Source organism: Bacteroides sp. BFG-637 (assembly GCF_024793605.1).
GTDB lineage: Bacteria > Bacteroidota > Bacteroidia > Bacteroidales > Bacteroidaceae > Bacteroides > Bacteroides vicugnae.
In genome coordinates this window covers 3979329-4036999 of the sequence record NZ_JANUPD010000002.1, presented here as the reverse complement: position 1 = coordinate 4036999, position 57671 = coordinate 3979329, and the positions used below count along the sequence as shown (strand labels likewise).

General features: G+C 42.5%; 38 protein-coding genes and 5 pseudogenes (2 of these 43 cut by a window edge). 21 read left to right on the top strand and 22 right to left on the bottom strand.

What is annotated here, in order from left to right:
* The 3 genes and pseudogenes from NXX38_RS15535 to NXX38_RS15525 all read right to left on the bottom strand — a co-directional run.
* Positions 1–170: the start of a hypothetical protein gene (locus NXX38_RS15535; protein WP_148366100.1), read on the bottom strand. Its footprint begins 589 nt before the window's first position; only the first 170 of its 759 coding nucleotides appear in the window; it begins with the start codon at positions 168–170; its stop codon lies beyond the left edge, outside the window.
* An 82-nt stretch (positions 171–252) separates the two neighbouring features.
* A pseudogene (locus NXX38_RS15530) lies at positions 253–754 on the bottom strand (DMP19 family protein).
* Positions 755–1139: 385 nt separating this feature from the next.
* Positions 1140–1544 (bottom strand): HsmA family protein, encoded by a 405-nt coding sequence (locus tag NXX38_RS15525; RefSeq protein WP_148366097.1) that lies wholly within the window; start codon positions 1542–1544, stop codon positions 1140–1142.
* Positions 1545–1783: 239 nt separating this feature from the next.
* On the opposite strand from NXX38_RS15525, the gene NXX38_RS15520 reads away from it, so the two are divergent.
* From NXX38_RS15520 to NXX38_RS15495, 6 genes and pseudogenes are all read left to right on the top strand, one after another.
* Positions 1784–2485 carry an iron-sulfur cluster assembly scaffold protein gene (locus NXX38_RS15520; protein ID WP_004296942.1) on the top strand — a complete coding sequence of 234 codons (702 nt, stop codon included), beginning with the start codon at positions 1784–1786 and terminating at the stop codon, positions 2483–2485.
* Positions 2486–2504: 19 nt separating this feature from the next.
* Positions 2505–3515, top strand: a complete 1011-nt coding sequence (locus NXX38_RS15515; protein ID WP_005677721.1) for a GGGtGRT protein — start codon at positions 2505–2507, stop codon at positions 3513–3515.
* 111 nt (positions 3516–3626) lie between these two features.
* Positions 3627–3830: pseudogene (locus tag NXX38_RS15510) on the top strand (hypothetical protein); the annotation flags it as partial.
* Positions 3831–4015: 185 nt separating this feature from the next.
* Positions 4016–4369 (top strand): DUF1622 domain-containing protein, encoded by a 354-nt coding sequence (locus tag NXX38_RS15505; protein WP_099146399.1) that lies wholly within the window; start codon positions 4016–4018, stop codon positions 4367–4369.
* A gap of 130 nt (positions 4370–4499) precedes the next feature.
* Positions 4500–5612 (top strand): helix-turn-helix domain-containing protein, encoded by a 1113-nt coding sequence (locus NXX38_RS15500; protein WP_148366095.1) that lies wholly within the window; start codon positions 4500–4502, stop codon positions 5610–5612.
* Between the two features lie 169 nt (positions 5613–5781).
* Positions 5782–6168, top strand: coding sequence for a LytTR family transcriptional regulator DNA-binding domain-containing protein (locus tag NXX38_RS15495; protein ID WP_148366370.1), 387 nt, complete (start codon positions 5782–5784; stop codon positions 6166–6168).
* Positions 6169–6192: 24 nt separating this feature from the next.
* Here NXX38_RS15495 and NXX38_RS15490 read toward each other — a convergent pair whose 3' ends face one another.
* A complete protein-coding gene (locus NXX38_RS15490; RefSeq protein ID WP_074556384.1) occupies positions 6193–6594 on the bottom strand; it encodes an FKBP-type peptidyl-prolyl cis-trans isomerase in 402 nt (133 codons plus the stop codon).
* Positions 6595–6694: 100 nt separating this feature from the next.
* Here NXX38_RS15490 and NXX38_RS15485 point away from each other — a divergent pair, with 100 nt between their 5' ends.
* From NXX38_RS15485 to NXX38_RS15455, 7 genes are all read left to right on the top strand, one after another.
* On the top strand, positions 6695–12325 hold the full coding sequence (locus NXX38_RS15485) for an alpha-2-macroglobulin (protein WP_258980089.1): 5631 nt from the start codon (positions 6695–6697) through the stop codon (positions 12323–12325).
* Between the two features lie 135 nt (positions 12326–12460).
* The gene (pbpC, locus tag NXX38_RS15480) at positions 12461–14899 is read left to right on the top strand and encodes a penicillin-binding protein 1C (protein WP_258980087.1); all 2439 of its coding nucleotides are present in this window, start codon (positions 12461–12463) and stop codon (positions 14897–14899) included.
* 26 nt (positions 14900–14925) lie between these two features.
* Positions 14926–16101 carry an MFS transporter gene (locus tag NXX38_RS15475; RefSeq protein WP_258980085.1) on the top strand — a complete coding sequence of 392 codons (1176 nt, stop codon included), beginning with the start codon at positions 14926–14928 and terminating at the stop codon, positions 16099–16101.
* Between the two features lie 47 nt (positions 16102–16148).
* Positions 16149–16583: a hypothetical protein gene (locus NXX38_RS15470; protein ID WP_148366087.1), complete on the top strand. Its 435-nt coding sequence runs from the start codon at positions 16149–16151 to the stop codon at positions 16581–16583.
* A gap of 156 nt (positions 16584–16739) precedes the next feature.
* Complete coding sequence (gene nhaC / locus NXX38_RS15465; RefSeq protein ID WP_148366085.1) at positions 16740–18167, top strand: Na+/H+ antiporter NhaC; 1428 nt, start codon at positions 16740–16742, stop codon at positions 18165–18167.
* Between the two features lie 67 nt (positions 18168–18234).
* On the top strand, positions 18235–18825 hold the full coding sequence (locus tag NXX38_RS15460) for a DUF4251 domain-containing protein (RefSeq protein ID WP_148366083.1): 591 nt from the start codon (positions 18235–18237) through the stop codon (positions 18823–18825).
* Between the two features lie 89 nt (positions 18826–18914).
* Entirely contained in the window at positions 18915–19574 is a 660-nt protein-coding gene (locus NXX38_RS15455; protein ID WP_148366081.1) for a response regulator transcription factor, read from the top strand.
* Positions 19575–19583: 9 nt separating this feature from the next.
* Here the strand turns inward: NXX38_RS15455 and NXX38_RS15450 are convergent, their stop codons facing one another.
* From NXX38_RS15450 to mnmA, 3 genes are all read right to left on the bottom strand, one after another.
* A complete protein-coding gene (locus NXX38_RS15450; protein ID WP_099146391.1) occupies positions 19584–19925 on the bottom strand; it encodes a type II toxin-antitoxin system RelE/ParE family toxin in 342 nt (113 codons plus the stop codon).
* Entirely contained in the window at positions 19915–20169 is a 255-nt protein-coding gene (locus tag NXX38_RS15445) for a hypothetical protein (protein WP_148366079.1), read from the bottom strand. The genes NXX38_RS15450 and NXX38_RS15445 overlap by 11 nt, the downstream gene beginning before the upstream one ends.
* 89 nt (positions 20170–20258) lie before the next feature.
* Complete coding sequence (gene mnmA / locus NXX38_RS15440) at positions 20259–21326, bottom strand: tRNA 2-thiouridine(34) synthase MnmA (protein WP_258980082.1); 1068 nt, start codon at positions 21324–21326, stop codon at positions 20259–20261.
* A 180-nt stretch (positions 21327–21506) separates the two neighbouring features.
* On the opposite strand from mnmA, the gene NXX38_RS15435 reads away from it, so the two are divergent.
* On the top strand, positions 21507–22955 hold the full coding sequence (locus NXX38_RS15435; protein ID WP_148366075.1) for a S41 family peptidase: 1449 nt from the start codon (positions 21507–21509) through the stop codon (positions 22953–22955).
* A 403-nt stretch (positions 22956–23358) separates the two neighbouring features.
* On the opposite strand, the pseudogene NXX38_RS15430 reads toward NXX38_RS15435, so the two are convergent.
* Both NXX38_RS15430 and NXX38_RS15425 read right to left on the bottom strand, forming a co-directional pair.
* Positions 23359–24178: pseudogene (locus NXX38_RS15430) on the bottom strand (alpha/beta hydrolase).
* Positions 24179–24203: 25 nt separating this feature from the next.
* On the bottom strand, positions 24204–24638 hold the full coding sequence (locus tag NXX38_RS15425; RefSeq protein ID WP_258980079.1) for a DUF2007 domain-containing protein: 435 nt from the start codon (positions 24636–24638) through the stop codon (positions 24204–24206).
* 179 nt (positions 24639–24817) lie between these two features.
* Here NXX38_RS15425 and NXX38_RS15420 point away from each other — a divergent pair, with 179 nt between their 5' ends.
* The 4 genes from NXX38_RS15420 (at position 24818) to NXX38_RS15405 (ending at position 30029) form a co-directional block, all read left to right on the top strand.
* Positions 24818–27196: a TonB-dependent receptor gene (locus NXX38_RS15420; protein ID WP_258980077.1), complete on the top strand. Its 2379-nt coding sequence runs from the start codon at positions 24818–24820 to the stop codon at positions 27194–27196.
* 31 nt (positions 27197–27227) lie between these two features.
* Positions 27228–28010, top strand: coding sequence for a M48 family metallopeptidase (locus NXX38_RS15415; protein ID WP_148366067.1), 783 nt, complete (start codon positions 27228–27230; stop codon positions 28008–28010).
* Between the two features lie 193 nt (positions 28011–28203).
* Positions 28204–29496 (top strand): hemolysin family protein, encoded by a 1293-nt coding sequence (locus NXX38_RS15410; RefSeq protein ID WP_148366065.1) that lies wholly within the window; start codon positions 28204–28206, stop codon positions 29494–29496.
* Positions 29497–29552: 56 nt separating this feature from the next.
* The gene (locus tag NXX38_RS15405) at positions 29553–30029 is read left to right on the top strand and encodes a copper resistance protein NlpE N-terminal domain-containing protein (protein WP_167511813.1); all 477 of its coding nucleotides are present in this window, start codon (positions 29553–29555) and stop codon (positions 30027–30029) included.
* A gap of 88 nt (positions 30030–30117) precedes the next feature.
* Here NXX38_RS15405 and NXX38_RS15400 read toward each other — a convergent pair whose 3' ends face one another.
* From NXX38_RS15400 to NXX38_RS15345, 12 genes and pseudogenes are all read right to left on the bottom strand, one after another.
* Positions 30118–30675, bottom strand: a complete 558-nt coding sequence (locus NXX38_RS15400; RefSeq protein ID WP_148366064.1) for a thioredoxin-like domain-containing protein — start codon at positions 30673–30675, stop codon at positions 30118–30120.
* Between the two features lie 64 nt (positions 30676–30739).
* Complete coding sequence (locus NXX38_RS15395; RefSeq protein WP_195649015.1) at positions 30740–31960, bottom strand: glycoside hydrolase family 88 protein; 1221 nt, start codon at positions 31958–31960, stop codon at positions 30740–30742.
* An 89-nt stretch (positions 31961–32049) separates the two neighbouring features.
* Positions 32050–33700: pseudogene (locus NXX38_RS15390) on the bottom strand (glycoside hydrolase 43 family protein).
* A 218-nt stretch (positions 33701–33918) separates the two neighbouring features.
* Positions 33919–35313: an alginate lyase family protein gene (locus NXX38_RS15385; protein WP_258980072.1), complete on the bottom strand. Its 1395-nt coding sequence runs from the start codon at positions 35311–35313 to the stop codon at positions 33919–33921.
* Positions 35314–35322: 9 nt separating this feature from the next.
* Positions 35323–36804 (bottom strand): Ig-like domain-containing protein, encoded by a 1482-nt coding sequence (locus NXX38_RS15380; RefSeq protein ID WP_195358745.1) that lies wholly within the window; start codon positions 36802–36804, stop codon positions 35323–35325.
* 37 nt (positions 36805–36841) lie between these two features.
* On the bottom strand, positions 36842–38551 hold the full coding sequence (locus tag NXX38_RS15375) for a RagB/SusD family nutrient uptake outer membrane protein (RefSeq protein WP_258980068.1): 1710 nt from the start codon (positions 38549–38551) through the stop codon (positions 36842–36844).
* Positions 38552–38564: 13 nt separating this feature from the next.
* The gene (locus NXX38_RS15370) at positions 38565–41867 is read right to left on the bottom strand and encodes a TonB-dependent receptor (RefSeq protein ID WP_258980066.1); all 3303 of its coding nucleotides are present in this window, start codon (positions 41865–41867) and stop codon (positions 38565–38567) included.
* A 69-nt stretch (positions 41868–41936) separates the two neighbouring features.
* The gene (locus NXX38_RS15365) at positions 41937–42452 is read right to left on the bottom strand and encodes a sigma-70 family RNA polymerase sigma factor (protein WP_258980064.1); all 516 of its coding nucleotides are present in this window, start codon (positions 42450–42452) and stop codon (positions 41937–41939) included.
* Between the two features lie 569 nt (positions 42453–43021).
* Positions 43022–45845 (bottom strand): annotated as a pseudogene (locus tag NXX38_RS15360) (two-component regulator propeller domain-containing protein).
* A 165-nt stretch (positions 45846–46010) separates the two neighbouring features.
* A complete protein-coding gene (locus NXX38_RS15355; protein WP_258980062.1) occupies positions 46011–49901 on the bottom strand; it encodes a glycosyl hydrolase in 3891 nt (1296 codons plus the stop codon).
* Positions 49902–50004: 103 nt separating this feature from the next.
* The gene (locus NXX38_RS15350; RefSeq protein ID WP_258980061.1) at positions 50005–51912 is read right to left on the bottom strand and encodes a class A beta-lactamase-related serine hydrolase; all 1908 of its coding nucleotides are present in this window, start codon (positions 51910–51912) and stop codon (positions 50005–50007) included.
* Positions 51913–51987: 75 nt separating this feature from the next.
* Positions 51988–53919 (bottom strand): glycoside hydrolase family 127 protein, encoded by a 1932-nt coding sequence (locus NXX38_RS15345; RefSeq protein WP_258980060.1) that lies wholly within the window; start codon positions 53917–53919, stop codon positions 51988–51990.
* Positions 53920–54083: 164 nt separating this feature from the next.
* On the opposite strand from NXX38_RS15345, the gene NXX38_RS15340 reads away from it, so the two are divergent.
* Positions 54084–54866, top strand: coding sequence for a HipA family kinase (locus NXX38_RS15340; RefSeq protein WP_195358738.1), 783 nt, complete (start codon positions 54084–54086; stop codon positions 54864–54866).
* A complete protein-coding gene (locus NXX38_RS15335; protein ID WP_004297000.1) occupies positions 54844–55227 on the top strand; it encodes a DUF3037 domain-containing protein in 384 nt (127 codons plus the stop codon). Before NXX38_RS15340 ends, NXX38_RS15335 begins: the two co-directional genes overlap by 23 nt.
* Before the next feature lie 25 nt (positions 55228–55252).
* On the opposite strand, the gene NXX38_RS15330 is transcribed toward NXX38_RS15335, so the two are convergent.
* A complete protein-coding gene (locus NXX38_RS15330; RefSeq protein WP_258980059.1) occupies positions 55253–56869 on the bottom strand; it encodes an alpha/beta fold hydrolase in 1617 nt (538 codons plus the stop codon).
* A gap of 232 nt (positions 56870–57101) precedes the next feature.
* On the opposite strand from NXX38_RS15330, the gene NXX38_RS15325 reads away from it, so the two are divergent.
* Positions 57102–57671: the 5' portion of an aldo/keto reductase gene (locus tag NXX38_RS15325; RefSeq protein ID WP_258980058.1), read on the top strand. Its footprint extends 273 nt past the window's final position; only the first 570 of its 843 coding nucleotides appear in the window; it begins with the start codon at positions 57102–57104; the stop codon falls past the right edge of the window.

Here is a 57671-nt window from a genome sequence, read left to right as displayed (position 1 = left end):
GTTGGAACCAACTTCGTAGTTGCATCTCCCATTAAAAACGATCCATAATTATACTTAACAGGAACAGTCATCGTAACATTGTGGTTATCGTCTCCATTCATACATGAAGTAACCGACATCCCCATAACCACAGCCATCAAAGCCACCAAGAAAAATTTCATCTGTTTCATAAACATATTTTTTAGATTTTGCAAAGATATAAATTCTAATTCATAATTAATAAATGCAAGGACTTAAAAAATACTGCATCCATTACTTTATTATTTTTGCAAAAAGCTCTAAGTGATCATCCACATAACTCGCAATCAATGCTGTAACTTGTTCTTCCATTTCCAAATAAGTCTCTTCAAGTTCATCGAAAGCTTCATATTGCTCATACATAGCCATAAATTCATCATCTGTCCGTTCCTTCTCCAAGTCTTTCCGGTTGGCATCAAAGATTTTCTTAGCCTTATAGACTAATTTAGAGAATTCTTCTGCCCCCCCATAAACGCATCACTTTCGCAAACGGATTATCAAAGATATATCCACCATAGCCGTTCTGAATTAATTGGCAAAAACCGCCAACCATTATTTCATCACGAAAAATCTGATATGCCAGCAAAGAATGTTGCTCACCAGTGAGCAAAGGCATCGTATCAGCAGTCAATTCACCACCAATCACCTCCTTATATTTATCAGTAAACACTTGGATGAATTCATCCATTCCTTCACCCGCTGCCTTTTGCAATGCAGATTCTACAACTTCGATCATAATCTTTCTTATAAATTATGTGGCAAAGCTACGAATTTTATTCTACATCTGATGATAATCCTTGCACAATCTTACCTATCTTAACTTCATTATCCACTCTTCACGTCTTTCACAAGACGCATATCAACTCATTTACAGGTGCTTCCGGTGAACTAATCAAATAAAATACGGTATTCACACCATTCACACCTTCACAATATATGCATTTCACAGTCTCATTATATAGCGAAAATGGCTATATAACATCGGCCGACTATAGTCGACCATATAGTCAATTCCAGTCATCCGATCAGACAACAGGAGTTGTCCAGCTAGCCAACAATAGACGGCCGACAGGGATATTGCTAGTTTATTTATGAATATATGCCCCTATTCAGGCAGCTTATCATGCATGTAAATGCATCCCCAGATACACACCTATTAAATAAGGTATGAGCCAAATGCACCAAACCACAATACTGAAACGATTAAAATGCTTTTTAGCTTTAGGTGATCCCTTTACATAAGTCCATATTGCCCACGAAGCATGCACAAACATTAGAAGAATAGCAATAGTTCCCGTCACCGTATGAATTTCGTCATGTAGATGAGTCAGTTCGGCGATGTGCTCCATCAGGCTTGTGCCAACCGTATCGGCAAGCAAACCGAGAAGGAAGAAAATGATATGCCAAAACTTCAATTTCTTTTGAATACGTTCGCCCCAAACACCTATCGTATAAAAAATAAGCGCAGATGAAATAACGCAAATTGCCCCTATTAAATAATGTATATCTACTTGATTCAGTTCCATAAATTTTCGTTTTCTAATAACAACAAAGCAAAGAATAGATAGTTCTCCCAGCTTCAATCTTTCACAAATGCAATCCCGACTTTACAAACGAAGAAAAAAACGGAAACAGATTTGTCTCTTTTCACAAAAAAGTAATAAAAGGCGATTTGCAGAAACAAATAAATCGACTACCTTTGTGGGCGATTTAGAGAATCGTGACTACGTATTTTTAATTATATCACTTAAAAAAAGAGCTAATTATGACTTATTCACACGAAGTGGAACACATGTGTGTTGTAAAGAAGGGTCCTAACCATGGACCGGCTCCCATACCCGAAGAAGGCAAATGGGTAAAATCTAAAGAAATCGTTGATATTTCTGGTTTGACACACGGTATCGGTTGGTGCGCTCCTCAACAAGGTGCTTGTAAACTGACACTGAACGTTAAAGAAGGTATCATCCAGGAAGCCTTGATCGAGACAATCGGTTGCTCTGGTATGACTCACTCAGCTGCTATGGCTTCTGAAATCCTTCCGGGTAAAACAGTTCTTGAAGCATTAAACACTGACCTTGTTTGCGACGCTATCAATACTGCAATGCGCGAACTTTTCTTGCAAATCGTATACGGACGTACTCAATCAGCTTTCTCTGAAGGTGGTTTGATTATCGGTGCAGGTTTGGAAGACTTGGGTAAAGGTCTGCGTAGCCAGGTAGGTACTCTTTATGGTACTTTGGCTAAAGGTCCTCGTTACCTTGAAATGGCAGAAGGTTATATCAAACAAATCTTCTTGGACAAGAACGACGAAATCTGCGGATACGAATTCGTACACATGGGTAAGTTCATGGACGAAATCAAGAAAGGTACTGATGCTAACGAAGCTTTGAAGAAAGTTACAGGTACTTATGGACGCGTAACAGCAGAACAGGGAGCAGTTAAATCTATTGATCCACGTCACGAATAATATAAGGAGGAAAGAAACTATGATTAGAGAAGTAAAATTCGAAAGCCAAGACCGTCGTATCAAAGGTATCATTGAAGCCTTGAACGCTAACGGCATCAAAGACATCGAAGAAGCTAACGCTATCTGCGAAGCTGCCGGACTTGATCCTTATAAAACGTGTGAAGAAACTCAGCCTATCTGCTTTGAAAATGCAAAATGGGCTTATGTAGTAGGTACTGCTATCGCTCTTAAGAAGAACTGCACAAACGCTGCTGAAGCTGCTGAAGCTATCGGTATCGGTTTGCAAGCATTCTGTATCCCGGGTTCTGTAGCTGACGACCGTAAGGTTGGTATCGGTCATGGTAACCTGGCTGCTATGTTGCTGCGCGAAGAAACTAAATGTTTCGCTTTCCTGGCAGGTCACGAATCTTTCGCTGCTGCTGAAGGTGCTATCAAAATCGCTGCAAAAGCAGACAAAGTACGTAAAGAACCGTTGCGTTGCATCCTGAACGGTCTTGGAAAAGACGCTGCTCAGATCATCTCTCGTATCAACGGCTTTACTTATGTTCAGACTCAATTCGATTACTTCACAGGTGAACTGAAAGTTGTTCGCGAAATCGCTTACTCTGACGGTCCTCGTGCAAAAGTAAAATGTTATGGTGCTGACGACGTTCGTGAAGGTGTAGCTATCATGTGGAAAGAAGGTGTAGACGTATCTATCACAGGTAACTCTACTAACCCGACCCGTTTCCAACACCCAGTTGCAGGAACTTACAAGAAAGAACGTGTTCTTGCTGGCAAACCTTATTTCTCTGTTGCTTCTGGTGGTGGTACAGGTCGTACTCTTCACCCGGATAACATGGCTGCCGGTCCTGCTTCTTATGGTATGACTGACACGATGGGCCGTATGCACTCAGACGCTCAGTTCGCTGGTTCTTCATCAGTTCCTGCTCACGTAGAAATGATGGGATTCCTGGGAATTGGTAACAACCCGATGGTAGGTTGTACAGTAGCTTGTGCGGTTGATGTAGCTCAGGCTTTAAGCAAGTAATTCAGATTACTTTATATAGATAAACTCCTGTAGTCCTTGCGATTGCAGGAGTTTTTTTGTAGTAACTTGTAATAGATGGCAGTTACAAACACTTCATTCCAGACATTATTTAAGGCTACAGAAGATGAAATAGCTGAATATATGGAAGCACTTGGTTTTGAAATGGACTATATAGATGAATTCCATAATGAACAATACAAAATCTTTGACGCTGTCCCTAACAATGTATTATATGGTATTGATGGTGACTTATATTTCATTGATACGCAAATAAGATTAAGAACATTTAAGAAATCAGCACTATACTCATTATAAGAATTAAGATCAAAGGTAGCCTTTCCGTTATTTACAACCACATTCCCTTTTGAATAGGTATACATCTCCATTCATCAACAGATATAACTTAATATAAACCTGCAAGAGCAAATAATGTAGCTAATTCGAGAACTTTTGTACGACTTCGCCTGTTTACATAACAGATACTAAAACATTATACAACAATGCTACTCACATTCTTAAATACACTTGCCACTATTATCAGTGTTATTAGTCTGCTAATTGTCACTTACGGAGTATTAGTCTGCTTCATTGCCTTTTTACGCAATGAGATAAAACGATTCAACGGAACATATACGGTTAACAATATACGACAGTTGAGGGCGGATTTTGGTACTTACCTTTTGCTTGGATTGGAGTTTCTAATTGCTTCCGACATACTAAAAACAGTGGTTGATCCGACGTTGGACGAATTGGCAATCCTAGGTGGAGTAGTCATAGTGAGAACTGTGCTTTCTGTATTTTTGAATAAAGAGATCAAAGAATTGGCCGAAAATGATTCAGCGAAAGAAATATAGCATATTACCGCACAACTAAGTTTCTTCAAAGCCACGTCCTTTTTTATTGCCTGATATTTCTATTTTACCTACCTTTGTACGGGAAACATTTACACACTGACTGGCAAGGAATAGAAACACGTCAAAAAAAATGGGAATTACACATCTATCTATTGAGCTTACACTTGATCTGATTGCGTTAATTATAGGAATCATCCTTATCATACGCGCCAAAGATAATTATCCGAAATTATATTGGGGAATTATAGCTACCGGCATCGGTATTATGTTTTCATGGGAAAATATCGGATGGCTGACAATTGTCACAGACACTCCGGAATACAACTTCACAGAATTGCTCAACATTGAGAAAATGCTCAAATGGTATGCTTTAGCAAATATTGTAGCCCTGTTCCCTATCGCTTCTTTATCGCCGGGCTATCTGAACCATTTCAGAATATTTACTTTTCTATTATTACCCATTATTACGATAACCGTAGGAATCAGCTATTTAAGCTTCAATGGGAATATCACTCCCATCCACTCCATGGATGAAATTATTCCGAATATCCATCTAATAGATGTCAAGCTTAGGGTTTGCATATTCCTGTTATCCGTTTTTACCCCGCTCGTTCTTCTTATTTATCCTATGATGAATAACAAGACCTACCGCAGGATAAATAATAACATGTATCTATTCATCGGTTTTCTATTCGTATTTTTAGGGATATACATCTTGTTCACTCTAAATATCAATGAATTTGTTTTCAACCTGTTCGGCATTATGGCAATCGTTTTTACGGTCTTATTCTCCATACAATATTTACGTTACGAGAACCCGTTTTCGAACCATATAAACATGATTCATAACGCAAAGAATACGGAAAGCCCCATAATGCCACAAGCCGGAAAATCATCTCCTCCTCTCCCGCTCTTCTTAACGATTGAAACCTATCTTCAGGAACAGCATCCCTATACCGATCAACGGTATAATATAGAACTTTTAGCCAAAGCTCTGAATAAACAAGAACACGATATTTCAGCAGCAATCAAAAGTCGGGGTTTTACAGGTTTCCGGGAATACATTAATTATCTTCGACTGGAATATTTCAGACAGCTAGCCGCCGAAAATCCAAAGAGTAATGTAAAAGAACTGATGTTTGCATGCGGTTTCACCTCCCGGGCAACTTTCTATCGAAACTTTTCAGAAAAGTATGGTGTATCACCCAGCAAATTCATTGATAGTCAAAGAGTAAAGCAATAAATTCCTTTTTTTAAAAGCATAATTCTTACTAGTAAAAGTGTCTCATTTCAGGAATGAGACACTTTTTATTTTTGTAGCTAAAAGCAATCCATTACTTTTGATGCAAAATAAAACTACGACGTTCACATCATCAACAGATTAATCAGATACCAAGATAAATAGAATGAATATGAATACTGATAATTGCAATCACACCAACACAGAGAAAAATCAAGAAGAAAAGATCTTTTTATATACTACTATAACTGGAAACTTGCAACTAATCCATTTAGAACAGATTGGCTATTTCCGGTATAACTCCAAGAGTAAACTATGGGAAGCTGTATTAAATAACAATCATATCCTGGCACTCAGAAGAAATACAAACTCACAAAAGATATTGAGTCTGCATCCCTATCTTATCCAGATTAGCCAGTCACACATTATCAATATAAGCTATCTGGTTTCGATTGAAGACAACAATTGCATATTGCTTCCTCCATTTAATGAAATGGAACTTTTACAAGTAAGCAAGTCTTTCATGAAGAAGCTAAAAGAAAAATATCCATGTATCTGATTCCCTATAGCTCATCTTTATGCTCTATGCAACACCCAGCAGTTCCACTTCGAAGATCAATGTCGAGTAGGCAGGAATAGAATCAAAAGATTTGATACCGTATCCCATTGCATAAGGAATATAAATAATCCATTTATCGCCAACATGCATTTTCTGAAGTGCCACCTGCCATCCTTCTATTACATCACTAAGACGTAGGGCATCGGGACAAGTACGCTCATAAGAATTATCAAACACCCGGCCATCAATCAGACTTCCTTTGTAATGCACGGTAACAATACTCCGTGCACCCGGAGAAATCGTACTTTCGCCAGTTTCCAAAACTTTGTAATAGATTCCACCCGGCAATGCGAAAACACCCTCCTGAAAAGACAGCTTTTTCAGAAATCGCCGATTGGCCTCTTTGTATTCTTTCTTTTTCCCCATAAATAAATTGATTAAGAACTTGCAAAAATAATCAGAATAACAAAGGATTTAGCATAAAAACTGTATATTTGTTCGTTGAACTATAAAAAAACTCCTCGCTATGGGACAAACAAAGACTACACGTAGCATCAGTGCTACCGGACTATTTTTGCTCATCATGATAACTGTGGGCCTATATTCATGCACACGCACTCAAAAAGACATCATTCCTTCTGCCGATTATGCACCGTATGTAAACGCGTATACGGGAGGAGTCATCTCGCAAAACTCGACCATACGTATAGAACTGACCCACGACCAACCCATGGTGGATCTGAACAATGAGTTAAAAAGCAACCCATTCAGTTTCTCACCTTCATTAAAGGGAAAAGCATATTGGGTAAGCAACAATACCATTGAATTTGTGCCTGAAGAAGGAGCGCTGAAACCGGGAACACTTTACGAAGGAACTTTCCGGCTCGGAGACTTCATCGAAGTGGACAAAAAGCTGAAAGAGTTCAACTTCTCATTCCGCGTACAAGAACGTAACTTCACCCTGCAACTGGAATCATTACCGATTACAGCTACCCAACCGAATGAGATAAATATGAAAGGAGAGATACGTTTCAGCGATGTAGTGAAAAAGGAAGAGGTAGAAAAGATGCTGACTGCCAGTGACGGGAAAAAGAGTTATCCGGTGGAAGTCACCGCAACCGACAATCATACCCGGTATTTGTTTAGTATCAGACAAATCCCCAGAGAAGCTGATGATTACCCCTTGACTATCACAGCCAACGGCACCCCGGCCGGCATCGACCGTAAACAAAGCGAAGAAGTACTGATACCGGCGAAAGATTGTTTTCGTTTTATGTCTGCCGAACGCATCGACCAACCGGAAAACGGAATCGAGATTGTTTTCTCCGCTCCCCTATCCACTACTCTAGATTTAAAAGGACTGATTGAGATCCCGGAAATCTCCTCATCGATCTTCCAAATCAGCGAGAACAGAGTTTTTATCTATTTCGAAGCAAACACACAAAGTAAACTGACGTTGAATATCCATGAAGGAGTCAAAGACAGTCAAGGTAAAGCGTTGGGAACTTCTCATACGATCTCATTCAGTGAAGTAAGTCTGAAACCACAAGTGGAAATGTCTACTACCGCCGCTATCCTGCCCGATTCGAAAAGTCTGATTATTCCTTTCAGGGCTGTCAACCTGTATGCTGTGGATTTGAGCGTGATCCGCATTTTCGAGAACAATGTATTGATGTTTATGCAAACCAATTCACTGGCCTCGGCCAATGAGCTGCGCCGTTCGGGCAGACTGGTTTACAAGAAAACGTTATGGCTTGCCAAAGATGCTTCCAAAGACATTCATCATTGGGGAGATTACTCGATAGACCTTGCCGGATTAATCCATCAGGAACCGGGTGCCATCTATCGTGTAATACTTTCATTCCGTCAGGAATACTCCGCTTATCCTTGTGGAGGAGTCGAGAATCAGGATATGAAATTCGCCGACAGCAGCACCTCCGACGGACTGACTAAAGTAAGTGGAAGTGTCTTGTCCGAAGAAGATGAAGCAATCTGGAATACCCCCGAAGCCTACTATTATTACAATGGCGGAACAATGGACTGGAGTGTATACCGATGGACGGAACGCGACAATCCCTGTCATCCGTCTTATTACATGAATTCAGACCGGATAGCTGCCTGCAACGTTTTTGCTTCCAACCTGGGAATGATTGTAAAACGGAACTCACTGAATAAACTGTGGATTGCTGTCAGTAATATTTTGGATACAAAGCCGATAGGGAAAGCACAGGTAACAGCGTATAACTTCCAGTTACAACCCATAGGGAAAGGAGAAACCAATGGGGAAGGATTCGTTGAAATCACTCCGAACGGTGTGCCTTTCATAATTGTGGCTGAATCGGAAAAGCAAAAGGCATACGTCCGCGTTGTGGACGGTGAAGAACAATCCGTCAGCAGATTCGACGTGGGAGGAAAAGATATCCAAAAGGGACTGAAAGGATTCATATATGGCGAAAGAGGGGTATGGCGCCCGGGAGACACGCTGCATATTTCCTTTATATTGGAAGACCGCGAAAAGAGAATCCCCGACAAGCATCCCGTAGCATTGGAGATTTACAATCCGAGGGGACAGTTCTACACGAAAATGATTTCAACACAAGGAATGAACGGATTCTATACATTCGACGTTCCGACACAGGCAACAGACCCGACCGGGCTTTGGAATGCGTATATCAAGGTGGGAGGAACCACCTTCCACAAAGGTCTGCGTATCGAAACCATAAAACCCAACCGCCTGAAAATAAATCTGGCATTGCCGAAGGTTCTTCAAGCCACGGACAAGGATTTCTATGCCCCACTCACTTCAACTTGGCTGACAGGAGCAACTGCCTCCAAACTGAAAGCCAAAGTAGAAATGTCTTTATCGAAAGTGAATACACAGTTCAAGAATTACGGACAATATATCTTTAACAATCCGGCTACGGATTTCACGACTATCAAAACAGATATATTTGACGGCACACTGGATGCAGAAGGGAAAGCAAACGTCATGCTGAAAGTTCCGACCGCAACGGAAGCGCCGGGTATGCTGAACGCTACTTTCACCACCCGCGTGTTCGAACCGGGAGGAGATGCCAGCATCTACACTCAAACGATTCCATTCTCACCATTCACCTCTTATGTCGGTATCAATCTGAACCAGCCGAAAGGCAAATATATTGAAACTGACAAAGATCATGTATTCGATATTGTAACTGTAAACACGCAGGGACAGCTAGTGAACAGTTCTAATCTGGAATACAAAATATACCGCATCGGCTGGAGTTGGTGGTGGGAAAACAGTGGTGAATCTTTCGGAACGTATATCAACAATAGTTCCATCACTCCTGTTGCCAGCGGCAATTTACAGACAAAAGGCGGAAAAGCATCTTTCAAATTCCGTATCGATTATCCGTCATGGGGACGCTATCTGGTTTACGTGAAAGATAAAGAGAGTGGACATGCCACCGGAGGTACAGTTTATGTTGACTGGCCGGAATGGCGGGGACGTTCGAGCAAGACTGATCCCAGCGGTATCAAGATGCTTGCTTTCTCGCTGAACAAAGACTCTTATGAAATAGGAGAAACAGCCACAGCAATCATTCCTGCAGCAGCGGGAGGACGTGCACTGGTATCCATAGAAAACGGTTCTACCGTATTACGGCAAGAATGGATAGAGGTTTCCAACGGAGGAGATACGAAATATACATTCAAGATTACACCGGAGATGACTCCGAATGTATATCTGCATATCAGTTTGTTACAGCCTCATGCGCAAACAGTCAATGACCTGCCCATCCGTATGTATGGCGTCGTTCCGGTATTCGTGACTAACAGTCAGACGGTGTTACAACCGCAGATACAGATGCCGGAAGTGTTACGCCCGGAAACCAGCTTCAATGTGACCGTCAGCGAAAAGACCGGAAAACCGATGACTTATACATTAGCTATTGTAGACGACGGTTTGCTGGATCTTACCAATTTCAAGACCCCGGACCCATGGAATGATTTCTATTCACGCGAAGCACTCGGCATCCGGACATGGGATATGTATGATAATGTATTGGGAGCTTCCGCCGGAAGTTACAGTTCGCTTTTCAGTACGGGTGGCGACGCGACATTGAAGCCTGCCGATGCAAAAGCAAACCGCTTCAAACCGGTAGTCAAGTTTGTAGGTCCTTTCTATCTGGGAAAAGGTAAGAGCCAGACGCATACGCTGAAACTTCCGATGTATGTGGGTTCGGTACGTGCCATGGTGGTTGCCGGACAAGAGGGAGCGTACGGCAATGCGGAAAAAACGGCTTTTGTACGGACTCCGTTAATGATGTTGTCCACCTTGCCCCGTGTGCTTAGCATTCAGGAAGAAATCACCGTTCCGGTCAATATCTTTGCGATGGAAAATCAAGTGAAGAATGTAACCGTATCACTTCAGGCGTCCGGTGGAGGAGTACAGATTGTAGGAGCCAACCAACAGTCGCTCAAATTTAGCCAACCGGGTGACCAGCTCGTGTTCTTTACCTTAAAAACAGGTAGCAAAACAGGAAAGGCTACCATCCATCTGACAGCCAATGGTGGCGGACAACAAACGAAAGAAACCATTGAAATAGAAGTACGCAACCCGAATCCGGTAGTAACCCTGCGCAACAGTCAATGGGTAGAAGCCGGACAAAGCAAAGAACTTTCATACAATCTAAGCAGTTCTTCTGCAAATAACCAGATAAAGCTGGAAGTATCACGCATACCTTCGGTTGACATCAGCCGCCGGTTCGACTTCTTATACAACTATCAGCACCATTGTACGGAACAGTTGACTTCCAAGGCTTTGCCTCTTCTGTTTATCGGTCAATTCAAAACAATAGATAAGATAGAAGCCGAAAAGATAAAGACAAATGTACAGGAAGCTATCCGGCAGATTTATGGTCGTCAACTTCCCAATGGCGGATTTGTATATTGGCCGGGAAATGCTGTTGCCGACGAATGGATCAGTTCTTATGCAGGAATGTTCCTGACACTGGCACAAGAAAAAGGATACGCCGTTCATTCGAACGTACTGAATAAGTGGAAGCGTTTCCAACGTGCTGCCGCACAAAACTGGCGGATGCCGCAGGATGCAAGCGGCTGGCAACAATGGCAGTCGGAATTGCAACAGGCTTTCCGTTTATATACGCTTGCATTGGCAGGAGCACCGGAATATGGTGCCATGAACCGGATGAAAGAACAGGCAGGATTATCCATTCAGGCTAAATGGAGACTGGCAGCAACCTATGCACTGACCGGAAAGATGAAACCGGCTGAAGAACTGGTGTATAATGCGGAAACAACAGTAAGCCCCTACTCTTCCATGAATCAGATTTACGGTTCCTCCGACCGTGATGAAGCTATGATTCTGGAAACACTGATCCTGATGAACCGGGAACGGGATGCTTTGCAGCAGGCAAAAGTCGTTTCAAAGAATCTGTCACAAGAGGAGTGGTTCAGTACCCAATCCACCGCTTTTGCTCTTATGGCAATGGGACGTCTGGCCGAAAAGCTGTCAGGCACACTGGATTTCGTATGGACATGGAACGACAAACAACAACCTGCCGTGAAATCAGCTAAGGCTGTGTTTGAGAAGGAAATAGCCACCACTCCCAAATCCGGTATGATTGCTGTGAAAAATCAAGGAAAAGGAGCGCTTAGCGTAGACCTTATCACACGCACACAGTTGTTGAACGATACATTACCGGCCATCAGCGACAATCTTCGCATGGATATAAGATATGCCAACCTGAACGGTACACCGATCTCTGTCAATGATATTATACAGGGAACTGACTTTATGGCTATCACCTCCATATCCAATATTAGCGGAACTTCCGACTACACCAATCTGGCACTGACGCATATCATACCGTCCGGTTGGGAAATATACAACGAAAGAATGGTTGCCCCCGAAACGGAAAGCGTAGCAGCCGACGATTCCGGTAAGTCCGTCAGCAAATATAATTATCTGGATATACGCGATGACAGAGTATTGACTTATTTCAATTTGCGTCGTGGTGAAACGAAAGTATTCACTGTCAGACTGCAAGCGACTTATGCAGGTAACTTTATTCTTCCTGCCGTTCAATGTGAAGCAATGTATGATGTAAACGTACAGGCACGCAGCAAAGCGGGAAGAACAACTGTCAGTCGATAAATTTTAGGCACGGATTACACGGATTACGCGGTTTTGGTTAACGAGTAGAACCGTGAAATCCGTGTAATCCGTGCCTAATTATTTCTTCCCTAATCATGTTTCAAAAAGATATGTCTCTTAGCTTTTAACATTTAAATGAACCCGATATATAAATTCTTCAAACGATTATCTGTCACTAAGAAAGTAATGACAATAAGCATTGCTCTTTTGATGATAGGGTACATATTTTGTCTTCCCCGGCAACTGTTTCATGTACCCTACTCCACCGTTGTGACTGATCGAAACAAAGAATTACTGGGAGCACGTATCGCTTCGGATGGTCAATGGCGGTTTCCTCCCCGAAAGACAACACCTGATAAAATCAAGCAATGCCTTATTACCTTTGAAGATAAACACTTTTACCACCATTGGGGAGTTAATCCGTTATCTACCGGAAGGGCACTCTATCAGAATTTAAAGAATAAACGTGTTGTAAGCGGAGGTAGCACCCTTACCATGCAAACCATCCGTCTCGCCCGGAACAAACCCAGAACTATCGGAGAGAAAGTCATTGAAATGATCTGGGCTACCCGTTTGGAGTTCCGGACTTCCAAAGAGGAAATCTTATCCATGTATGTCTCTCATGCACCATTCGGAGGAAATGTAGTAGGACTGGATGCTGCTGCCTGGCGTTACTTCGGTCATTCTGCCGAAGATTTATCATGGGCGGAATCAGCTATGCTGGCCGTCCTGCCCAATGCCCCCGCCATGATTCATCTATCCAAAGGACGAAAAACACTTCTTTCCAAACGCAACCGTTTATTGAAACAACTTTTTGAAGAAGAGATTATCGATGCGTCCACCTATGAATTGGCTATTAGCGAACCGTTACCCGACGAACCACATCCTCTTCCTCAAACAGCCCCACATCTGGTTACCCGCTTCTATCAGGAAAGAAACGGATTATATACCCGCTCAACCATTGATAAAGGAATACAAACCCATATAGAGAGTTTGGCGGAACGGTGGAGCAATGAATTTAATCGAAGTGATATCCGCAACCTGGCTATCCTAATTATAGACATTCCCGCCAATCAAGTGGTAGCATACTGCGGAAATGTACATTTCGACCGCAAACAAGGGGGGAATCAAGTAGACGTGATTCAAGCTCCCAGAAGTACAGGTAGTATTTTAAAACCCTTTCTCTATAGTGCCATGCTACAGGAAGGAAGTCTATTACCGCAAATGCTGTTACCGGACGTACCCGTCAACATCAACGGCTTTACTCCACAAAACTTCAGCATGCAGTTTGAAGGAGCCGTCCCCGCTTCCGAAGCTCTTGCCCGCTCATTGAATATCCCGGCTGTCACCATGTTACAAAGATATGGAGTACCCAAATTTCATCACATGCTGCAACAAATGGGGTTCAAGACTATCAACCGTTCAGCCTCCCATTATGGATTATCACTCATTTTAGGAGGTGCTGAAGCTACTTTATGGGATGTAACAAATGCCTATGCACAAATGGGACGAAGCCTCTCCAAAAATCATTCCAACAATCTTCCCCAAGAAAAGGAAGTACAGATACTACTGGGAACAGAAGAAAAGACTGTTTCGGAAAGAGATGGTTCAAGAAAAGTTACTTCAGGAAAGACGATTTCAAGAAAGACAACTTCGGAAAAGGCTATATCAGAAAGAACAATAGCAGAAGGAGCTATTTCTGAAGAAGTTATTTCGGCAGGAGCAGCCTGGCTCACCCTTTCCGCCTTAACAGAAGTCAACCGGCCTGAAGAGATTGACTGGAAATCAATTCCTTCCATGCAGACTATCGCATGGAAGACCGGAACCAGTTACGGATTCCGTGACGCCTGGGCCGTTGGCGTGACTCCCCGCTATGCAGTAGGCGTATGGGTAGGAAATGCAACCGGAGAGGGAAAACCCGGATTGGTCGGTGCACAAACGGCCGGTCCCGTATTATTCGATATATTCAATTATCTCCCATCTTCACCCTGGTTCGAACGTCCCACAGGAGTTTTCGTTGATGCAGAAATATGCCGTCAATCCGGTCATCTGAAAGGACGTTTCTGTGAAGAAACCGACACCGTACTGATCCTTCCTGTCGGATTACGGACAGAGGCTTGTCCTTACCATCATCTCGTCACACTATCCGCCGACGAAAGCCACCGCATCTATGAAAACTGTGCAAATACGGAACCTACCATTCAGCAATCATGGTTTGCCCTGCCACCCGTATGGGAATGGTACTATAAACAGCATCATCCGGAATATAAACCGCTGCCACCTTTCAAAGCCGGCTGTGGAGAAGATTCTTTCCAACCCATGCAGTTCATCTACCCTCCGATGAACGCCCACATCAAGCTGCCCAAGCAACTGGACGGCAGCAAAGGCTTTATCACGGTGGAACTGGCACACAGCAATCCCAATGCCACTATCTTCTGGCATCTCGACGACACCTATCAGACACAGACACAGGATTTCCACAAAATTTCACTGCGACCTGCTCCCGGCAAACATTCCCTGACGGCAGTAGACGGAGAAGGTAACACAGTTTCCACCACTTTCTTCATCGAATAAACATCTTATTTTATTATCTTTGCCGCATGAAACAGCCATTAAAAGAAAACGGTGGACTACCGGCATCTATCCTCTGGACACTTGCTATTGTGGCCGGTGTCTCGGTAGCCAACATCTATTATATCCAACCCCTATTAAATATGATACGCCATGAACTTGGCATATCAGAGTTCAGAACTAACCTGATTGCCATGGTCACGCAAATAGGCTATGCGGCAGGATTATTGTTTATCACCCCTCTGGGAGATTTATATCAACGTAAGAAAATCATCCTGGTCAACTTCACCGTTCTGATATTCTCCCTATTGACCATCGCCCTGACGCACAATTTTCATTTGATACTTATCGCTTCATTCCTCACGGGAGTTTGTTCGATGATTCCACAAATATTCATTCCGATAGCCGCCCAGTTCTCCCGTCCGGAAAATAAAGGCAGGAATGTAGGAATTGTCTTATCTGGATTACTGACCGGTATTCTGGCTTCACGGGTTATCAGCGGATTTATCGGTGAACTGATTGGCTGGCGGGAAATGTATCACATCGCTGCAGGCATGATGCTTATCTGTGCCATTGTTGTACTAAAAGTCCTTCCCGACATTCAGACCAACTTTCAGGGGAAATATAGCGGCCTGATGAAATCCCTGTTAGCCTTAGTGAAAGAATATCCGCAACTACGGATTTATTCCATCCGGGCGGCATTGAACTTCGGCTCCCTCCTCGCCATGTGGTCTTGTCTGGCTTTTAAAATGGGACAAGCTCCGTTCTTTGCCAACAGCGACGTCATTGGTATGCTGGGACTTTGCGGAGTGGCGGGGGCATTGACTGCCTCTTTTGTTGGAAAATATGTAAAACAAGTCGGTGTACGCCGCTTCAACTTTATCGGCTGCGGATTGATTCTCTTTGCCTGGTTACTGTTCTTCATCGGTGAAAACACCTTTATTGGTATCATTGCCGGAATCATCATCATTGACATAGGGATGCAATGTATCCAACTTAGCAACCAGACAAGTACCTTCGAACTGGACCCGCGCGCTTCGAACCGCATCAATACAGTTTTCATGACTACTTACTTTATTGGCGGTTCGATGGGAACATTTCTGGCGGGCAGCTTCTGGCAACTGTATGGTTGGCACGGAGTGATCGGTACCGGAGTCGTTTTAACAGGGATTTCTTTATTAATTACGACTTTCTACAAGAAGTAAGTCAACAAAACAGACGGTCAAACCGTTTATTACAATAAAATAAGCCAATGAAATACGGAGTTAACAGACAAATCTTACTTATCACAGCCGGTGTCGTCTGGATTATAGCCGGTGCCAATATTCTGCGAATAGGAATTGTAACATGGTTAAACACCTCCCAAGATTGGATGTTCAAAATAGGAGAAGCTACCGTCGTTTTCTTGTTATTCTTCGTTCTGGTGTTCAGAAGACTTTATTATAAACATACCCAGCGAATCGAACAAAAGAAAGAACACAGAAATTGCCCGTTTTCATTTTTCGATGTAAAAAGCTGGATTACAATGATCTTCATGATTTCTCTGGGAATTACCATACGTAGCTTCCACCTTCTGCCCGAAACGTTCATTTCCGTTTTCTATACCGGATTATCCATTGCCCTCATCCTGACGGGAGGGCTTTTCATCCGCTACTGGTGGATAAGACGTAAGACTTTCGCCAATTGAGCCGGGCTTATACATATTCCGATCAAATACAAACTTATAATAATTTTTATTGCCTGACGTTTTGAAGCAAAAGATTTCATCCTTTTTTGTTGTATCTTTGCGCGGCTATAAACAAAACAGTAGCCGGAAAATAAATAAAAGGTTATAAGAATCAACATGAAGAAAGCTCCCTCGCCCCTCGTATCATTGATACCGATCATTGTACTGGTGTTATTATTATTTGCCACTATCCGCACATTTGGCAGCGATGCCCTAAGCGGCGGAAGCCAAGTGTCACTGCTCACCACTACAGCTATTTGTATCCTTATCGGCATGGTGTTTTATAAAATTCCCTGGAAAGATTACGAGCTTGCCATAACCAACAATATTGCCGGAGTGGCGACAGCTATTATTATTCTATTAATCATCGGTGCGTTGAGTGGGATCTGGATGATTAGTGGAGTAGTGCCGACGCTAATCTACTACGGGATGCAAATTATCCATCCCAGTTTCTTCCTGGCATCTACCTGCATCATCTGCGCATTGATTTCCGTTATGACCGGGAGCTCATGGACTACCATTGCTACCATCGGTATCGCTCTGATGGGTATCGGAAAGGCGCAAGGTTTTGAAGACGGCTGGATTGCCGGAGCCATTATTTCGGGGGCATACTTCGGAGATAAAATATCTCCTTTATCCGAAACCACCATTCTGGCTTCTTCCATCACAGACACTCCCCTGTTCCGTCACATCCGTTACATGATGATTACTACGGTTCCATCTCTTGTCATTACACTGATTATTTTCACCGTAGCGGGATTCTCTCATGATGCCAACAATACACAGCACATCGCAGAAGTGGCAGCAGCTCTGAATGAAAAGTTTCATATCACTCCGTGGCTGTTGATAGTTCCCGTAGTAACCGGCATATTGATAGCGCGGAAAGTGCCGTCTATCGTTACGCTGTTCCTGTCCACCCTGTTGGCAGCTGTTTTTGCTTTGATCTTTCAGCCTGATTTAGTGGAGGAAATTTCAGGAGTCGCCGCTTCCGGATTCAATTCATTGTTCAAAGGACTAATGATGACTATCTACGGAGAGACAAATTTGCACACGGATAATGCCGTTCTGACAGATTTAATTGCCACACGTGGCATGTCAGGAATGCTGAATACGATTTGGCTGATACTATGTGCCATGTGTTTCGGCGGAGCAATGACAGCAAGCGGCATGGTGGGAAGTATCACTTCTATCTTTGTGCGCTTTATGAAGAAAACAGTCAGCGTGGTCAGTGCGACGGTCTGTTCCGGGCTGTTTCTTAATCTGACCACTGCCGATCAATATATCAGTATTATTCTGACGGGAAATATGTTTCGCGATATTTATGCCAAGAAAGGATATGAAAGTTGCTTACTAAGCCGCACGACGGAAGATGCAGTAACCGTTACATCCGTATTGATCCCGTGGAACAGCTGTGGAATGACCCAAGCCACTATCTTGAGTGTACCCACACTTGTGTATCTCCCTTATTGTTTTTTCAACATTATCAGCCCCTTAATGAGTATCACTGTGGCAGCCATCGGATATAAAATTGCACGACGCTCGTGAACAATCTGGCATACACATTGTTTTTGCAATAAACGAACAACGTATTAAACCTAAACAAAAAAAAGTTATGAAAAAGTTTATTGCATTATTAGCATTAGTATTAGTGAGTGCAAGCACAATGATGTATGCACAAGAAAGTAACGCAGCAGCACGCCGCGCAGAAAGAAAAGCAGAAAGAGATGCAGAGAGAGCAAAACTCCGTGCCGAAGAAGAGGTGCAGGACATGGCAGCCTATCAACAAGCTGTGCAGGCTTTGAAGAACAAGCAATTTGTACTGGAAGCCAATCAGGTTATTTTCCGTAACGGTATGAGTGCATTCGTTACTTCAAACACCAACTTCGTCTTGATGAACGGCAACAGAGCTACCGTACAGACTGCCTTCAATACTCCTTACCCGGGTCCTAACGGAATCGGTGGTGTGACAGTGGATGGTAATTCTTCGGATATGAAGATGAATATCGACAAAAAAGGAAATGTGAACTGCTCATTCAGTGTTCAGGGTATCGGCATCTCCGCTCAAGTATTTATTAATATGAGCAGCGGAAACAATACTGCTTCGGTTAGTATCAGCCCGAACTTCAACAACAATAACCTGACGTTGAACGGAAATATCGTTCCGCTTGACCAGTCAAATATCTTCAAAGGACGTTCCTGGTAATCCGGATCTTAAGAATCTTATCATAACTCCGCTGCAAATCGCGCAAAATGCGTACATTTGTAGCGGAGTTTTTTTATTCAGCATGGCTTATGAGAGAATTTATCATTGCAGACAATCAGGATATCAGTAAGGCGGGAATGATGTTCCTGTTGAGTAAACAAAAGGAGGTGTCCCTCCTTTTAGAAGCTGACAACAAGGCTGAACTGATTCAGCAGCTACGATTGTATCCGCAAGCAGTGATTATACTGGACTATACCTTGTTCAATTTTGCCGGGGCAGATGAATTGATTGTCTTGCAGGAAAGATTCAAGGAAGCCGACTGGATTCTATTCTCCGATGAACTGAGTCTGAACTTTCTCCGTCAGGTATTATTCAGCAGCATGGCTTTCGGGGTAGTGATGAAAGATAACTCAAAAGAAGAAATCATGACCGCCATTCAATGCGCCACCCGCAAACAACGGTATATTTGCAATCATGTCAGCAATCTGCTGCTTTCGGGAGCTTCTTCCCCGCTGGTAGCGTCAAACATGGACGACCATCTGCTGACGCAAACAGAAAAGAATATCCTAAAAGAAATCGCATTAGGAAAAACGACGAAAGAGATTGCTGCAGAGAAAAATCTTAGTTTCCATACGATCAACAGCCATCGTAAGAATATCTTTCGTAAATTGGGAGTGAATAATGTGCACGAGGCTACTAAATATGCGATGAGGGCAGGGATTGTGGATTTAGCCGAATACTATATCTGATTATACGCTTTACTTCAAGCCATTTTGTTTCAAAAGTTGTTCTATTTCCTTGTCTGATATAGAAGCCCTGTCTGCTTTATCATAAATATAGAGAAGATTCAAAATTGCATCTTGCTGGGAAACAACCAAAGTGAAAGTGATAACTCTTGCACCTCCGCTTTTTCCTTTCCCTTTCGCAGTAATTTTCATGCGGACTTTGCGCAAACCATGACCTAAATCGGTACCTAATTGCGGATTCTGTTCCAACTCATCAATCAATGAAGCAAAATCTTCTTTAAAAGAAGAATAATGTTTTGCCAATCGTTTAGCTTCCCGCTGAAACGTTGGCTTAACTATTATTTCATAGTTCATTCAAAAACTCCCTTGCACTCTTTAATTCCAACTTGCCATCCATAGAAAGTTTTACCTCTTTCAGTCCTGCATCAATCCCTGCAAGAATCTCCTCTTTTGTGATTTCTTCCATTTCTTTTTCTGCTTCCATTTTCTTAAGTCGTTTCAAATAGTTCTTCACCCGATTGAGCATCTCTTTGTCATTCAAACTCAGGAGTTCCTCCACCAAGTCCATTTTCAGACTTTTCAATTCCATCGTTGTCATAAGCAATCCTCCTTTATTTATTATTCTACGAAACAAAAGTAGTGAAAATTATCCTGATTATCGAATCCTCACCTTTCAAAATAAACTATTTAACAGATGATTTCTCCGCTTCCCACGCAAACTTTCGCCTCTTCATCATAAATCACCCCAAACTGTCCCGGAGCAATGCCTTGCAGCTTTTCAGAGGACAAAATGTGGAATTGCGTCTCCCCTTCCCGTATCAGTTTTCCTTTGGTAAAGTCGGGAGTGTGGCGAATCTTGAAAGTAATATCTATCTCCTTCTCCTGCCCTTTCCATGGATTATCAGTAATGAAATGGAAATCATGCATCCGGAACTCATTGCCGTACTGTGTTTCCACACCATAGCCACGGGACACATAGATTGTATTTTCTTCCATATCCTTCTTGACTACGAACCAGGGACCACCACTCAATCCAAGCCCTTTGCGCTGGCCGATTGTGTGAAACCAATAGCCGCGATGTGTACCCAATTTCTTTCCGGTTTCCCATTCAATAATCGCCCCTTCCTTTTCTCCTAAAAACCGACGGACAAAATCATTGTAGTTTATCTTCCCGAGAAAACAGATGCCCTGACTATCTTTCCTTCTGGCACTCGGCAATCCGGCTTTATTGGCAATCTCACGCACTTCCTGTTTCATCAACCCTCCAATGGGAAACATGAGTTTGGAAACTTGCAGGTAATCAATCTGTGCGAGAAAGTCCGTCTGGTCTTTCACAGGGTCTTTCGCTGTGCCCAGCCAAGTTTTACCGTTACGTTGCAAGGTGGTGGCATAATGACCGGTTGCCGTAAAGTCGAAGTCTTTCCCGACACGCTGTTCAAAGCAGCCGAATTTGATAAGCTTATTACACATCACATCCGGATTCGGTGTCAGTCCCTGCCGGATTTTATCAATGGCATAGGCCGCTACATTCTCCCAATACTCCTGATGCAAATCCACTACCTCCAAAGACAGACCGTACTTACGTGCCGTAGCAGTAGATAATTCAATATCTTCCTCTGCCGAACAGTCCATATATTCCGCTCCGTCCATGCCTATCTTAATATAAAAAAGAGTGGGCTTATATCCTTGCTCACAAAGGAGATGCACAACAACTGAACTGTCGACACCTCCTGATAATAATGCAGCTATATCCATGAATAATGATTCGTCTATTAATAACGTTCTATATGTAAGCTAATACCTATTAAAAATTTCTATGCTACAAAGATAAGGCAAGAATCTCTAACAGCCAATCACATATTGAAGGCATTTTTATACCATAAATGTGGTAGATAAGCAAAGTATTTCCTACATTTGCACAGTAAAAAGCTTTTTATGATGACGAAATTAAGAAAGATAATCCTCATACCTGCCCTGAGCATCGTATTTATCAGTGGCTTTTTCTCCTGTGGTGTCGACCGCTGGCCGGAGTATGCCCACCAGACCGCACTGGATACATGGATGTACGACATCATGCAGCAGAACTATCTGTGGTATCAAGATCTACCTTCCTACAATGATGTGAATCTGTTTCTGGATCCTGCCTCATTCTTGTCTAAAGTGAAATCGAAAAGCGACAGTTATTCGTTTGTGGATTCTGTGATGGAAACTCCCCTGCCTACCTATGGATTTGATTATTCACTGGTTCGAAGTGCGGATATTGATACAGCTTATAATGCATTAATTACTTACGTCATTCCCGGTTCACCGGCAGAAGCGGCCGGATTGGTGCGCGGTGACTGGATTATGAAAGTCGATACTTCTTACATCAGCAAAAAATACGAGACTCAATTACTGCAAGGAACCAAAGCCCGGGATTTAGTGATGGGAGTATGGAAAGAAGTTCCTGTTGAGCCTGAAGAAGGGGAAGTAGACGAAGAAGAAACAACTGTATATAAGGTCGTTCCGAATGATAAAATACTAAAACTACCTGCTGCAAGAGTCGTTGAAGACAATCCGGTACATAAAACAGAAATACTTACGGTAAAAGAAAACAATAGCGACATCAAGGTCGGCTATCTCATGTACAACAGCTTCACCGCCGGGACAAAAGCTGATCCGGAAAAATACAATGACGAACTGCGTCAAATCTCGCAAGAATTCAAGACAGCAGGCGTGAAGTATGTCATACTTGACTTGCGCTACAATGCCGGAGGTTCATTAGATTGTGTGCAGTTATTAGGCACAATCTTAACATCAAATGCACGGTTAAACGAGCCAATGGCCTATCTGGAATACAACGACAAGAACAGGGATAAAGATGCTACCATCAACTTTGATCCTACCATATTAGGAAGCGGTACTAATTTAAACCTGCCCGGTCTGTTTGTTATCACCAGTGGAACTACAGCCGGAGCACCGGAAATGTTAATAGGGAGTCTCTTCTTGAAAGACAGCTATCCCGTTGTAAGCATAGGTAGTGCCACTAAAGGGCAAAATGTAGCAACAGAGCAGTTTGTCAACGAGGAATTCCTGTGGTCGGTGAATCCAGTGGTTTGTACAGTTTATAATTCTAAGCATGATGAAAACGGTTCCTTCGTACCTAACGCAGATCTTAAAATCAGTGAGACAACCATTGATGGAATTACCAATTACAGTGAATTCCTGCCATTCGGTGATCCCAATGAAAGACTTCTGAAAGTAGCCATCGGAGTTATAGAAGGCACTTATCCCCCGAAAAAAGAAGAAGATACAACTACAAAAGCACAATTCAAGATAGAGAAAAGTGTTATTAGTCCCGCAAGTAGGCGGTTTATCGGAGGCGGCGGTCTAAAGATTAAATAGAAGCAAAACAAGAATCAAATAGACTGAAGAGAGTGTATCAAAACGCAGATTTACGCATCATTAACAAAAGAGTCCCATTATTCCACCTTTTTCCGAACAGGCTGTCTGATTCTACTGAATAAAGCATCGGTTTACATCTAACAAAGCATCGGTTTATACTTAACAGAACGTATGATTTACCCTGATAAAACAGCTGATTTCCTGTCCCCCGGCAGCTAAAACCTCTTCATACACCGACTTACAACCGCTACAAGCCGGGGTGAGATTCTCCGTCACCGCAGCATACAACAAAAAAGGAGAAAGCTTTCGCCTCCTCCTTCTATCGTAGTTTAACCTCAATCTATTTTATGATTCTGTATCCAAAGATACGACATTGAAAAGCCAAAGTCAAGCATTCCCGGATTTATTTCTTGAAAAACTTATCGAAGAACAGAATCTGGTAATCAATGGAATTATTCCAGTACTTTCCTGTATGCCCACCCGGACGAGTGACAAAGTCGTGATTAATCTTTCGTGCCAACAGACGGTTGTGCAAATCCTTGTTCACGTTCAGGAAGAAGTCCGCTTCACCACAGTCGATGATAATTGCCAAATCCCCGTTTTCTATTTTATCAATCTGATTGATGACCGTATATTCATCCCATACCTTCTTGTTAGCGGCAAATTCTCCCAACTGCTTCGCCATCTCCCAGTTCTGCGGAAACGGGCGAATATCCATCCCGCCACTGGTAGTTCCGGCAGCACCAAATACATCTTTATGACGGATCGCATTCCACATCGCTCCATGTCCACCCATACTTAATCCGGTGATGGCACGCCCTTTCCTGTCGGCAATCGTCTTGTAATGTCCGTCGATATACTTCACCAATTCCGATGAAATAAAAGTTTCATAACGATAAGACGGATTAAGCGGACTATCCCAGTACCAGCTATTCTTTCCGTCCGGACAAACGAATATGATTCCTTTTTCGTCCGCAATTTGAGGAAGATCCGGTTTAATACCCATCCATGTTTTAGCGTTTCCACCGTAACCGTGCAACAAATAAATGGCGGGGCAAGCAACCGCTTTCTTCCCCAGCGCAGCATCCGGCGTTACCACCACCACTTGCACTTCCTTATTCATAGAAGGACTTTTAACTAATAAGGTATCTACTTTGGCAGCAAAAGAGGGAGCCACCAGAACTAAAAAGAAGAACAATTAATAGAAGTTTTTTCTTTTTCATTATGTGTTATTATAGTTAGATATAGTTATTCCTCTGTCACTGCGGAAGGATCAAATTTAGAAACCGGCATTTCGAAGGTTTTATGACACTGCTCACAAGTGTAATTCCAGTGGTTGTCTCCCGGAGGAATAACCATCAATGCCGAAAGTATGGCAGCCCCCATCGCACGCCATCGCTTTCCTTTTCTCAAAACCAACCGGATATCCGATGAACCGCAGTACGGGCAAAGCGTCAACTCCTCCGGCCAACTATCATTATCCCTCAACACTTGAACAGCCCTATCATAGTCTTCATCTGCCACCAATATATCCACCCCCGCGATGCTGCTCACACAGCTTTTATACAAAGTAGAGAAATTCTCATTGTGCAGAATAGACTCAATACCTTCGTTCTCCAATGCCCCTTGAAGGATATGCGCCTTCATCGCATCATTACAAGTTATCAATTTTACAGTCTTCATCAGGAATCTGTTTTAATTTCCCACAAAAATAAGATATAAAAATGAAATGTGAAACAAAATCCGGCTAACTTTATCAAGAAGTAAAACGAGCCAGATAAGAAGTGATTCTATTTTTATTCACGGAAGGTATCATTCTTTAATGCTTTTTTTGTACTTTCGCAGCAATAATTTGCAATCACATGAAAAAACTGTTGACACTGCTACTATTTTCCAACCTTCTGTTTTCCCTGCTACAGGCACAACCTGTACACCAAATTAAGGGAACGGTTATTGAAAAAAACAGCCGTCAACCATTAGAGTTCATTAACGTAATGGTTCTCGGGCTGAACAAAGGTGGCGTCACCAATGCGGAAGGCCATTTCACTATCGAACAAGTGCCTCCCGGCATCTACCGCCTGCAAGCGACAGCCATCGGCTACAAGAGTGTCACTACTCCCGAATATATTTTATCGACCAAAGATCTGAACATCTCAATAGAGATGGAAGAGAACCTGACCGAACTGGCAGGAGTAACCGTCACCGCTTCTCCTTTCCGGCGTGATCTGGAAAGTCCCGTCAGTCTTCGCATTATCGGATTGCAGGAAATAGAAAAGAGTCCGGGAGCCAACCGGGACATTTCACGCATCGTACAATCTTATCCGGGAGTTGCCTTCTCACCAATAGGTTACCGCAACGACCTGATCGTGCGCGGTGGTTCTCCTTCAGAAAACCGTTTCTATCTGGACGGAGTGGAAATTCCCAATATCAATCATTTCAGTACACAAGGAGCATCGGGCGGTCCCGTAGGAATCCTCAATGCCGACCTGATACGTGAAGTCAATTTCTACACCGGTGCTTTTCCCACTGATAGAGGAAATGCACTTAGTTCCGTTCTTGATTTCAAGTTGCGCGACGGAGATATGGAGCATAACTCAATAAAGGCTACCCTCGGAGCATCCGAAGTCTCGCTCGCCTCCAACGGACATATCGGGAAAAAGACCTCTTATCTGGTATCCGTGCGCCAATCCTATCTGCAGTTCCTGTTTGACATGCTCGACCTCCCTTTCCTGCCGACTTTCACTGATGCGCAGTTCAAATTGAAAACCCGGTTTAACGAACAGAACGAGTTGACAGTGTTGGGACTCGGAGGAATCGACAATATGCGGTTGAACACGAAAGCGGATAGCGAAGACAATGAATACATCCTTAGTTACCTGCCGAAAATCAAGCAGGAGACATTTACATTAGGGGCCGTTTATCGTCATTATGCAGGCGCACATGTGCAGTCGGTGGTAGTCAGTCACAGCTATCTGAACAACCGCAACACCAAATACCGCCAGAATGATGAAAGCATTCCGGAGAATCTGATGCTCCGCCTCCGTTCTACCGAACAGGAAACGAAATTCCGTTTCGAAAACAATTCTTCTTTCCGCAACTGGAAAGTAAACCTCGGAGTGAATCTGGATTATAGCCAATATACCAATACCACCTTTCAAAAGGCATATACCAATCAGGCACAAACGTTTGATTACCATACCTATTTGGGAATGATGCGCTGGGGACTTTTCGGCACTATCAGCTACTCTTCAATGGATGAACGCTTCACAGCTTCTCTGGGATTGAGAGCGGATGCCAACAATTATTCATCGGCGATGAAATCACTCTCCGACCAGCTTTCACCGCGCATATCGCTTTCCTATCAGCTTGCCGATCACTGGTTTCTAAGTGGAAATGCAGGACTTTATTACCAGTTGCCTCCTTACACGGCTCTCGGTTTTAAGGATAATAACGGAACGTATGTCAACATATACAATCTCCGCTATATGAAAGTCAGCCAGGAAAGCTTGGGCATCAGTTGGCGCAAAGGAGATACTTTCGAAGTGTCCGTGGAAGGATTCTACAAAGATTATGATAAAATCCCACTCTCCGTTGTAGATGGCATCCCTCTTACTTGCAAAGGGAATGACTATGGGGTAATTGGCAATGAATTGCTGACCTCTACCGCCCAGGGACGCTCGTATGGTGCGGAGATTCTGGCGAAATGGCTGATCGCCAAGAAGCTGAATCTGGCTTCTTCCTTTACCTTATTTAAAAGCGAATACCGCAACGACAAAGAAAGTGAATACATTGCATCTGCATGGGACAACCGATATATCTTCAACTTACGGGGAACCTACAATCTACCGCGCCAATGGAGCATCGGAATGAAAGTCAGTTGCATCGGCGGTGCTCCTTATACGCCTTATGATGAGGATAAATCATCCTTGGTATCTGCCTGGGATGCACAAGGCAAAGCCTATTACGACTATTCGAGATACAATAAGGAACGGCTTCCGGCCTTTGCACAGGTAGACCTCCGTATCGACAAGACATTTTATCTGAAACATTGTATGCTGGGATTCTATCTTGACTTGCAAAATATCACGGCAAGCAAACTGAAACAGCAGGACGTACTGATGAGTACGGGCATTATTGAGAATCCGGAAGCTCCCGCCGATAGCCAACACTATAAAATGAAACGCATCAAACAATCGAGCGGAACATTACTCCCTACATTAGGAATAACATTTGAATATTAACTATACATAAAACATCAAACTAGAAAAAAGTATGAAAAGAGAAATTGCTATGATTGCCTTCGTATTGTTAGGCATGGGTATGACAGCTTCTGCACAATTCGGCAAGAAGATTAATCTGGGAAAAGCGTTACAAGCCGGTAAAGACGTAGTATCAGCCGTTACTTTATCCGATGCGGACATTGCTAACATGAGCAAGGAATATATGGTATGGATGGATGCTCATAATCCTTTAACTAAACCTGATTCCGAATACGGCAAACGTCTGGAGAGACTGACCGGACATATCAAAGAAGTGGACGGACTGAAACTTAACTTCGGTGTATACGAAGTGATAGACGTAAACGCCTTTGCCTGCGGTGACGGTAGTGTACGTATTTGTGCCGGTCTGATGGATGTTATGACAGATGAAGAAGTAATGGCTGTGGTAGGACATGAAATCGGTCACGTTATTCACACAGACTCAAAAGATGCCATGAAGAATGCTTATCTCCGTTCAGCTGTAAAGAATGCAGCAGGCGCCACCAACGATAAAGTAGCCAAGTTGACTGATTCTGAACTGGGAGCCATGGCGGAAGCTTTGGCAGGCGCGCAATACTCGCAGAAACAGGAAAGTGAAGCAGATGATTACGGTGTAGAGTTCTGTGTAAAGAATGGTATCGATCCGTATGCGATGGCTAACTCACTGACCAAACTGTCCGAACTGTCAAAAGATGCTCCACAGGCTTCTTATCTGCAGAAGATGTTCTCGTCACACCCGGATACAATGAAACGTATCGAGCGTGCCAAAGCAAAAGCAGCAACCTACGCTAAATAACAAGTAAGAAAACTCTTCAAATACGGATGACGCGGAAAACACGGATCTATCATTTTATTAGATCTGTGTTATCCGCGTCATTTGCATCTAAAAAAGACAACACGATTATTAAATATTCATTAATCTGTCACACATATTTGCATCGTGTCTTGATTTCTTGTAATTTCGACCCTATAACCATTTTAATCCATTTATGGAATTTCTTATCATACTTCTCTTACTTGTACTGAATGGCATTTTTGCCATGTATGAAATTGCGCTGGTATCATCCAGCAAAGCACGTCTTGAAACACTTGTCGCCAAAGGCAACAAATCAGCCCGCGGAGTTTTGAAACAATTGGAAGAACCGGAAAAGTTCTTATCTACCATTCAGATTGGTATCACTCTGATCGGTATCGTATCCGGTGCCTATGGTGGTGTGGCTATTGCCGACGACCTTGTTCCTTTCTTTTCCCTTATCCCGGGAGCGGAAACCTATGCACGCAATCTGGCAATGGTTACTACCGTAGCAATCATTACCTATCTTTCTCTGATTATCGGAGAGCTAGTACCCAAATCTATCGCTCTTAGTAATCCGGAGCGTTATGCGATATTATTCAGTCCTATCATGATCCTGCTGACAAAGGTTTCCTACCCTTTCGTATGGTTGCTAAGTGTCTCTACCCGGCTACTGAATAAACTGATCGGTCTGAAAAGCGAAGAACGCCCCATGACACAAGAAGAAATCAAAATGATTCTCCATCAAAGTTCGGAACAGGGTGTGATTGACAAAGAGGAAACAGAAATGATACGTGACGTGTTCCGCTTCTCCGACAAACGGGCTAACGAACTGATGACGCATCGCAGAGATCTCATTATCCTTCACCCTGATGATACGCAGGAAAAGGTGATGAAGACGATCGAAGAAGAACATTACAGTAAATATCTGTTGGTGGACGAACGGAAAGACGAAATTCTCGGTGTTGTTTCCGTAAAGGATATTATCCTGATGGTAGGCAGTAAAAAGCTGTTTAACTTACGCGAGATAGCCCGTCCTCCCCTCTTTATTCCGGAAAGTTTGTATGCAAATAAAGTTTTAGAGCTATTTAAGAAGAACAAAAACAAGTTCGGAGTTGTTGTTAACGAGTATGGCAGCACAGAGGGTATCATCACCCTGCACGACCTGACTGAAAGTATCTTCGGAGACATCCTTGAAGAGGATGAAACGGAAGAAGAAGAAATCGTCACCAGGCAGGATGGTTCGATGCTGGTGGAAGCTTCGATGAATATCGACGACTTCATGGAGGAAATGGGTATTTTATCCTATGAAGATCTGGAATCGGAAGACTTCACTACTCTGGGTGGATTAGCCATGTTCCTGATTGGCCGTATCCCGAAAGCGGGGGACATCTTCACCTACAAGAACTTACAATTCGAAGTGGTGGATATGGACCGCGGACGAGTAGACAAACTGCTTGTCATCAAACGGGACGAGGAACAGGAATAGAATAGCAAAAACGAGCAATAGCTCACTATATTTATATTAACTTAAAGCACTTAACGATGAAAAAAGTAATTATGTTAGCAGCAGTCGTAGCTGCTTTGGCATCATGCCAATCAAAAGCAAACAAAGCCGCAGAGGCTCAAGCAGACAGTCTAGCTCTTGCTATGACTCCGATTACCGAATTGACTGAAGTTTATGAAGGTACTCTTCCTGCTGCCGACGGTCCGGGTATTGATTATGTACTGACCCTGAACGCTGCAACTGACGGTATGGACACTGTGTATACATTGGATATGACTTACCTCGACGCTGAAGGTCAAGGACAAAACAAGACTTTCACTTCAAAAGGAAAACAAGAAACTGTACACAAGGTAGTGAACAAAAAACCTGTGACTGCTGTTAAGTTAACTCCGAAGGATGGCGAAGCTCCGATGTATTTCGTGATTGTGAATGACACCACTCTTCGTCTGGTGAACGATAGCTTGCAAGAAGCTGTCAGTGATCTGAATTATGACATCATCAAGGTAAAACAATAAAATAAACCTAACCCTAACCAGTAAAAAAGCTCTGCACAGAACGAAGGTTCTGTGCAGAGCTTTTCGTTTTTGGGAGTCTTTCCTCATATTATTCCAAGTATTGTTTCAACTGATTCTTCAATTCCTCCGGATTGCTTGGTCTTTGTGCCTTATATTCTACAATAGCTCCCTCCCTATTAACAATAATAAACTGAGGAACTGAAAGCCCGGCGAAATTACCTTTCTCATCATAAGTGACAAACAACTTCTCCACTTCAACAGAAAATTCGTTATTCTCAACACTATTCTCTGGTCGATGATAGGTGACAAAATACCCATTTAATAATCTTTCATCCAATCTTTTCAGACAGGCATTCCAATCCTTGGGTTCATCTATTGAAATAAAAAGTCTCACAATATCATTCTTTTTGAAAAAATCATCTGTTTTTTCATATTCTTTGAGTTCTGCCAGACAGGGTTTACACCAAGATGCCATTACATCAATATATACAATTTTTCCTTTAAAATGCCGAAGCAATAACTCAAACGAACTAGGATAATTCAAGCATTTGATATTAGACTGCACTGATTGCTCCTGTGCAGTAATGATTAATGATATCAAACAAAAAAAGAATAAAACTCCATTTGTTTTAATGCACTGTTTCATACAACATAGATTTATTGTTAAATAACTGTGATAAAGATAGTGTTTTATTCGATATAAATCTTCTTTATTTAATTACATTCTTTCCTTCTTGCAGACGTTTCAACCGAAGCAATGCTTCAATGTAGTAATAGTCTGCATAAATAATAGAAGCATCTATCTCGGAATGAGCAGGCCAGTGTCCTACACTATGCAACAGGAAAGAGGGGTTGCTTTTTCCACTCTGATAATTATCAGAACTTAGACTCGTCAGCATTTCCACCGCAGCATCCCTGTAACGTTTGCCCGTACCATTCGGAAGATAAGTAGATAATTCGAGCAAAGAGGAAGCCACCACTGCCGCAGCCGAGGCGTCCCGTGGGGCATTCGGAATAGAGGGGTCATCGAAATCCCAATAAGGGACTTTGTCTTCGGGCAGACGTTCGAGATAAACATCTGTCACCTTCTGCGCGAAATCAAGATACTTCGGGTCTTTCGTTTCACGATAGACTACGGTATATCCATAGATTGCCCATGCTTGTCCGCGTGCCCACATGGTGCTGTCGGCATATCCCTGATGAGTGACTCCTTTAATGAGATTACCCGAAATCGTGTCATATACGGCTACGTGATATGAAGTATAATCAGGACGGAAATGACATTTCATTGTTTTGTCGGCATGAGAAACGGCAATATCATACAAATAAGGATTGCCACCATTCTTCGCCGCCCAGAACAACATTTCAAGGTTAATCATATTATCCATGATTGTGTTGTGAGGCCAGTTGCGCGGTTCCACTTCACGAGGCCATGAAAGCATTGTTCCCACTACCGGATTAAACAGAGCAGACAAAGAATCGGCAGTATCCAGAATCACTTTCTTATAAGCTGGATTCTTTGTCAAACGATAACCATTTCCATAACTGCAAAACACGAGGAATCCCAAGTCATGGTCATAGGCGGGAATTTGAGAAAGAAACTCCAATGAGTTCGTGAATTTCTTAGCTTCTTCCAGAATATGTTTATCCTGTGTATATTCGTAATCATACCAGAGCACCCCCGGCCAGAAACCGGCACACCATTCTTCTTTCGTTGCTTTACGGCAGTTCCAGTGATGTTCGTCAGCCATGATATTACGCGGCATCATCGTATAGTCAATTCCGGAATCTGTTTTCAGTTCCGTAAGTGTACGCTGTGCTTGTGCCGCACAGTAGTCCAATGCCTTATTCACATCCAATGTACCGGATGGCTTGTGAGTACACGTACAAAAACCTAACATCACAGCCAGACCTACTACAATCTTTTTCATCTTCGTTTAATATATTCGCGTTAATTCTTATTCTTTATTTCTCTTTGTCGATTACTTAGTCATTCATCAGTTACTTAATCATACACCACTTATTCAGTCATCCGGAACCAGTCTATATCTGCCCATCCGCGATTACCGTCATTCGGAGTTACGCAGAATACTCCAACTTTGGCTCCAATCCATTTGCCTTGTCGGGCTGTGAAAGGCTCTCCCACTGTCGTATATTTCTTTCCGTCCAGACTATAAGCGAATGTACAAACGGCTCCTTTACGAACCTTTACTTGTAAGTAAACTGTTTGCCACTCATTATCTGCTACTCCCGGCATCTTCAGATGTTCCACCGGAAGGTTTGCCAATTCTTTTATCTGTTCGGGATTTTGCTGTTCCGCATCCTTGCAGACTGCTTGTTGCAGAATAAACTGATCTCCTGCCTTACGAATGGAAAGATAACTATAATCCCATCCCATCACAATGATTCCGGTTTGTTCACCGTCCTGCTTGGCAGTAAATGTCAACTTGGTCGTAGCCGTAAACTCTTCAGCCGGAAACTTTTGCATCAACAAGTTAGGAACTTCCCAGAAGTTCACAAATTCTTTTGAGAGGCTGCCTGCATAAAGACGGATATATCCTAAGTCAGTAGTGAACCCATAAGTGTCTTTTTTATTAGCGTGCCATTGCCACTGTAGTCCCAAATGCCGGGTATTGAATTCATCACTTTCCGGTGGAGTAGTTACCGGATATGTCTTTCCCACATTCGGTTTCTTATAAGTGGTCACAGGTTCGCCGCAGCCATCTTTATCCTTGTCTACTCCGATTACGGGCCAATCATTTACCCAAGTCATCGGATTCAGATGAATCACACGTCCGTAAGCTCCTTTATCTTGAAAATGAATGAACCATGATTCTCCAGTGTTCGTATCTACCCAGCCGCCTTGATGAGGACCGTTGATATTTGTCTTTCCTTGTGCCATGACAATCTTCGATTCGTAGGGGCCGTAGATATTCTTTGAACGAAGAACCAACTGCCAACCGGTAGCTACCCCGCCTGCCGGAGCAAAAATGTAATAGTATCCATTGCGTTTATAAAGTTTCGGGCCTTCCACCGTATGGTTCTTTCCATCATTTCCGTCAAATACCATCACCGGATCAGAAATAGCTTCCGTACCTTCGGCATTCAACTCGCAGATCACGGCAATACTATTTACTCCACTACGACTGGCAGCATATGCATATACAAGATACACCTTACCATCTTCATCCCAAAGCGGCGTCGGGTCAATCATTCCTTTTCCAGCCTTTACCCGTACGGGGGTACTCCATTTTCCCTTCGGGTCTTTTGTCTTTATCATGTAGATTCCGTAATCCGGGTCACCCCAGTAGATATAAAATTCCCCGTTATGGAAACGGATAGGAAGGCGCCCATACTCCCTTACCGTGCTGTGCCTTATCGAAAAATTCTTCCGGCTCCTGCACCGGTAGTGCATAATTCACCAACGACCAGTTCACCAAATCGTTGGAATGAAGAACAGGAATCCCCGGAATACAATTAAAGCTGGACGCTGTCATATAGAAATCATCTCCGGCTGCACAGACATCCGGATCCGAATAGTCGGCATGAAGAACCGGGTTCTGATAAGTACCGTTTCCCTTATCAGCCACCCAGGTCTTAGAAATTTCTTGTGCACCTGCCAATGAACAGCAAGCCATCATTCCTGCTAAAAACAGAATCTTTTTACGCATACTACCTAACTAATAATTCTTTTCTAAATTCAAGTGTTATTCCTAAAAAACAGGTTCTTTCTACCTTATATAAAACTAATCTATCAGAAAACTGAATGTTATCTCTTTTTCTAAAGCAATCTATTTACTGACCTATTTGCTTATATATACGAAGGGGATTAGGTAAATACCTAATCCCCTTCATAACTTTTTCCTAAATATTCTTTTATCCAATAAAATTATTTAGCAAACATCAACGTTCCGAATCCTAATTGGTCATATCCTCCACTGTTAGGTCCGTAATCACCTGCTCCACCATCAGAATATCCACGACCGGCATTTTGGCGCATAAGTTCCACCCATTCTTTCGCATAACGTGCCGGACGATTATGATCTATTGCATAGCGATAAAAAAGTTCCCATGCAGGACGAACCGAACCACGAGTTTCATTGCCACTCTTATGCTCTTCATAAGACATACTTGGCCAAACACCACCCTCACAATTTTCATAAGTAGTATAAGGCAAGCTGGATACGTCATATTTAAAATTACTTAGATTCCAGCTAGCAGATGCACTGCCTGTTTCTGTCGTACCATAATTATATTTAGCTATATACTCACACATGGACAACGCACGATAATTATCATAAGCAAAAAGGTCTTCACCAATATTCTTCGCCATCTGACAGAATACTCCCATCAGACTGACACACAAGGTTGCATGTCCCTGGTCGCGACCTGATTCCTGACACTGTCCCAGCAATTCTTCACTATCCGGATCTTGATGAACAAAAGGTACGCCATTCACAATGTTACCTGAACCAATGCCATACTTAAAGTATTGTATAGCTTCATTGATCTTAAAATTATCATCAGTCAGAATACCAATAGAAAGAATAGCTGTCATATTCGCTAAATCCCAATTAAGCCAATAATGCAATGCACACTTATTTCCTTCATGAGTACTCAGAAAACTACTGGCAAATGGATAGAAAACATCAACCATCCAAGATTTATATTTTATAAAATCAGAACTAGTCCAACCTTCATAGTCACGAAGAATCTCAGCCGCGTTAGCCAATTGATAAATCTGGATAGCTATCAAATTTTCATTCGGATCTACAAATTTCCCATCTGAACCAACAAGGTATCCTGTACAAGTCTTTGCCCAATCATTTAGAATATCAATACCAGCTCTTGCATATTTGTCTTTATCAGATTCATCGGATATCTTCCAGCGTAACGCTAATTGATAGGCGGAAGCTGCATCTTTCATTAAATTAGTATAATTACTATGATCTGAATATTTATCTCCCCATACATCCGGATTTAAACGCTTCAAAACCTCAACAGGATCGGCTTTCCAGTTATCTTGCGCATGCTTGCTCTGGCATAAATGATCATAGGCACTTTTCCAAGGTGAGGCACCCGTACTTACCTTCTCTTTCACAAATTGAAAATCGTCTTCAGTATGCAGCATACAAGGATGTTGAAGTTTAGACGTATAATCTATTACTTCCGGCCAACTATCAATGTCGTTATAACCATCTTCTATTTCACTACAAGCAAGCAGTGAGGTAGAAGTCAGGGCTATCAGCCCTGCTCCTATCATATATTTAAATTTATTCTTCATAATATATTCTTATTTATTTTCGTTATCAACAAACTGCTGTAATTCTTCTACTGTCTTAAATGTCCGAATCCAATATACCGAATACGAGTCACCTGCACCGGAATTAGGATTAACATCAGCGACCACAATATTAAGAATTGTCAATTTAGTCGGTCCGAAAGTACCATCTTCTAAAGCAAATGTTCCTCTCTCAAAGTTACTTTGCAAATCGTAATAATAAACAGCAGTTTTTCCGGTTCCGGGTTCTACTCCACCTAAAATACTATAACTATTGTTGTTTCCTCCAACTGCACCCAGATAAGCTCCATTTGAAGTATCCAGTTTCACATTACCCTGTCTGCTATCATTTACAGAAGGCCTCACCATTTTAATAGCCATATAACGATATTTACCCGGATCTATCCAAACATATTTACTATCATTCCATTGAGCAAATTTTAAATCTCCACGATAATTTCCATCTTGCTTCATTTTAATAATAGCTTTTCCATCCACATAAGATACGCTACAACCATCATCTAAATACCACGGCAGCAAACTACTTGCAAACGAATAACACATACGTCCGGCAGCTACATTCACTGTTATTGACTGGGATATATTGCCATACGATGCAGTAATCGTTGCAGTGCCACTTTCTACTGCACGTACATGTAGCTTTCCTGTTTTGTCTACAGAGACAATCCCCTCATTATCACTACTCCATGAAAGCAGCGTCGCAGTTGCTTCTTGAGGAGTCAGTTTATAATTAATCTGATAATCTTCACCATATCCTAACGCAGACAATTCACCATCATTTATTAGTTCAATACCCGTTATCGGAACAATTACTTTTACAGATATATCAACCGAGGCCACAGCGGGAGCATCCGGATTCATATCATCAGCTGTTACCGTTATTGTTGCCGTTCCCTTGGACAGACCAGTAACAAGTCCATTTTTATCCACACTGGCAACTTCCGGATTACTACTTTCCCATTTATACCGTTGAAAAGTTGCATCAGCAGGAGTTGCATTTACTTTTAATTGCACCTCTTCTCCACCATCTATTTCTTCCGGAGCTTCAATAGAGAGAGATTCAATATACGTAAATGCCTCTAATACTTGAATGGTACGCGCAGGAGTCGCAGCAGATGCACCAAAGCCTATTTCCGGTGTCACACGTATGACGGCTTTACCTATCTTATCTTTAGTGACTATTTTTCCATCTTGAGTAACCGTTGCAACAGATTCATCTGATGAAGTCCAGCTAACCCCCGGATTCGAAACATTTTCCGGATTTATTTTATAAGAGAGTTGCAACTCCTTATTCTTTAACATATAAATCATGTTATCACCCGCATCATAATCCGTCTCTTCAATATCAATAGATGCTATTGTAGTCACTTCATCCATTTTGCCGCCCCAATCCTTATCATCAGAGCAAGAGGCTATACTGCAAGTCATGAAGAATAATGCTCCCCAATATGCTATTATGCTATTCTTTTTCATAAAATAATTCATTATTAAAACATTCAAAGGTTTATTATTACCATCCCGGATTCTGCCCCAAATTAGGGTTTAACTGGATTTGATCAGCCGGTAACGGATAAAGATCATTTTTGCTACCCCAAGCACGACCACTTTCCATAATTAAACATCCCTCTTCATTTCGAGCCATAGAAGAAGCATTGTGCCAAGCTGTTTCAAACTCCGTACCCTCCCATTTGATACCTAATATATCTTTAGGCATTTCAGTAATAGCCTCATTCCAGCGTTTCAAATCGTCAATACGGAAACCTTCGTTGTAAAGTTCTACTGTGCGTTCTCTACGAATCTCCTCTCGCATATCCAAATTATTATCTTCTACAAAGTCATTACTCAATTCCGGCATTTCCGTATTTATACGCTTACGAACTAAATTCAGAGATAGATTCAAATCCGAATCGGAGATCTTACCGTCCCGCTCATAGATAGCTTCTGCATAATTCAGTAATACTTCCGCATAACGAATGATCGGATAATCATAGCCTTCTAGCTCATCTTTCACTTTACGCTCTGCACACCATTTTTGATTTTGATATCCCGAACCTGAACGGACATCACATGTCATCGCATGCTGTGCATCTTCTCCTTCCAAACCTTTCCAGTCAATGCGACATTCCGCATCTTTATTTGCCCAATATACAGTTCCATTTGCAAGCAAACTATTCTTCATACGATTATCACGATTTTGGAACTCTGTATTCATTTTCGCATATCTACTCAAATCAGACTTATCTATAGGCAAACCATCACTGCAAAGATATAGATTCACAAATTTACGACTGATATACTGTACGTTCTTCAAACAATTGTGAGTTATATTCTTTCCTATCGGTGCAATCGTTTCATCATGGCGACGAGAGAAAATATACTCTTTGTTATCACTCTTAGTCAGATTGGCCGGATTAGATTGAACATTTTCCAATGTAAACAAGTACTTATAAGCCATTTCACCTAAGGCAGCGGGTTTAAACAGTTCATATTGCTTACTGTCAATCACTTTCTTTGCAGCATCCGCCGCAATAGCCAGCAGAGACTTACCCCGTGTTTCATTATTGCGGAATTTTTGCCATGTACCTTCATAAAGAGCTACTCTTGATAGGAAAGCATATGCTCCCCATCTGGAGATTTTACCGGCATCTTCCGTACCAATCGTTTCCGGCAGTTCGGGTGCCGCTTCCTGCAAATCTTTAATTATATAATCAATAATTTCTCCACGGTCATTACGGGTAGTTCTCAATTCCGGAGAATTAATGTCCAGTGGTTCAGCAGTCCAAATCACATTTCCATATAATTGTACCAAATCAAAATAGCAATATGCACGGAAAAACTTAGCTTCAGCCACATAACGGCTGATTGATTCAGCACCCGAATAGGAAGCCGCATTCTTCAACAGAAGATTACAACGACGAATATGCGCATAATTACTTGTATAATTACCATCCGACGTAGGAATTGAATTATTACCATGACTATATTCGTTGATCGTGTTAGAAGTCATCAAATCCGAGCGCGTATCGGAATGAGGAGCATCATAGACCGCAGTAGAAAAATCACGTGTCCAACCATAAAAGTTATTGGCGAAGTATTCGAAATCACTGGCCGACCCCCACAAATTACCATCAGCCAACTGGTCTTGCGGATCAAGATCCAGGCAAGAGTTTAAAGTCATACCGAATGACAGTAATAAAAGAGCTTTTTTATATGTTTTCATAATTATCATTCAATTAAAATGTTACATTCAATCCAAAAGTTACAGTACGTACAAATGGGAAACGTCCGGCATCCGAAACCTTACGACTTGCTTCGGGATCCCATCCATCATTAATTTTTGAATGTTCCCAAAGGTCTGCGCCCGTAATATACAAGCGACAAGCACTTATGGATTTCAATTTATTCAAGAAAGAAGCAGGTACGGTATATCCCAATGTCACATTCTTCAAGCGTATATAAGAACCATCCTCAACTGACCAGGAAGAAGCCTGATAGTTGTACGTATTGATGGTATTATTATTGGTATATGAAGGATAAAACGCGTCACGATGTTCCGGACTCCATGTATTACCGACTGATTGATTGGAGGTATTCATATAAACAGCCTTCATCGGAATACGCCAGGTTTCATTGCCATCGTTACTATTGCCGCCACCCGTACGGAAGATCGTACGTTTAGCTACTCCCTGAAATACCAAAGACAGATCAAAGCCTTTCCATTCCGCACCCAGATTAAATGAATAAGAGATTTTCGGATCGTCTGTTCCTAAATACACGTAGTCATTATAATCCAATTTACCATCATTATTGATATCCGCGTACATATTGTCTCCCAAACGTATGTCGTTGGTCAGGCCAATAGAATTACTCGATAAGAAACGATACAAATATTTCTGACGCTGTTCTTCTGTCTGAATCTTGCCCGCATAGCGCAAACCGAAAATACTATTTAACGGATAGCCTTGCTGTTGCTCCTTAAATCCTGACGAAAGAACTGTCACTCCTCCGATATCAGTCAGTTTATTATTGGCATAAGAGAATGTACCCCCTACATGGTAACGTACATTTCCTATCTTGTCAGACCAATTCAGATTTCCTTCCCAACCATAAGCTTTAAACTTACCACTATTGGACATACCGGCATTATCTCCCAATATTCCCGGATACGAAACGTTGATCAACATATTATCATTGCGTTTCATAAATACTTCTACAGTACCGCTCAAACGAGAATTCAACAAAGAAAAATCGACACCTACATTGTAGTTTTTAATCCGTTCCCACTCACGCCCTATGGAAGCAATCTTACCATTCGTATCAATAATAGTAGCTTTACCAGCACCCAGATATGCTCCACTTTGAGACTCAAACTTATAGAACTGTGCCCCATCATAGCGGTCTACCCCACTCTGATTACCAACTTCACCATAAGACAGACGGAGTTTTAAATCATTCAGCCATTTAATATTCTGCATAAATGATTCTTGAGTGATGCGCCATCCGGCAGACAGTCCGTAAAAGAAATCCCACCGATTTTCCGGTTGGAACTTGGAAGATCCATCATAACGCATATTCACTTCAAACAGATATTTCTCGTTATAATTATAGTTCAGACGAGAATAATAAGACATTACAGCCTCATGCCATTTGGTTCCATGCTTATCTTTCAAGGAAATTTCTCCGGCACCGTTAATCGTTTCCAAAGAGTTCTGAATATCCTTGACTGAAACACCAAAGTAATCATATTCTTTGAGTTCGTACTGTGTACCAACCATAGCACTCACATTATGTTTTTTCGCAAATGTATTGTGGTAGTTCACATAGCCGGTCATTGAGTAGAAATCAGTGCGGGAGCTGGTTTTTTCGTAAGAGGAATTAGCCTGGTTAGAAACAGACGGTCCTCCATTAACTTCCGTACCGGCGTAATTGTAAGAAGTAATAGCCATCTTCTTTATGTCACGCGTAGCAGTACCCGAATTATAACCGAAATTAGCAACCACATCCAAATATTTATTTATATTGTAGGTAAACTTCTCACTGATATTCACTTCGGACACCTTCAAATTATTATCACCGCCTTTCTCTGCATACCAGATAGGAGACATCCAAGTACCCCATGAATAAGGTTTGCCATCAATAGTGGCAGCTGGAAGACCTGGCTGCGGATATCCCGATGTCAACGTGTTTCCTATCATAGAAGGGGAAACCTGATCCTGACGATTATATGCAATAACAGATTCAATCGTGAAATTATCAAAGACTTTCAGCTTGTTAGTCAAACGAAGATTAAAACGTTTGTTATTGTTATTTCCCCATTTCAGGTTACTGTCATCGTACATAAATCCGGCGGACAAACGATACAAATTCTTTTCCGTACCACCGGAAACTGCCAAATCGTGTTGTGTAGAGGCAGCATTTCCAAAAAGAATATCTGTCCAATTCGTATCCATAAACACAAAGTCTTTTACGTCTGTAAAGGCTGATGTAAACGGATTAGCACTGTGGCTCAAATCAATATATTTCCCCTCATTGGCCAAAGCAAGTTTCGCATATTGAACCCAAGTGTCCGTGTCTGTATATCCGTCATTATAACGAGCTTGCAATACAGCATTAGACCACTCGCCCAAACTCATTAGCTCCGGTTGAAGACCTACCATTTTATAAGTATACGAACCGCTGTACTCCACTTTGGCTTTTCCTTCTTTAGCTTGTTTGGTAGTCACCAATACTACACCACCGGCAGCACGTGAACCATAGATAGCAGCCGAAGCATCTTTCAAAAAGTTGATAGACTGAATATCTGAAGGATTTATATTACGTAACGCATTTACACTCTCATAGGCCACTCCATCAATAACAATTAATGGTTCCGTTGAATTAGCCGAAACGGCACCACGCAATTTCAATCCCCAGCTTTCATCACCCGGAGCCGAAGAGTTTCGCGTAATCATAACGCCCGGAACCTGTCCCTGCATCGCTTGCAACGGGCTGGACATAGTCCCTTTCTCTTTCAGCATTTTATCACTCACGACCGTCACAGCCCCCGTCAACGTTTCTTTCTTTTGAGAACCGTAACCAACCACAACCACTTCATCAAGTACTTCCGTGCTTTCTTTCATTGTCACGTTCAATATAGTTTGATTAGTTGTATGAAGCACTTGATCCTGATATCCGATATAGCTGAATTTCAACTGTGCACCCGCAGGAACATCTATTGAATATTTACCGTCAATATCCGTTATAGTTCCCCCTGCCTGACCGACGACACTTACGTTTACACCAATCAAAGGTTCGCCCGTAGCGTCAATCACAGTACCTTTCACTTTCTTTTGAACCTGTGCCACCACCTGGCCATCGTTCATGTTTGTATCGGCCCATGCCTTTGAAACAGGACAAAGTCCCAGCATTAATCCTAACGCAAACATTGCTGTCTTGTTAGGCCGCGAATTAAAAATTAATCCTCTTCGTTTCATAAAATTAAATTTGAGGTTTAAAAATAGTATTAAATTTTTGTTCTCTAAAATAAGATGAGGCATACAAATACCTCTTTGTAAATTCTGACTCCTTTTCCATAAGCACAAAAGGTTATTTATTAATGAATAAGATTATATACAATTCCGGAAGAATTCGCGCATTTCACGACGTCCCAGAAACAAGTGGTTTTCTACCGTCCTACGGCTAAGATTCAGTTCATTGGCGATTTCCGGGGAGGTTTTGTTTTCAAAACGGTTTAATGTATAAATTAACCGACGTTGTTCGGGCATGGCAGCCAGGCGTGTCCGCTCCATTGTCATCAAATCATCACCGATAACTTTTTCTTCAGTTTCATTGGTAGAGGTGGACATAGTATCATAGATGTAGCTGTCTATCTCCTGTTTCTTATAATAACGACGGATATAGTCGGTTACTATATTGCGGGCAATGGTGAACAGGAAATACTTCACTGTGTCCGGACGGAGCATTTGTTTGTAGTCCAGCAGACGTACAAATACATCTTGGGTTAAATCCTCCGCTTCGTAGCGATGAGTGATACGATAAGTAATATAGGTAAGAATCACCTGATAATATTCCTCGTATGAACGGGTAATGATGTTGTCGGAAGTGTTAATCGTTGTCTCCATAATACTATCTTTTTCGGTTTTGATCACGATGCAAATATAGGGGGGATTCCGGATATAACAGCCGGAAAATAAGGCGGATCAATCTCAACGAATCTAGATAGACTTATTTCAAACTAAAAATATAGTTATCAACAACTTACACTTAACAAAAATAGAGTATCACTTTATAAAATGAGACTCCATACAGTAAAATCGACGCCTTTTTGCTCAACTTTTACTCAATTGCTTTCATCTCCTTCACCCATTCCAATCTTACTATTGTCTCTCTACTGTCTTATTGACTCATCAAAGCTGTTAATGAAGCACAAACATTAAGAGATAAGTTTCATTTCATTAAAGATAAACTTGCTGTGAACTTATAGTAAAGTGACTTTTGATTATGGATAAACTATAAATGCAAGTTGCATTTATAAAATTGCAAGCTTTGTTTTTATAAATGCAACTTGCGTTTATAAAAACAAAGCTTGCGTTTATAGATTACTCTCTATGAAAAGTAACTTTGCAATAGAAGCAAAAGAAGTTTGTAAAGGGAAAAGAACAACTTTTCTATTAACAGATTAGGAAAGATATTACTCTTCTTTGGCAGTTCCGCCTATACTACGGATATATTCATTCGGAGTGACTCCCGTACTCTTTTTGAATGACCGGAAGAAAGAAGCACGCGAACTAAAACCGCAAAGCTCTGCCAATGCAGTCAGTGTATAGCGGGAATAGTGGCTATCCGCTACCATTTTCTTGAATTGAGTGACACGATATTCATTGATAAAGTCGTAATAAGACTGATTGAGATACTGGTTCAAAAGATACGATAATGAATGAGAAGAAGTATCCAACGCAGAAGCCAAGTCACCCATTTTCAAATCGGGATGAATATAAGGCTTTTCTTTTTCCACATAAGCTACCAATTTCTTATGGAAGCTCCTTACATTCTTCTTCAGTCAACCGGTTGGTCTTATATTTCTCTTCGGCAGGAGTAGAATGTTGTTCAGAAGTTACTTCCAATTGTTCCTCCAGTTGCTCTTTCTGCTGTACCTCCTTTACTGATGCCGAAATTGCAGGAGCAGGAGAAGCAAGTAAACGCCTCAAACGTTTCCACACATAATATCTGACAAGCGCCGCAGTTCCCATCATTAGCAGAACTGAAAGTGCCCATCCCCACCAAGGTATTATGGGGCGTACTGTCAGTTGATAAGTAGCTTCCGACTGCTCATTACCCGGAAGCCGCACACGGAAAGTATATGTCCCGGAAGCAAGTCCATAATAAGAAACTTCGTTTTGCGCAGCCAATAATTTCCAGTCCTTGTCCACTCCCTCCAGTCGATACTCATACAATAAGGCAGACGGCAGACCGTAAGCAAAATCCGTGAAACAGAAAGTCAGATTATTCTGGTTATATTTTAAAGAAGGATCAGTGAAAGGAACCCCATTAGCCAGTATATCTGTAAACACAATCGGGCGATTCTTACCACGCACTTCGTCCACACGTTTCGGATCTACATAAATCAATCCTTTGGTGTTGCCAAACCACAAGATTCCTTTTTCATCTTTATAGGCGGCTCCATTCGTAAACGTAGGACCCGGCACTCCGTCATTGAAAGTGAAAGCGTCATACTCCTCTCCTTCTTCCTTTATACGCAGCAATCCGTCATTGCAAGCCACCCACAGCCAGCCTTGGTTATCCTCTATCACGGACATGAGCGAATTGTCCGGAAGTGTGGAGAATACAGAACGATTCCGGAAGCGGTCCATCGTTAAAGTGGATGTAAACAAGCTCCCTTTTTCACGAATAAAATAAAGGTTGTGTTCGGCATCTTCGTAGATAGTACGCACTTTATCCTGATGCACAAATCCTTCCGGAAACACATTGGAACGTAAATTCCGGGAAGCCGGATCATAAATACACATACCGGTTTCCGTAGCAATCCATCCTTTGCCGGTGGAGTCAAAACTCACCTCATAAACGTTACCTTCCGGCAGTTGGGAGTTGGCACTAGTGAAATGCTTAATCTGCTTCGCCTGTCCGTTATAACAGAACAGGCCTTGTGAAGTACCTATCCAAAGATTTCCTTTTTCATCCGGTTTCACACAAAAAATATGCCCTTTCTGAAATAGTTCTGTATCGCCTTGGGCAAAGTATTTCAGAGACAAGGTCTCCGGATTCAGCACCATCATACCTCCGCCATAGGTGCCGATATAGTATTCGCCTTCATAAAAAGAGATGGTCAAGATCAAATCGGAAGTCAGGACGGGTTTCACAAAACTTTTCACGACGCCGGTAGTCTCATTGATATAAAACAAACCGTCACGTGATCCAATCACCTTTTCATGCCCCCGGTTCACAAAAGAACGGATGGAAAGGTTTGCCGAGTTAAATAATGGAGGATAAGCGTAAGTCCGGAAAAGACCATTCTGGTAAAGTGAGTAATCCAGACCGGCCTGAAAATGTCCCACCCAAACAGCACCTCTTTCATCTACGAGCAGCGAGTAAACGGAATTACTGCGAATCCCCTCTTTATTATTGACATCATGATAAAAACGGCGTGTCACCTGTTGGGCTTTATGCGAAAGGAAATGGACGCCATTACCGTCTGTTGCTATATATACGGTTTCTTTTCCATCACTGGAGATATCGGAAATGACATCACAGCCCAAAGATACCACATGGGAGAAGGTCTTCTTTTTTATGTCGAAACGGACGACCCCTTGACTCATCGTACCCAGATAGAGTGTTTCGCCAATCCGGGTCAGGCAACGGAAGTAATCGGCTTCGGGCACGTTCTCATGGAAATGCCAAGAGTCTATTTTACCATCTTTCAGTGAATAAGAGAACAGGCCTTGCACTGTAGCCAGCCACAACGCACTTTTATCTTCGTTCAGGCAAATATCCATGATTCTGTTACAGGCGGCCAGCATATTACGGTCTGTCAATACCTGGAGCAACTGACCGTCTTTTTGAATGAACAGACCTTTCTCTGTACCAATATAAAGGATGTTGCCATCTGCCAGCAACGTATTGACAGCGAAGTCTATCTTTTCGGGAACGATTCTCTCCAACTGGTTGTTTACACGATTCAACCGCCAGAGTCCTACACCATTTCCTATCCAAAGTTGATTATTGGCTGTTTCCGTGATACTGTTTACCCGTTTCTTTCTGCCGGACTCCATTCCACGAAACTCAAAATGCCGTACTTTCACACCATCAAAACGGTCGAGGCAGTTATCTGTTCCCAACCAGACAAAACCCTCCGAATCTTTATAAATGGCATTCACCAACAATCCGGAAAGGCCGTCGGACATAACGACATTACGAAACGTGTAATTCTGGGCTTGCAGATTTACACCACAAACCAAATATATTAATAAAAAAATCAGATATTTAATTGTGCTTTTCACCTACAATGGGCTTTTTCATATTAAACATGTGACAAACTTACATAAAAATCTCCAAAAGAGAGTACTTCTAATAAAAAAAGTCATCCCTCCGCATTTGCTATACGCGTATAGACAAATACGAAGGGACGATTATATTTACTCAATGTAGCCTGAATAAATTATCAATCAATCATTTTCTCCACAAAGCAACCTTACAGGCCCTAATAATCCCGCTTCCAGTAACGGATCATTCTTTGTATAATATTTCCACGGGGCAAACAGGATTCTCTGCCTGTCCGTATCCTTCTCCTGATTTACATACCAGGAGGGGAATCGCCGGATACGGCCATATTCATCATATTCATACTTCTCCGGCAAATATTCATCGCCAATCAAACGATTGGGATACAGATTGATAACCTCTATTTTCAATTGGTTTTCTCCTGCCTTCAGCCGTTCGGTTATGTCTATCCGATAAGGAGCTTTCCAAACTAAAACCGGAACTGCTCCATTCACGCTGACTTGTGCTATGTTTTCCACACGTCCCAAATCAAGCAGTATTCGTTCAGGGGACTCTTTCCGGACTGTTTTTTTCCATTCTTCCGCAGTTAAAACAAACGTTTTCAGATAAGTTGCCTTTCCGGAGAAATGCTTCACATTAAAATCTGAATGTTTGTGAAGAGATTCCAAAACCGGTAGAATAATCCCGGCAGGTGCCTTACTCCATGCAGGAAATTGTACTTTCCAAGCTCCGTCCAATGTCCGCAGTACCTGATTGCCGGCAGGAATCACCGGTTCCGGCGGCCCCGCCGCGACCTCTGCTTTCACTCTTTCTCCGGACCATGCCGCGGACGCATAAACCGTCTTTGTCTGATCCCCCTCAAAGCTGCCCACATACTGTTCTTCCGCCATTGGCACATCATAGGCCGGAGAACAGATATATGCCGACTTCTTCCCTACGGCGGCAATTCTCCCGTTCAGATAAAGCGTGGGAACACCATCGTCGTACACTACAGCCACATGCGTCCATCCTTCTATCGGTGTGTTGCACTCTAATACGACTTGATTGGCAGAAGCACGTTCATATACCCGCACCGTATTTTGCCCCATGGCAAGTCCGACCGTCGCATGGCCTTTCCCTAACCTTTCCTCTCCTTTATCAGGGAAAATAAGAAAGCCACGTCCACCGGCAGCAAATGTTTCCGGTTTTGCCCATAAAGAAATAGTAAAAGTATTATATATGGGAGAATCAAGAGAGGCAACCGGAACAATCTCTTTAAAACCGGCAGTTTCCCTTTTGACATTTTTATGTGTTTTCGTATAGTCGGAAGCTCTCTCCGTCTCCTTTTCAGAAGGACGGAATACGATAAAGACAGAACCACTTTCAGCAAGGGATAAAGTAACTTTCGTCATTCCATTTTCTTCTTTATAAGAAACGGGAATATCCGTTTCACCTGTTTCCGCATCCCAAAGAGAGGGTTTCATATTACGAATACGGAAAGTGGCAGTCAACATTTCCGGACGGCGGCGATGATTACTGATGAAATAAACTTCCTCTTCCCCCACAGTGCGGTGTATAAAATGGATTTGCGCATCCTTGTTTTCGGAAACAAAAGAGAAATCGGGATGAATCTGTTCCGCATTCAAAACCTTCTGCAAATCTTTCGTATAATAAACAGTCCCGTCATACAAAGCCGATGATGCTTTTGACCATAACTCATCCGCCAAAGCCTTTACTTCCATATCCTTATTGGCATCCATCCCCATGTATCCTTCCGGCTTTTCTCCGGAAAGTACGATGGTAGCTCCTTGTTGAAGCAGTCTTTTTACTTGTTTCAGCAATTCCGGGGAACATTGTTTCATAGGTGTCAAAACCAATATCCGGTAATTCATGCCATGGGGCAATGTCAACCGACCGTCTTCCACAGTGATGCGTTCTAGTATATTCTTACTGCCAATATCCCATCGATAACCATAAGGAGTGGCAGGTTCGGTAAAATCATAATCAGCAATACCGGACGAAATCCCTTCATCTTTAATATACAGTATATCGGCGGCATACAATCCTTGCTGCAAAATAGATGCGCAACGGGCATTGTAGATATTCAGCCCGATTGCCTGTTCGGCCCAAACCGAATTACGATTGAGATGGGTTCCGAAAGGCCCCATTGTCATAAAGGTTCCGGGTGTACCGCCTACATAGGGTTGATGCGCAAACACATGATAGACGAAGCGGTTAACTCCGGTAGTCATCATATAATCTCCTTCGGCTTTCATCGCATACGGATGCTCCGTCAGCTTGCTGTTGAAAGGAGTACCGGTGAAACATTCCGCGCCCACAATCGGACGATTCCATAGATGTGCAGTACTAGCCGCCATTTTTGAAGTGGTTACTCCGCCATATATATAATGTATCCAGAATTCACTCATCGGATAATCCAAATGTTCGGCATATTCAAGGCTTTCAAAGTTGCCGTCACCATAAGGTTCGGCAGCAAATTTCAGCCCGTGACGAGCAGCACGTTCCTTGAAGTGTGCCAGAAAGTTCTCATTAAACATATCTGTCTGTGTACGGCGCATATCATAGAGAAAACGTTCGGTAGCCTCAACGCTTTTCACTACCCGACCGGTCATGGCAAGCAGCCAGGGAGTCACATCATATCCTTTACGCTGACGAAAAAAAACAGGTAAAGAGGAAGTCCAGTTCTGTTTTCCGGCTTCCCAACTATCCATCATCAACGCAGTCAATGTCTTTCCACACCACGGTTTCAATTTATCCAACAGCGGATCCAGAAAAAGATCGAAATGCCGGTCTAATGCCTCCTTACTGAATTTATCACAATCAAGCCCGCGCCCACTGTCCGGGCAAGCCGCCACTTCTTCGCCTGTAGTGGTGGAGCCCAACCGGACTATAGTCCAACGGGAAACGACTTGTCTCTTTCCTTTTTCACTCATTGTCCGAGGGGCTTTCCATTTTATATTCCCATCATTGTCCATGAAAGAAGTAATATCAATCACTTGTTCCGGGTCTATCATTTGTCCGCCGGGCACCCGTTGAGAAGAAAAGCCCGGAGCCACCGGATCTTTCACATAATTTGTTTTAGCAGGCCAGTTTATGATGCGTTCTGATGCGTGTAAATTCACTTCACTCAAGTTTGTGCTACGATTCGTCGTTAAACGGAAATAGCGTCCCTTAACCGGAGCGAAACTTGCCGTCCCCGGAGTGTCCATTGCCCGCAAAGCCGGACTATTCAGGTTGGCAACTTTCTGATAGTTCACTCCATCTTCCGAAACTTCCAATGTCAATACAGGAGCATAATCACGCGGTCCGTCATGCGGGTCAAGCGGCTTCTCCCGATCTCCGCGGCGAACGGTTATCGCTCTTGCCTCAAAGGGTTCCGACAATTCAAAAGTCAAGCTGTTCTTTTGTTTATCCAAGTGGATTTGCGTATTCAAGTCATTGTCTGCGAGCAATGACTTATCCACTTCCTGATTATTCAGAGACACTTTCTTTACGAGGTTTTGAAACAGAGCGGTTTCCGACTCCAGGGCTGGATATGCGAGTACAAAAGCATCTTTATAGTATCCTTGTTTTGCATACGGACGTGGGATTCGAGTACTAATCCATCCTTTTTTATCCGGCGTTGCCAATGTTTCCGTCCATTCAAGCTGTTGCATCGAATATTCCGGAGTTATCCACGGTCCACCCGTCCCACTATATCCGGGGGAATTCTGCAAATACAGTTCCATTCCTAATCGTTCCGCTTCTTTGACTGCATGAATTGTCATTTCTTCCCACTGCGGAGAAGCATAATCTACTGCTCCACGAGGAATGCCCACACCTGTATTGAACATCATGGCAGCGCCGTAAGCATTCCGCTTCATATATTCTAAATCGGCAGTCAGTCCTTCTTTGGTTATATGACCATTCATCCACATCCAGTACGTGCTAGGACGTGCCTGCATGGGGGGATTCATAAAATCATCTTTCTTCAGAACATCAAGGTTCTTATTCACTTGTGCATTCATGCAAAAGCAAACCGCCGCAAATAGCAATAATAAAAATCGTCTCTTCATATTCATTCTAACTTTATAAACAAATACGAAAGAGTGCTTCCGTTTACTCAACAATAAATGACTCAACACCTATTTTGTTTAGATAAATAGCATCATATCGAGGCTAATTTGAAAGAAACTCTTCCAAAACAGAATTGAACTCTTCCGGGCGTTCCATATTCATCATATGTCCGCAATCCTCAATCACTTTCAGCTTTCCATTAGGCAGATAATTCAAAATTTGAGGTTCCTTTGAGAACCGATTGTCAGACGAGTGACCTTCAACAATCAAAGCTGGTACGGCAGGGTGACTCTTCTTCAATTTTTCAATAGCATCCAGTCCCGCTACTACCCGTACTTCTTTGTGTAGCGGTTGCCATGCATCCCATTCGTCAATCATTTGCCACAGAGGCGCACGCATCCGTTCGCGTTGGGTTCCTCCGGATTTCATCAGTCCTTCAAACCACTCCTTCTTCATCACCTCCACTCCTTTCTCTTTCAGGGCAGCTATTTCTTCATCACGTACCTTTGCTTCTTCTTTAGTCATCGGCTCACTGGGCCCTTTCGATTTCCGAATATTTCCACTGGCTAGAAAAGCCGATAACATCCGGTCTGGGAAATACGCCAACATATCAGCAGTAATAAACCCACCCAAAGAAAGCCCGACAATATGTGCTTTTGGAAGATGTAAAGAGTCCATTAAAGTAACCAAATCTTCAGCATGTGTAAATTGATAATCTTCGGTTTGGGAAGAAGAAAGACCATATCCTCTTAAATCATAGCGAATGACATGATACTTTTTCGCAAACACAGAAAACTGTTCGTCCCACATACGATGGTCGAGCGAATGGCCGTGCACAAAGATTACCGGCTCACCCTGACCGGCTTCTTCATAGTATAGAGAGCCGTTTCTTACATTCATACGTCCTTGTTTGACAACCGACGAATTACCTTTCAGTATCTCTGAAACAGTCCGTGAAATGACGGGACTACCGAAGAAAGAAGAGAAACCGTCTTCTTTAACGGAAGAACCTGTTACATGAGAAATGAAGAATCCGTAAACTTTATCATGTTTATTTATCCACGGATAAGCGCCGGCCCATCCCGGTGAGCTAATCTGGCAGGCTTCGCCTGTCTTTTTATCTATTAATTCACGCCATTCTCCCAATCCGTAGATTCCATTGTGAGATTGTCCCAATCCTTTCGCTACATAATTATCTGAAGGGATTATGGCATCTTTCACTTGATCGGCCTGCATCTCTTTTACTGTTTCTGCTGATATAATCTGCTTGCCATTGTATATTCCATCGTGATAAATCATGGATAGGAAATGAAGATAATCATTCAAGGTAGTACACAATCCGCCCCCTAACATGGGAGCATGTCCGCCGTCCGTATTGATTGGGGTAAAATGAGAGTTCTTCATTTCCAAAGGGTGTGCCAGCAGTTCTTGGAAAAGAGTTTCAAACTCCTTTCCCATCGCCACTTCCGCCATTCTTCCGGCAATTTGCATGGCAAGTCCGCCATATTCAAAACGAGTGCCGGGGGTAAAGACTGTATCTAAAGGGAGAATCTCTGTAACTGCCGAATCCAAATGATTATAATTATCTATACGGGGTTCGGGAAGATACGGACGTACTCCCGATGTATGGGATAATAATTGCCGCAGAAGAATCTTACCTTTGGCATCACCTTTAAATTCCGGTAACCATTTCTCTACCGGATCATCCCATTCCAAATCTGTACGGTCTACCACCGCAGCGACGACGGCAGCCGCTACCCATTTCCCGGCAGAAGCAACATATACTTTTGTATCGGGTGTATAGTCCCGATAGTTTTTCTGAAAAATGACGGTATCATTCTTCACTACACAAACGGATGCACCGAGATAATATCCTTTGTCTACCCATCCTTGGATAACAGAATCCAAAGATGAGAAGTCATACTGCTTTCCTTGACCGGATGATATTTGGCAAGAACCGGTCAAAAAGAAGATACTTACAAAAGCGGCAATTAATAAACGATTCTTCATATCGTTGTTTTACTATCTATTTTCTGTTTTCAATATTTCCTGTTTTAGCAGGTGCTATTTTGATTATAGCGAGTACTATTCTGATTGCAAATCCCAATATACGACATAGCGCTGGTGATGCAAATCATATAGCGGACGAATCACATCTCCTTGTTCTGTCGTAAACTTCAAATCACTTCCTACCCGCTGCAAAGCACGTTCGGGATGCTTCTTATCCAGTTTCAAAGAAGTGCGCAGATGGGCAGGGACACGAAAATCATAGGTATAATAATCATTGTAAAGAGCAGGATTAGAGAAAGGAGCAGGCGCCTGCATACCCTCTGTTCCCCGTTCTCCCGCCAATACTAGCGGACCATATAACAGAGCTGCCTTGTCTGGATTATCCGGAGTAGATTCCAGTTTGATTTGCATCGGATAAGTAGCCGAAATTTGATCGCCATCTTTCCATTCACGGGTAATGGCGATATAAGAGCCCGGTTTCTGCTTTACAGATACTTTCTTACCGTTCACCAGCACTTTCACATCTTTGCTCCATGAAGGATAACGCAGATAAACAGTGGTGCGAACGGGATTCTCTGCCCGGAAAGTGAACCGCGTTGTTTCTTCCTGTGGAAACTCCGTTTCTTGACGGATGGTCAGTCCCTTCTCTTTCCAGATTACCTGTGAGGGGATAAACAGATTTACATATATTCCTTGATTGTTGTGATAATAGATGGCTTCTCCAAACTTTGCGTGATTCTCAAATCCACTGCCTACGCAACACCAAAAAGAGTTCTCTTTTGTGCTATATAGTTTATGAGAACCGGAAAGCAAAGGCAGGAAATAAGCCACCATACCCGTTTCGGGATCTTGTTGTCCCAAGATATGATTGTACAATGCCTTTTCATAATAATCTGCAATAGATGAATCGCCCGTCCAGCAGAAAAGATGGCGGCTAAGTTTGAGCATATTATAGGTACAACAGGTTTCTCCGGTATAACCGGTCAGATGTTGGGATAACTTATTCGGGTCAAAGTAGTGTTCTTTATCACTGCTGCATCCCGGGGCGAAAGTATGATGGTCAATCATGGTATGCCAGAAAAATTCCGAAAGTTTCCGGCTTGTCTCGTTGCGGGTTAATTCGTAGTTGCGGGCTTCGGCTATCACTTTCGGGATAAATGTATTGGTATGCTTCGTTCCCAAGTCATCACGAAGTTCTTTCAACGGGTCGATTACGTCATTGTGGTAGAAATATTCCGCCAGCCAACGATAACGTTCATCTCCCGTGATTGAGTACAAATTGTAGAATGACTCATTGATACCGCCAAATTCATTGCGGATCATAAGCTTACGTGTTTCTTCACTAAGAGGTTTCAGCTTATTGTATGCCCAGTCACCCATTCGGGTGGCGATAGTCAATGCTTTCTTGTTATCCGCATACAGGTATTGGTCTATCAGCCCGGAAAAAAGTTTATGCAGCGTATACCAAGGAGCCCATACGCTTTTTCCCTGGATGTTCCGGTTTATCAATTCTTCAGGCCAAGCACTCAAATATCCGTTTTTTAATGCATTCTGCACTTCTTCCAATCCATTGACCAAGCTATCACCTTTCAGCTTGAATATCTCACTACCGGTAGCTGCGTACATCAAACCAAGTGCCGAAAGCATATGTCCGGTAGTATGTCCGCGAAGTTCGCAATCCAAAGATTCCCAACCACCGAGTTTTTTCACTGTCATATAACCGCCCTCACGTCCGGCAAATACACCGGCATTGGTACGGAAGCTATGCAGCAGGCGATTCACATCTATTGAAGTCATCCAGGCAGAATCCCGAAGCATATTATCACGGAAACGACTTGGCAACAAGCGGACGTCTTTCAAATCAAAACTTTCTGCTTGAAGGGGAGCCACTGTTTCCTTTTTCAACTTTCCCTGATGTTGACCGGGATATACAGATTGAGCTGACGCTATACCCGATACTGTCAATGAACCAAACAAGATTGCCGTAACTAAAATTTTCTTATTCATACTATTTCTATCTTTTACCTATAAGATACGAACAAGGTGCCTCAAACACTCAAAGCTACAAAATTATTTAATTAAGCTACAATTCTTTAATTTAAAGCCCACTTTCTTATAAAATTCATCTGAAACGTCCTATCTTTATTCCCCAAATCAAAGAAAGGAGCTACATGGATTTACGTACGGCAAATGTCACAAGATATATTCTTCCTCTGCGTGAGGGAGGTTCATTGCCTGCTTTGGCCGAAGCTGACGATGAATTTAAGTATGTAGTCAAATTCAGAGGGGCAGGACACGGAACAAAAGCGCTGATTGCCGAACTGATTGGTGGGGAGATAGCCCGTGCACTGGGTTTCAGAGTTCCCGAAATAGTTTTTCTGAATCTGGACGAGGCCTTCGGGCGGACGGAAGCGGACGAAGAGATACAGGATTTACTTCAATGGAGTCGCGGACTGAATATGGGATTGCATTTCCTTTCCGGTTCACTGACTTTTGATCCGATAGTACATCAAGTAGATGGGAAAACGGCTTCGCAAGTGGTATGGCTGGATGCCTTGCTGACTAACGTAGACCGTACCATTAAAAATACCAATATGCTGATGTGGCACAAAGAACTATGGTTGATTGATCATGGGGCTTCTCTTTATTTCCACCATTCCTGGACTAACTGGCAAAAACAGGCACTGGTTCCTTTTGTACAGATAAAAGACCATGTATTATTGCCGTTTGCCGATAAACTGGAAGAAGTAGATATCGAATTCAGACAGATATTAACTTCTGATAAAATCCGTGAGATAGTCAATGCTATTCCCGACGACTGGTTGAACTGGACGGAAGGTACAGAAACTCCACAGGATTTGAGAGAGATTTATATTCAATTCTTAGAAGAAAGGATTAAGCATTCCGAAACATTTGTAAATGAAGCGCAAAATGCAAGAAAGGCACTTATATGAATACGCAGTCATCCGTTTCGTTCCTAAAGTAGAACGGGAGGAGTTTATCAATATGGGGATTGTATTGTTTTCCAAACAAGCCAAATACCTGAAATCCCTCTATACGATAGATGAGAACAAACTAAAACTGTTTTCTTCCGAACTGGATATTAATTGCCTGAAAGAAGGGTTACAGGTCTTTGACAAGATATGCATGGGAAATAAAGAGGGAGGAGCTATAGCCAATATGGATATTCCTGACAGATTTCGTTGGCTGACCGCAGTAAAAAGTTCCTGCATACAGGTGTCCCGCCCGCATCCGGGATTTTCTACAGATTTAGATAAGACTTTGGAAAGATTGTTCAAGGAATTAGTACTCTGATTCCTTGAACAATCTCTTTGTCAGACTAACGGGCGGTAATATAAAAGCTCTGCTCCACTGCTTCAGCAGTCTGCACTTTAGGTTCCCCGCTACGTCCATATTGCCAGGCTACCACTGTCACCTTTACCGGAAATTTTGCACGCGGAGGAATTTTAGTCAATACCAGTTTATCCCCCTTTATTTCTGCCGGCCCTTCTTTTACATAATAGTAAACCGGAAGACCGGAGTCAGCAGTTCCTTTCAAAGTTATTTCTTTCACTGAAGCCTTTACATCGGATAGTTTCGGAAAAATAATACGTTGGGGTATTCCTTCCTTATTCCGGTAAGGAATACGAATCTCTACCTGCTGAACGGCACTCCGGTAGCTATGATCCTGTCTTGCGGAAGCCATCAGACAGATACTTCCTGTGCGTTTAGGATTATCCAATCCCATCCGATAGAAACGTACAGTAAAAGTTGTATCATTCACCACTTCCACCGGACCGCAGATTCTCGACATTCGAATGGGACGTGTACTGTGTTTTTGAGAATATTCGTTCCTTAACGTATCTGTGTACACAGCTTTCAAATGGAAAGTAACTCCGTCCGCCTCGGGTTGAAAAGAAGGAGACATACGTACATGGGATTTCGGATTGAAAGTAATCAGTTTTCCTTTTTGCTCAAAGCCGATGTACTGCTCTGTCTTTCCACGCTCATTGGCGTAATATTTTTCTGTGGCATCTGCCATTTCTTTATCAAAATACCAAAACGCATGGGTCTTGTCTCCTTTATACTTATCATAGGAAGCGGCTTCGGCTGTAGGCTTTTCATTCTTTCGCCAGCGGTCTGCCAGCCATCCATTCTTTGCTTCTACCGGAATTAACAGAACCGGAGTATTCGATGGAGAATGGTTTGGCAACCGGTATTGCACTGCCTTTTTCAGAAAGAGAGAAAGATAATCAATCAATTCATCGGATATATCGAAATGTCCATGTCCTGCATCTGCAAGGAATGAAAGGGGAGCATTCGGATATTCACGGCGATAATCGAAGGAAGTTATCAATCGGTCTTCCCACCATTCGTCCTCCCCCATTACCATTAATGAAGGAATACCTTCAATCGTATGGTTTCCCCAATCCAAATTTGCACTTCCGTAGCCTGTCAAATGAGTTCTGGGAGAATCACCGTGAATAGAAAGTACGGCCAATGTACGTTCGGGATTCCAAGCGGCAAAGTTCCACGGATAAGTAGCCATTGCCGAGTGTCCGATAGGGATGACCGGGGCAAACTCCAGTTCTGTATACCCGCTTATTTCAGACAGATTCTTCATCATTGTTTCAAAGATTTGCTGGGTATCTTTTGTCACGTCCCAGCGCTGGTCTATTCCGGGAGTTATCCATATCTCTGCAATCCCAAGTTTTGCCATATTTTCCCGGAATCCGGAATGTTCGAAAATTGTCTCTTCGGTCATATTATGTTGCCCGACGATGACGGCACGGACTTGTTTGCAGTTTTCCGGTATCCACAGATAAGCAGACGGGTGGGCGTTTGTTTCTTCTGAAATCAGCTCTTTTATTTCTACTGACCACTGCCAGGGAGCTGCTGTAACTCGGGTAGTCTGCATGAACAGAGATAACAAAACAACAAGAAAATATTTATTCATAATGCTTCTTTTTATTGATTTAACTTCCTATACTACGAATATGGAAAACAAAATACTCAAAAAACAACTATATATATGAAAGATTAAATGCAAAGACAGGGCTATCCGTGAAAATGGTAGCAAAAGCCGTAATTTATATAAAAACAGTTTACCTTTTACAAACTAACTTTGCATACAGGAGATAAAGATAATAAAAACATTAGAATACGATTTTAATTTAATAGGATTAATTATGGACAAAGTAAAATTGAACAATGGCATTGAAATGCCTATTTTAGGTTATGGTGTCTATCAGGTTACGCCTGAAGAGTGTGAACATTGCGTGTTGGATGCAATCAGTGCAGGTTATCGTTCCATTGATACGGCACAAGCCTATCATAATGAGGAGGGTGTAGGAAATGCAATCAGTAAATGTGGCATTCCGCGTGAGGAACTGTTCATCACTACAAAAGTATGGATTTCAAATGCCGGTTACGAAAAGGCCAAAACTTCTATCGAAGAATCACTGTGTAAATTAAAAAGTGATTACATCGACCTGTTACTTATCCATCAGCCATTCGGTGATTATTACGGAACCTACCGGGCTATGGAAGAAGCATACAAAGCCGGTAAAGTTCGTGCTATCGGTGTCAGCAACTTCTATCCCGACCGCTTTGTTGACTTGGCGGAATTCTGCGAAATCACTCCTGCCGTCAACCAAGTGGAGACACATGTTTTCAACCAACAGATAAAGTTACAGGAAGTCATGAAGGAATATGGCACTAAAATTATGTCATGGGGGCCGTTTGCCGAAGGACGGAAC

Excerpts from the sequence above, each read along its gene's own strand:
- NXX38_RS15525 (WP_148366097.1), bottom strand. The coding sequence starts at position 1,544 with ATGGAACTGAATCAAGTAGATATACATTATTTAATAGGGGCAATTTGC.
- NXX38_RS15520 (WP_004296942.1), top strand. The coding sequence starts at position 1,784 with ATGACTTATTCACACGAAGTGGAACACATGTGTGTTGTAAAGAAGGGT.
- NXX38_RS15515 (WP_005677721.1), top strand. The coding sequence starts at position 2,505 with ATGATTAGAGAAGTAAAATTCGAAAGCCAAGACCGTCGTATCAAAGGT.
- NXX38_RS15505 (WP_099146399.1), top strand. The coding sequence starts at position 4,016 with ATGCTACTCACATTCTTAAATACACTTGCCACTATTATCAGTGTTATT.
- NXX38_RS15500 (WP_148366095.1), top strand. The coding sequence starts at position 4,500 with ATGGGAATTACACATCTATCTATTGAGCTTACACTTGATCTGATTGCG.
- NXX38_RS15495 (WP_148366370.1), top strand. The coding sequence starts at position 5,782 with ATGAATACTGATAATTGCAATCACACCAACACAGAGAAAAATCAAGAA.
- NXX38_RS15490 (WP_074556384.1), bottom strand. The coding sequence starts at position 6,594 with ATGGGGAAAAAGAAAGAATACAAAGAGGCCAATCGGCGATTTCTGAAA.
- NXX38_RS15485 (WP_258980089.1), top strand. The coding sequence starts at position 6,695 with ATGGGACAAACAAAGACTACACGTAGCATCAGTGCTACCGGACTATTT.
- pbpC (WP_258980087.1), top strand. The coding sequence starts at position 12,461 with ATGAACCCGATATATAAATTCTTCAAACGATTATCTGTCACTAAGAAA.
- NXX38_RS15475 (WP_258980085.1), top strand. The coding sequence starts at position 14,926 with ATGAAACAGCCATTAAAAGAAAACGGTGGACTACCGGCATCTATCCTC.
- NXX38_RS15470 (WP_148366087.1), top strand. The coding sequence starts at position 16,149 with ATGAAATACGGAGTTAACAGACAAATCTTACTTATCACAGCCGGTGTC.
- nhaC (WP_148366085.1), top strand. The coding sequence starts at position 16,740 with ATGAAGAAAGCTCCCTCGCCCCTCGTATCATTGATACCGATCATTGTA.
- NXX38_RS15460 (WP_148366083.1), top strand. The coding sequence starts at position 18,235 with ATGAAAAAGTTTATTGCATTATTAGCATTAGTATTAGTGAGTGCAAGC.
- NXX38_RS15455 (WP_148366081.1), top strand. The coding sequence starts at position 18,915 with ATGAGAGAATTTATCATTGCAGACAATCAGGATATCAGTAAGGCGGGA.
- NXX38_RS15450 (WP_099146391.1), bottom strand. The coding sequence starts at position 19,925 with ATGAACTATGAAATAATAGTTAAGCCAACGTTTCAGCGGGAAGCTAAA.
- NXX38_RS15445 (WP_148366079.1), bottom strand. The coding sequence starts at position 20,169 with ATGACAACGATGGAATTGAAAAGTCTGAAAATGGACTTGGTGGAGGAA.
- mnmA (WP_258980082.1), bottom strand. The coding sequence starts at position 21,326 with ATGGATATAGCTGCATTATTATCAGGAGGTGTCGACAGTTCAGTTGTT.
- NXX38_RS15435 (WP_148366075.1), top strand. The coding sequence starts at position 21,507 with ATGATGACGAAATTAAGAAAGATAATCCTCATACCTGCCCTGAGCATC.
- NXX38_RS15425 (WP_258980079.1), bottom strand. The coding sequence starts at position 24,638 with ATGAAGACTGTAAAATTGATAACTTGTAATGATGCGATGAAGGCGCAT.
- NXX38_RS15420 (WP_258980077.1), top strand. The coding sequence starts at position 24,818 with ATGAAAAAACTGTTGACACTGCTACTATTTTCCAACCTTCTGTTTTCC.
- NXX38_RS15415 (WP_148366067.1), top strand. The coding sequence starts at position 27,228 with ATGAAAAGAGAAATTGCTATGATTGCCTTCGTATTGTTAGGCATGGGT.
- NXX38_RS15410 (WP_148366065.1), top strand. The coding sequence starts at position 28,204 with ATGGAATTTCTTATCATACTTCTCTTACTTGTACTGAATGGCATTTTT.
- NXX38_RS15405 (WP_167511813.1), top strand. The coding sequence starts at position 29,553 with ATGAAAAAAGTAATTATGTTAGCAGCAGTCGTAGCTGCTTTGGCATCA.
- NXX38_RS15400 (WP_148366064.1), bottom strand. The coding sequence starts at position 30,675 with ATGAAACAGTGCATTAAAACAAATGGAGTTTTATTCTTTTTTTGTTTG.
- NXX38_RS15395 (WP_195649015.1), bottom strand. The coding sequence starts at position 31,960 with ATGAAAAAGATTGTAGTAGGTCTGGCTGTGATGTTAGGTTTTTGTACG.
- NXX38_RS15385 (WP_258980072.1), bottom strand. The coding sequence starts at position 35,313 with ATGAAGAATAAATTTAAATATATGATAGGAGCAGGGCTGATAGCCCTG.
- NXX38_RS15380 (WP_195358745.1), bottom strand. The coding sequence starts at position 36,804 with ATGAAAAAGAATAGCATAATAGCATATTGGGGAGCATTATTCTTCATG.
- NXX38_RS15375 (WP_258980068.1), bottom strand. The coding sequence starts at position 38,551 with ATGAAAACATATAAAAAAGCTCTTTTATTACTGTCATTCGGTATGACT.
- NXX38_RS15370 (WP_258980066.1), bottom strand. The coding sequence starts at position 41,867 with ATGCCTCATCTTATTTTAGAGAACAAAAATTTAATACTATTTTTAAAC.
- NXX38_RS15365 (WP_258980064.1), bottom strand. The coding sequence starts at position 42,452 with ATGGAGACAACGATTAACACTTCCGACAACATCATTACCCGTTCATAC.
- NXX38_RS15355 (WP_258980062.1), bottom strand. The coding sequence starts at position 49,901 with ATGAAGAGACGATTTTTATTATTGCTATTTGCGGCGGTTTGCTTTTGC.
- NXX38_RS15350 (WP_258980061.1), bottom strand. The coding sequence starts at position 51,912 with ATGAAGAATCGTTTATTAATTGCCGCTTTTGTAAGTATCTTCTTTTTG.
- NXX38_RS15345 (WP_258980060.1), bottom strand. The coding sequence starts at position 53,919 with ATGAATAAGAAAATTTTAGTTACGGCAATCTTGTTTGGTTCATTGACA.
- NXX38_RS15340 (WP_195358738.1), top strand. The coding sequence starts at position 54,084 with ATGGATTTACGTACGGCAAATGTCACAAGATATATTCTTCCTCTGCGT.
- NXX38_RS15335 (WP_004297000.1), top strand. The coding sequence starts at position 54,844 with ATGCAAGAAAGGCACTTATATGAATACGCAGTCATCCGTTTCGTTCCT.
- NXX38_RS15330 (WP_258980059.1), bottom strand. The coding sequence starts at position 56,869 with ATGAATAAATATTTTCTTGTTGTTTTGTTATCTCTGTTCATGCAGACT.